The sequence below is a fragment of the Caenispirillum bisanense genome (assembly GCF_039523075.1).
GTDB classification, from domain to species: Bacteria; Pseudomonadota; Alphaproteobacteria; order Rhodospirillales; family Rhodospirillaceae; genus Caenispirillum; species Caenispirillum bisanense.
The window spans coordinates 1-55,875 of sequence record NZ_BAAAEP010000019.1 but is presented as its reverse complement, the minus strand read 5'-3'; the positions used below and the strand labels follow the sequence as shown (position 1 = coordinate 55,875).

Annotated in this window: 52 protein-coding genes (1 of these 52 only partly in view); 27 read left to right on the top strand and 25 right to left on the bottom strand. The window is 70.7% G+C overall.

All coding sequences use genetic code 11. The features are described from left to right. The 5 genes from treZ to ABD056_RS10530 form a co-directional block, all read right to left on the bottom strand. A protein-coding gene (gene treZ, locus ABD056_RS10550) for a malto-oligosyltrehalose trehalohydrolase (protein WP_343866528.1) crosses the window boundary here: on the bottom strand, positions 1-1,183 show its 5' portion. 650 nt of this gene lie to the left of the window's left edge; the window shows 1,183 of its 1,833 coding nt (coding positions 1-1,183); its start codon is at positions 1,181-1,183; its stop codon lies off the left edge, out of view. A gap of 53 nt (positions 1,184-1,236) precedes the next feature. Further along, a complete protein-coding gene (gene glgB / locus ABD056_RS10545; RefSeq protein ID WP_343866527.1) occupies positions 1,237-3,471 on the bottom strand; it encodes a 1,4-alpha-glucan branching protein GlgB in 2,235 nt (744 codons plus the stop codon). 11 nt (positions 3,472-3,482) lie between these two features. Further along, positions 3,483-6,767 (bottom strand): maltose alpha-D-glucosyltransferase, encoded by a 3,285-nt coding sequence (treS, locus tag ABD056_RS10540; RefSeq protein ID WP_343866526.1) that lies wholly within the window; start codon positions 6,765-6,767, stop codon positions 3,483-3,485. Between the two features lie 88 nt (positions 6,768-6,855). After that, entirely contained in the window at positions 6,856-8,907 is a 2,052-nt protein-coding gene (locus ABD056_RS10535) for an alpha-1,4-glucan--maltose-1-phosphate maltosyltransferase (protein WP_343866525.1), read from the bottom strand. A 45-nt stretch (positions 8,908-8,952) separates the two neighbouring features. Then, positions 8,953-10,284 carry an alpha-amylase family glycosyl hydrolase gene (locus tag ABD056_RS10530; RefSeq protein WP_343866524.1) on the bottom strand — a complete coding sequence of 444 codons (1,332 nt, stop codon included), beginning with the start codon at positions 10,282-10,284 and terminating at the stop codon, positions 8,953-8,955. A gap of 254 nt (positions 10,285-10,538) precedes the next feature. On the opposite strand from ABD056_RS10530, the gene ABD056_RS10525 reads away from it, so the two are divergent. The 5 genes from ABD056_RS10525 (at position 10,539) to ABD056_RS10505 (ending at position 13,139) form a co-directional block, all read left to right on the top strand. Continuing rightward, positions 10,539-11,234 (top strand): hypothetical protein, encoded by a 696-nt coding sequence (locus tag ABD056_RS10525; RefSeq protein WP_343866523.1) that lies wholly within the window; start codon positions 10,539-10,541, stop codon positions 11,232-11,234. 135 nt (positions 11,235-11,369) lie between these two features. Further along, entirely contained in the window at positions 11,370-11,567 is a 198-nt protein-coding gene (locus ABD056_RS10520; RefSeq protein WP_343866522.1) for a PLDc N-terminal domain-containing protein, read from the top strand. Between the two features lie 23 nt (positions 11,568-11,590). Further along, positions 11,591-12,109 carry a TspO/MBR family protein gene (locus tag ABD056_RS10515; RefSeq protein ID WP_343866521.1) on the top strand — a complete coding sequence of 173 codons (519 nt, stop codon included), beginning with the start codon at positions 11,591-11,593 and terminating at the stop codon, positions 12,107-12,109. A 118-nt stretch (positions 12,110-12,227) separates the two neighbouring features. Then, positions 12,228-12,506, top strand: a complete 279-nt coding sequence (locus tag ABD056_RS10510) for a hypothetical protein (protein ID WP_343866520.1) — start codon at positions 12,228-12,230, stop codon at positions 12,504-12,506. 24 nt (positions 12,507-12,530) lie between these two features. Continuing rightward, positions 12,531-13,139: a phage holin family protein gene (locus tag ABD056_RS10505; RefSeq protein WP_343866519.1), complete on the top strand. Its 609-nt coding sequence runs from the start codon at positions 12,531-12,533 to the stop codon at positions 13,137-13,139. Between the two features lie 115 nt (positions 13,140-13,254). Here the strand turns inward: ABD056_RS10505 and ABD056_RS10500 are convergent, their stop codons facing one another. The 3 genes from ABD056_RS10500 to ABD056_RS10490 are packed head-to-tail and all read right to left on the bottom strand — an operon-like array spanning position 13,255 to position 16,390. After that, positions 13,255-13,779, bottom strand: coding sequence for a ferritin-like domain-containing protein (locus tag ABD056_RS10500; RefSeq protein WP_343866518.1), 525 nt, complete (start codon positions 13,777-13,779; stop codon positions 13,255-13,257). Then, a complete protein-coding gene (locus tag ABD056_RS10495; protein ID WP_343866517.1) occupies positions 13,776-14,630 on the bottom strand; it encodes a 2-oxoacid:ferredoxin oxidoreductase subunit beta in 855 nt (284 codons plus the stop codon). The genes ABD056_RS10500 and ABD056_RS10495 overlap by 4 nt, the downstream gene beginning before the upstream one ends. Before the next feature lie 17 nt (positions 14,631-14,647). Continuing rightward, positions 14,648-16,390 (bottom strand): 2-oxoacid:acceptor oxidoreductase subunit alpha, encoded by a 1,743-nt coding sequence (locus ABD056_RS10490; RefSeq protein WP_343866516.1) that lies wholly within the window; start codon positions 16,388-16,390, stop codon positions 14,648-14,650. A 401-nt stretch (positions 16,391-16,791) separates the two neighbouring features. Here ABD056_RS10490 and ABD056_RS10485 point away from each other — a divergent pair, with 401 nt between their 5' ends. Further along, a complete protein-coding gene (locus ABD056_RS10485) occupies positions 16,792-17,040 on the top strand; it encodes a YfhL family 4Fe-4S dicluster ferredoxin (RefSeq protein ID WP_343866515.1) in 249 nt (82 codons plus the stop codon). Positions 17,041-17,090: 50 nt separating this feature from the next. Next, positions 17,091-17,336, top strand: coding sequence for a YfhL family 4Fe-4S dicluster ferredoxin (locus tag ABD056_RS10480; RefSeq protein WP_343866514.1), 246 nt, complete (start codon positions 17,091-17,093; stop codon positions 17,334-17,336). Between the two features lie 101 nt (positions 17,337-17,437). Here ABD056_RS10480 and ABD056_RS10475 read toward each other — a convergent pair whose 3' ends face one another. Continuing rightward, positions 17,438-18,064, bottom strand: a complete 627-nt coding sequence (locus ABD056_RS10475; protein WP_343866513.1) for an FMN-dependent NADH-azoreductase — start codon at positions 18,062-18,064, stop codon at positions 17,438-17,440. A 158-nt stretch (positions 18,065-18,222) separates the two neighbouring features. Next, on the bottom strand, positions 18,223-19,866 hold the full coding sequence (ipdC, locus tag ABD056_RS10470) for an indolepyruvate/phenylpyruvate decarboxylase (RefSeq protein ID WP_343866512.1): 1,644 nt from the start codon (positions 19,864-19,866) through the stop codon (positions 18,223-18,225). Positions 19,867-20,068: 202 nt separating this feature from the next. Between ipdC and ABD056_RS10465 the strand changes: the two genes are divergently transcribed. Then, the gene (locus tag ABD056_RS10465) at positions 20,069-20,611 is read left to right on the top strand and encodes an RBBP9/YdeN family alpha/beta hydrolase (protein WP_343866511.1); all 543 of its coding nucleotides are present in this window, start codon (positions 20,069-20,071) and stop codon (positions 20,609-20,611) included. A gap of 137 nt (positions 20,612-20,748) precedes the next feature. Here ABD056_RS10465 and ykgO read toward each other — a convergent pair whose 3' ends face one another. The 4 genes from ykgO to ABD056_RS10445 form a co-directional block, all read right to left on the bottom strand. After that, positions 20,749-20,874 carry a type B 50S ribosomal protein L36 gene (gene ykgO / locus ABD056_RS10460; protein ID WP_343866510.1) on the bottom strand — a complete coding sequence of 42 codons (126 nt, stop codon included), beginning with the start codon at positions 20,872-20,874 and terminating at the stop codon, positions 20,749-20,751. Between the two features lie 126 nt (positions 20,875-21,000). Continuing rightward, complete coding sequence (locus ABD056_RS10455) at positions 21,001-21,930, bottom strand: class I SAM-dependent methyltransferase (protein WP_343866509.1); 930 nt, start codon at positions 21,928-21,930, stop codon at positions 21,001-21,003. Positions 21,931-22,089: 159 nt separating this feature from the next. Then, on the bottom strand, positions 22,090-22,791 hold the full coding sequence (locus tag ABD056_RS10450) for an alpha/beta fold hydrolase (protein WP_343866508.1): 702 nt from the start codon (positions 22,789-22,791) through the stop codon (positions 22,090-22,092). Between the two features lie 22 nt (positions 22,792-22,813). Then, complete coding sequence (locus ABD056_RS10445; RefSeq protein ID WP_343866507.1) at positions 22,814-23,359, bottom strand: hydrolase; 546 nt, start codon at positions 23,357-23,359, stop codon at positions 22,814-22,816. A 242-nt stretch (positions 23,360-23,601) separates the two neighbouring features. On the opposite strand from ABD056_RS10445, the gene ABD056_RS10440 reads away from it, so the two are divergent. The 6 genes from ABD056_RS10440 to ABD056_RS10415 all read left to right on the top strand — a co-directional run bounded on the left by ABD056_RS10440 (position 23,602) and on the right by ABD056_RS10415 (position 30,965). Continuing rightward, positions 23,602-25,977: a DEAD/DEAH box helicase gene (locus ABD056_RS10440; protein ID WP_343866506.1), complete on the top strand. Its 2,376-nt coding sequence runs from the start codon at positions 23,602-23,604 to the stop codon at positions 25,975-25,977. 196 nt (positions 25,978-26,173) lie between these two features. Continuing rightward, positions 26,174-27,661, top strand: coding sequence for an FAD-linked oxidase C-terminal domain-containing protein (locus tag ABD056_RS10435; protein WP_343866505.1), 1,488 nt, complete (start codon positions 26,174-26,176; stop codon positions 27,659-27,661). Positions 27,662-27,686: 25 nt separating this feature from the next. Then, positions 27,687-28,907 (top strand): glycolate oxidase subunit GlcE, encoded by a 1,221-nt coding sequence (gene glcE / locus ABD056_RS10430; protein ID WP_343866504.1) that lies wholly within the window; start codon positions 27,687-27,689, stop codon positions 28,905-28,907. A gap of 1 nt (position 28,908) precedes the next feature. Continuing rightward, positions 28,909-30,201, top strand: coding sequence for a glycolate oxidase subunit GlcF (gene glcF, locus ABD056_RS10425; protein ID WP_343866503.1), 1,293 nt, complete (start codon positions 28,909-28,911; stop codon positions 30,199-30,201). Between the two features lie 68 nt (positions 30,202-30,269). After that, positions 30,270-30,509, top strand: a complete 240-nt coding sequence (locus ABD056_RS10420; RefSeq protein WP_343866502.1) for a type II toxin-antitoxin system Phd/YefM family antitoxin — start codon at positions 30,270-30,272, stop codon at positions 30,507-30,509. A gap of 108 nt (positions 30,510-30,617) precedes the next feature. Next, positions 30,618-30,965 carry a zinc ribbon domain-containing protein YjdM gene (locus ABD056_RS10415; protein WP_343866501.1) on the top strand — a complete coding sequence of 116 codons (348 nt, stop codon included), beginning with the start codon at positions 30,618-30,620 and terminating at the stop codon, positions 30,963-30,965. A 49-nt stretch (positions 30,966-31,014) separates the two neighbouring features. On the opposite strand, the gene ABD056_RS10410 is transcribed toward ABD056_RS10415, so the two are convergent. After that, positions 31,015-32,172, bottom strand: coding sequence for a carboxylate-amine ligase (locus ABD056_RS10410; protein ID WP_343866500.1), 1,158 nt, complete (start codon positions 32,170-32,172; stop codon positions 31,015-31,017). Between the two features lie 2 nt (positions 32,173-32,174). Then, positions 32,175-33,005 (bottom strand): N-formylglutamate amidohydrolase, encoded by an 831-nt coding sequence (locus tag ABD056_RS10405; protein ID WP_343866499.1) that lies wholly within the window; start codon positions 33,003-33,005, stop codon positions 32,175-32,177. Between the two features lie 109 nt (positions 33,006-33,114). Here ABD056_RS10405 and ABD056_RS10400 point away from each other — a divergent pair, with 109 nt between their 5' ends. The 6 genes from ABD056_RS10400 (at position 33,115) to ABD056_RS10375 (ending at position 38,891) form a co-directional block, all read left to right on the top strand. Continuing rightward, the gene (locus tag ABD056_RS10400; protein ID WP_343866498.1) at positions 33,115-34,065 is read left to right on the top strand and encodes a DMT family transporter; all 951 of its coding nucleotides are present in this window, start codon (positions 33,115-33,117) and stop codon (positions 34,063-34,065) included. A 51-nt stretch (positions 34,066-34,116) separates the two neighbouring features. Beyond that, positions 34,117-35,442, top strand: a complete 1,326-nt coding sequence (locus tag ABD056_RS10395; RefSeq protein ID WP_343866497.1) for an MFS transporter — start codon at positions 34,117-34,119, stop codon at positions 35,440-35,442. 28 nt (positions 35,443-35,470) lie between these two features. Next, positions 35,471-36,751: a glycerate kinase type-2 family protein gene (locus ABD056_RS10390; RefSeq protein WP_343866496.1), complete on the top strand. Its 1,281-nt coding sequence runs from the start codon at positions 35,471-35,473 to the stop codon at positions 36,749-36,751. 79 nt (positions 36,752-36,830) lie between these two features. Further along, positions 36,831-38,255 carry a pyruvate kinase gene (pyk, locus tag ABD056_RS10385; RefSeq protein WP_343866495.1) on the top strand — a complete coding sequence of 475 codons (1,425 nt, stop codon included), beginning with the start codon at positions 36,831-36,833 and terminating at the stop codon, positions 38,253-38,255. 10 nt (positions 38,256-38,265) lie between these two features. Further along, entirely contained in the window at positions 38,266-38,553 is a 288-nt protein-coding gene (locus ABD056_RS10380; RefSeq protein ID WP_343866494.1) for a hypothetical protein, read from the top strand. Between the two features lie 65 nt (positions 38,554-38,618). Continuing rightward, the gene (locus ABD056_RS10375) at positions 38,619-38,891 is read left to right on the top strand and encodes a hypothetical protein (protein WP_343866493.1); all 273 of its coding nucleotides are present in this window, start codon (positions 38,619-38,621) and stop codon (positions 38,889-38,891) included. Positions 38,892-38,985: 94 nt separating this feature from the next. Here the strand turns inward: ABD056_RS10375 and ABD056_RS10370 are convergent, their stop codons facing one another. After that, complete coding sequence (locus ABD056_RS10370) at positions 38,986-39,429, bottom strand: ArsC/Spx/MgsR family protein (RefSeq protein ID WP_343866492.1); 444 nt, start codon at positions 39,427-39,429, stop codon at positions 38,986-38,988. 222 nt (positions 39,430-39,651) lie between these two features. Here ABD056_RS10370 and ABD056_RS10365 point away from each other — a divergent pair, with 222 nt between their 5' ends. After that, complete coding sequence (locus tag ABD056_RS10365; protein ID WP_343866491.1) at positions 39,652-40,032, top strand: 2Fe-2S iron-sulfur cluster-binding protein; 381 nt, start codon at positions 39,652-39,654, stop codon at positions 40,030-40,032. Between the two features lie 104 nt (positions 40,033-40,136). Continuing rightward, entirely contained in the window at positions 40,137-40,334 is a 198-nt protein-coding gene (locus ABD056_RS10360) for a YqaE/Pmp3 family membrane protein (protein WP_425545029.1), read from the top strand. A gap of 4 nt (positions 40,335-40,338) precedes the next feature. Here ABD056_RS10360 and ABD056_RS10355 read toward each other — a convergent pair whose 3' ends face one another. Further along, positions 40,339-41,562 (bottom strand): response regulator, encoded by a 1,224-nt coding sequence (locus ABD056_RS10355; protein WP_343866490.1) that lies wholly within the window; start codon positions 41,560-41,562, stop codon positions 40,339-40,341. A 157-nt stretch (positions 41,563-41,719) separates the two neighbouring features. Between ABD056_RS10355 and ABD056_RS10350 the strand changes: the two genes are divergently transcribed. The 3 genes from ABD056_RS10350 (at position 41,720) to ABD056_RS10340 (ending at position 45,287) form a co-directional block, all read left to right on the top strand. Beyond that, positions 41,720-41,989, top strand: coding sequence for a DUF2312 domain-containing protein (locus ABD056_RS10350; protein WP_343866489.1), 270 nt, complete (start codon positions 41,720-41,722; stop codon positions 41,987-41,989). 197 nt (positions 41,990-42,186) lie between these two features. Next, positions 42,187-44,652, top strand: a complete 2,466-nt coding sequence (locus ABD056_RS10345; RefSeq protein ID WP_343866488.1) for a sensor domain-containing protein — start codon at positions 42,187-42,189, stop codon at positions 44,650-44,652. A gap of 83 nt (positions 44,653-44,735) precedes the next feature. Next, complete coding sequence (locus tag ABD056_RS10340; protein WP_343866487.1) at positions 44,736-45,287, top strand: hypothetical protein; 552 nt, start codon at positions 44,736-44,738, stop codon at positions 45,285-45,287. 71 nt (positions 45,288-45,358) lie between these two features. Here ABD056_RS10340 and ABD056_RS10335 read toward each other — a convergent pair whose 3' ends face one another. The 3 genes from ABD056_RS10335 to ABD056_RS10325 form a co-directional block, all read right to left on the bottom strand. Beyond that, positions 45,359-45,733 carry a response regulator gene (locus ABD056_RS10335; protein ID WP_343866486.1) on the bottom strand — a complete coding sequence of 125 codons (375 nt, stop codon included), beginning with the start codon at positions 45,731-45,733 and terminating at the stop codon, positions 45,359-45,361. A 125-nt stretch (positions 45,734-45,858) separates the two neighbouring features. Then, a complete protein-coding gene (arsN2, locus tag ABD056_RS10330; RefSeq protein ID WP_343866485.1) occupies positions 45,859-46,317 on the bottom strand; it encodes an arsenic resistance N-acetyltransferase ArsN2 in 459 nt (152 codons plus the stop codon). Between the two features lie 65 nt (positions 46,318-46,382). Next, entirely contained in the window at positions 46,383-47,213 is an 831-nt protein-coding gene (locus ABD056_RS10325) for a metalloregulator ArsR/SmtB family transcription factor (protein WP_343866484.1), read from the bottom strand. 114 nt (positions 47,214-47,327) lie between these two features. Here ABD056_RS10325 and ABD056_RS10320 point away from each other — a divergent pair, with 114 nt between their 5' ends. Beyond that, positions 47,328-48,455, top strand: coding sequence for a bifunctional transcriptional activator/DNA repair enzyme AdaA (locus tag ABD056_RS10320; protein ID WP_343866483.1), 1,128 nt, complete (start codon positions 47,328-47,330; stop codon positions 48,453-48,455). Position 48,456: 1 nt separating this feature from the next. Here ABD056_RS10320 and ABD056_RS10315 read toward each other — a convergent pair whose 3' ends face one another. Then, positions 48,457-48,954: a PaaI family thioesterase gene (locus tag ABD056_RS10315; RefSeq protein WP_343866482.1), complete on the bottom strand. Its 498-nt coding sequence runs from the start codon at positions 48,952-48,954 to the stop codon at positions 48,457-48,459. Positions 48,955-49,015: 61 nt separating this feature from the next. Here ABD056_RS10315 and ABD056_RS10310 point away from each other — a divergent pair, with 61 nt between their 5' ends. Then, positions 49,016-49,831: an alkaline phosphatase family protein gene (locus ABD056_RS10310; RefSeq protein WP_343866481.1), complete on the top strand. Its 816-nt coding sequence runs from the start codon at positions 49,016-49,018 to the stop codon at positions 49,829-49,831. A 26-nt stretch (positions 49,832-49,857) separates the two neighbouring features. On the opposite strand, the gene ABD056_RS10305 is transcribed toward ABD056_RS10310, so the two are convergent. The 3 genes from ABD056_RS10305 to ABD056_RS10295 form a co-directional block, all read right to left on the bottom strand. Beyond that, entirely contained in the window at positions 49,858-50,787 is a 930-nt protein-coding gene (locus tag ABD056_RS10305) for a class I fructose-bisphosphate aldolase (protein WP_343866480.1), read from the bottom strand. Positions 50,788-50,844: 57 nt separating this feature from the next. Beyond that, positions 50,845-52,278 carry a protein adenylyltransferase SelO family protein gene (locus ABD056_RS10300; RefSeq protein WP_343866479.1) on the bottom strand — a complete coding sequence of 478 codons (1,434 nt, stop codon included), beginning with the start codon at positions 52,276-52,278 and terminating at the stop codon, positions 50,845-50,847. Positions 52,279-52,351: 73 nt separating this feature from the next. Then, on the bottom strand, positions 52,352-55,875 hold a 3,524-nt coding region (locus ABD056_RS10295; RefSeq protein WP_343866478.1), incomplete at its 5' end, for a PAS domain-containing protein.

The following is a 55,875-nucleotide window of genomic DNA, read 5'->3' as shown; positions in this document are numbered from 1 at the left end:
TGACGAAGGCGGTGGGCGGCAGGTGGCCGGACGGCTCGCCGCGCGCCTCGCCGCCCCGGTGCGGGCTCGGCTCGCCCTGGTAGGCGAAGCCCTCCGCCAGGATGCGCATGAGGTAGGCGGCCGGGTCGGCGGCATAGTCGCGGTAATAGCCGCCGCCCTCTCCCGTCACCAGGCAGTGCAGGGCGTGGTGGGCGTCGTCGTTCCACTGGGCGACGTAGTGGGTGGGCAGGCGGCCGTCGCGCTTCAGCCGGCGGGCGGAGTTGAGGTCGTTCTCCAGCACCAGATGGATGCGCCGCATGTCGTGCCCTTCGCGCGAATGCACCGCCTCGGCGATGCGGTCGAGCACGTCGAGGTCGCGGCTGTCCTCGATGGCGTGCACGGCATCCAGGCGCAGGCCGTCGAAGTGGTATTCGTCCACCCAGTGAAGCGCGTTGTGGACGAAGAAGTCGGTGACCCACTTGCCGTGCGGCGCATCGAAGGCGATGCCGGCGCCCCAGGGCGTGTGCTTGGTGCTGTCGAAGAAGTGGCGGCCGGCGAGGGGGTATATGTAGTTCCCCTCCGGCCCGAAGTGGTTGTAGACCACGTCAAGGAACACCTGCAGCCCGCGGGCGTGGCAGGCATCCACCAGGGCCTTCAGGTCGTCGGGGCGGCCATAGCGGGCATCGGGCGCGAACAGGTGGACGCCGTCGTAGCCCCAGTTCCAGCGGCCGGGGAAGTCGGCCACCGGCATCAGCTCCACCGCCGTCACGCCCAGCTCCACCAGATGGTCCAGGCGGTCGATGGCGGCGCGGAAGGTGCCCTCGGGGGTGAAGGTGCCGATGTGCAGCTCGTAGAGGACGGTTTCCTCCCACGGCCGCCCTTCCCAGTCGCCGTCGGTCCAGCGGAAGGCGAGCGGGTCGATGACCTCCGACGCGCCATGGACGTCGTCGGGCTGGAAGCGGCTGGCGGGATCGGGGACCATCAGCCCGTCCGGCAGGCGCCAGCGGTAGCGGGTGCCCGCCACCACGCCGTCGGCCACCACGTCGACCCACCCCTGGTCGTCGGGGGTCAGGGGGAATTCCCGCCCCGGGCCTGGTCCTTCAATGCACAGCGTAACGGTTGGAACATCCGGTGCCCACAGGCGGAACCGGCACCCGTCGGGGGTGAGTTCCGCACCGAAGGGCATGGGGTGGTGATCGCGCATCCGCCGGGGCCTCCTTGTCTGCTCGCGGGCGAGGAGGCCACCGGCGGCCTCCGTCAACCGGATGAACGCTCAGGAGTGAAATAGAGTGTCGCGAGCGGCGGCAGGTTCAGACAGAGGGAGTAGGGGCGGCCGTGATGCTCCACCGCCTCGGCCATCACGCCGTCGCCGTTGCCGCAGCCGGAGCCGCCGTAAATCTCGGCGTCGGTGTTGATGTGGGCCCGCCAGAAGCCGCCCGACGGCACGCCGATGCGATAGCCCCGGTGGGGCAGCGGCGTGAAGTTGGAGACCACGAGAACCGGCTGCGGATCGGCCTCGTCCCCGGTCTTGCGCAGGAACGAGAAGATGGAGTTGTCGACGTCGGAGGCATCCACCCACTCGAAGCCGTTCCACTCGAAGTCCTGCTTCCACAGGCCGGGCAGCGCCTTCAGCGTCAGGTTGAGGTCGCGCATCAGGCGCTGGACGCCGGCATGGGCGGGGTTATCCAGCAGGTGCCAGTCGAGGCCCTTGTCGTGGTTCCATTCCGCCCACTGGCCGAACTCGCCGCCCATGAACAGCAGCTTCTTGCCCGGGTGCCCCCACATGAAGGCGTAGTAGGCGCGCAGGTTGGCGAACTTCTGCCAGTCGTCGCCCGGCATCTTGCCGATCATCGAGCCCTTGCCGTGCACCACCTCGTCGTGGCTGAGGGGCAGCACGAAGTTCTCGTTGAAAGCATAGAGCAGGCCGAAGGTCATCTGGTTGTGGTGGTAGCGGCGGTGGATGGGGTCCTTGCTCATGTACTGCAAGGTGTCGTGCATCCAGCCCATGTTCCACTTGAACCCGAAGCCGAGGCCGCCCAGGTACACCGGCCGGCTGACCATGGGCCAGGCGGTGGATTCCTCGGCGATGGTCACGGCGCCGCGGCCCTGGGTGTAGACCAGTTCATTCAGCCGGCGCAGGAAGGCGATGGCGGCCAGGTTCTCGTTGCCGCCGTATTCGTTCGGGATCCACTGCCCCTGCTCGCGCGAATAGTCGAGGTAGAGCATGGACGCCACGGCATCCACCCGCAGCCCGTCGATGTGGAAATACTCGATCCAGAACAAGGCGTTGGCGAGCAGGAAGTTCTGCACCTCGCGGCGGCCGTAGTTGTAGATCAGGGTATTCCAGTCCATGTGCATGCCCTGGCGCGGGTCGGCATGTTCATAGAGGTGGGTGCCGTCGAAATAGCCGAGGCCGTGGGCGTCGGTCGGGAAGTGGCCGGGCACCCAGTCGATGATGACGCCGATGCCGTGGCGGTGGCAGACGTCGACGAAATGAGCGAAGTCGCGCGGGCTGCCGAAGCGGCTGGTGGGGGCGAACAGGCCGATGGGCTGGTAGCCCCAGCTGCCGTCGAAGGGAAACTCGTGGACCGGCAGCACCTCGATGTGGGTGAAGCCCATGTCCTTGACGTAGGGCACCAGGGTTTCCGCCATCTCGCGGTAGGTGAAGTAGCGGTTGCCGTCGTCGTGGCGCTTCCAGCTGCCCAGGTGGACTTCGTAGACGGTCATGGCGGAATGCAGGCAGTCGCCGTTCTGCAGGGCGCGCTCGCGCTCGGCGATCCACTCGCCGTCGCTCCATTCCAGTTCCGGCGTGCCGTGGACGACGGCGGCGGTGGCCGGCGGGTGCTCGCAGTGGAAGGCGTAGGGGTCAAGCTTCAGCGGCAGCAGGTTGCCGTGGGGGTCGAGCAGTTCGAACTTGTAAAGCTCCCCCACCGTCATGTGCGGCATGAAGATTTCCCACACGCCGCATTCCTGGCGCTTGCGCATGGGGTTGACGCGGCCGTCCCAGCCGTTGAAGGGGCCGACCAGCGACACCCGCTTGGCATTGGGCGCCCAGACGGCGAAGGACACGCCGGCGACGCCGCCCAGTTCCAGCGGGTGGGCGCCCAGCTTCTCCCACGCCCGCAGGTGGTTGCCTTCCGCCAGCAGGTGGACGTCCAGCTCGCCCAGCACATAGGCGAAGGAATAGACGTCGTGGAACTCGGTCGGCGCCCCGTCGCGCGGGGCCGCCCGCAGGCGGTAGCGGAAACGGCTGGTGCGGCCGGGCAGGGCGGCGGCGAAGAAGCCGCCGTCATGGATGCGGTCCAGCGCCGCCACCTCGCTGCCGTCGGCGGCGTCGATCACCGACACGCTCGCCGCCCAGGGCAGGAAGACACGGACTTCCACGGGCCGGCCGTTGCCCCCGTGCATGCCGAGGACGGCAAAGGGGTCGCCGTGGTCGCCGCGGACGATGGACTCGACGGCGGCGCGTTCGACGGTCAGGGCCTGGGTCATGCGTTCTTCCCTCATTGCTCGGGGCGCTCCGATGCGACAAGCCTTAGCACGCCTTGCACCGGAATGCGCAGCCAGTCGGGCCGGTTGGCCACTTCGTAGCATACTTCGTAAAGGGCCTTTTCAAGCGTAAAGGCTTCAAGAAGGGCGGCTGCGGCGGCGCCGTCGCCCGGCCACACCGGGCATCCGGCGATGCCGTCGCGGTAGCCGAGCAGGAAGGCCGCGGCGGTGGAGGCCTGCCAGTCCGACGCGAATCCGCGCAGCCGGTCACTCGCGTTGGGGTTCATCTCCGCCCGACGGAACAGGGCGGCGGAGGCGGCATAGTCGAACGACCGCAGCATCCCCGCCACGTCCTTCAGGGCCGAGTTCTTGCTGCGGCGGTCCTCCAGCCGGCGGGCCGGCTCGCCCTCGAAGTCGAGGAACACCCAGTCGTTGTGGGCCAGCAGCACCTGCCCGAGGTGGAAGTCGCCGTGGAAGCGGGTCTTCACCAGCTCTGCCACCGGCAGGGATCGCAGCGTCTCCACCCGCTCGTCGATGGCATCCCACGCCGCCAGCAGGCGGTCGCAGTCGGCGGCGGTGTCGCCTTCCAGCGACGGACGGGCGGCCTCCAGCAGGCGCCGGGCCTCGGCGGCCTGGGCGGCAAGGGCGTCGGCCCAGGCGGCAATGTCCGCCTCCGTCGCCGGCTCCGGCGCGAAGGCCGGGTCGTCGGTCGGCAGGGCGAAGGCCTTGTGCATCTCGCCGACGCGGGTGCCGAGGATGGTCATCAGGGTCAGGAAGAACTCGTGCGGGCCGGTATCGTCCTCCGTCTGGGCCGGCGAGGTCAGCTCCGCTTCCTCCATCACCCGGTCGAGGTATTCCAGGGTGTAGCTCCAGCCATCGCCCTGGTTGCGGACGAAGCCCTGCAGCACCGCCAGCGCCGTTTCGCGGCCGGCCGAATCCTCCAGCACCACCGAACCGTAAAGCGGCGGGATGTTCTCGAACCTGGCGACGTCGGTCAGGTAGCGGCCGACCTCGATCTCGGGGTGGATGCCCTGTTCCAGCCGGCGCAGCACCTTCATCACCATCTGGGTGCCGACCAGGACGGAGGTGTTGGACTGTTCCTTGGACAGGCGCTGGATCTCGCCGTCGCGGTCAAGGGTGATGCCGCGCCCGGTTTCCGTCGGCACGAAGCGCAGGCGGCCGCCGGCGCCGGTGGCGATCTCGCGCCCCTCCAGCATGGCGGTGACCATGGCGGTGGTGAAGCGCGGGTCGGCGGTGGCGTCGTGCAGGGTGCCGACCGTCGGGCCGCGCCGCAGCTTGGCGACGGTGAAGGGGGCGAGGCGGCCGAACGGGTCGTCGTCGCGCGTCTCCCACGCCACCGTCAGCGGCAGGAAGTAGTCGCCCGGCTTGCCGCCGGCGGTGTTGACCGTGTAGATCGGCAGCAGGAACTGGCCGCCTTCGCCCTCCAGCAGGGCATGGTCGGAGCCGGTGACCTCGACGATCTGATCGTCCTTGGCGCCGAACCACCGCTGCTTGGGCAGATAGCCCTTGAGGATCTGGCTTTCCACCATGTCCTTGTTGCGGCCCTGGGTGACGCTGTCCAGCCCGTTGCCGACCACCAGGGTGAGCAGTTCCGGCATGGCCTGCACCGCCTCCACATGCCAGCCCGGCGCCTCCGCCTGGTCGGCCAGCAGGAACCAGTAGAAGCCGTAGGCGGGCAGGGTGAGCAGGTAGGGCAGTTCTCCCACCGGCGGGAAGGCGGAGCGGCCGAGCAGCTCCACCGGCACGCGGGTGGCATAGTCGCGCAGGTCCAGCTCCACCGCCTGCGGCGCCCGGCTGAGGTTGCAGACGCAGAGGATGGACTCGCCCTCGTGCTCCCGCAGGTAGGCCAGGACCTTGCGGTTGCCGGGGTAGAGGAACTTCAGTTCGCCGCGGCCGAAGCTCTGGTGCATCTTGCGCACGGTGATCAGCCGCCGCATCCAGTTGAGCAGGCTCCACGGGCTGCGGGCCTGGGCCTCGACGTTGACGGTGGTGAAGCCGTAGACCGGGTCCATGACGCAGGGCAGGTAGAGCCGCGCCGGGTCGGAGCGCGAGAAGCCGCCGTTGCGGTCCATGGTCCACTGCATGGGGGTGCGCACGCCGTCGCGGTCGCCGAGGTAGATGTTGTCGCCCATGCCGATCTCGTCACCGTAATAGACGATGGGCGTGCCGGGCATGGACATGAGCATGCTGTTCAGCAGCTCGATCTTGCGGCGGTCGTTGTCCACCAGCGGCGCCAGACGGCGGCGGATGCCCAGGTTGATGCGGGCGCGCGGGTCCATGGCGTAGAAGTTCCACAGATAGTCGCGCTCGCGGTCGGTGACCATCTCCAGCGTCAGTTCATCGTGGTTGCGCAGGAAGATGGCCCATTGAGCCTTGTCGGGGATGTCGGGCGTCTGGCGCATGATGTCGGTGACGGGCAGGCGGTCCTCCTGCGCCAGCGCCATGTACATGCGCGGCATCAGGGGGAAGTGGAAGGCCATGTTGCACTCGTCGCCCTCGCCCTCGCCGAAGTAGGGCAGCACGTCTTCCGGCCACTGGTTGGCCTCGCCCAGGAACATGCGGCCGGGGAAGTGCTCGTCCATCCAGGCGCGCAGGCGCTTGATGACGTCGTGGGTCTCCGGCAGGTTCTCGTTGTTGGTGCCGTCGCGCTCGATCAGGTAGGGGATGGCGTCCAGCCGCATGCCGTCGACGCCGGCATCGAACCAGAACTTCATCACCTTGGTCACTTCCTCGAACACCGCCGGGTTGTCCCAGTTGAGGTCCGGCTGGTGGCTGAAGAAGCGGTGCCAGTAGTACTGCTGCGCCACCGGATCCCACGACCAGTTGGACGGCTCGGTATCCAGGAAGATGATGCGGGTGCCGGAGTATTTCTGGTCGGTGTCGGACCAGACGTAGAAGTTGCGCCACTTGGAGCCCTTGGGCGAGGTGCGCGCCTTCTGGAACCACGGATGCTGGTCGGAGGTGTGGTTGATGACCAGTTCGGTGATCACCTTCAGGCCGCGCCGGTGGGCTTCCTTCACGAAGGTGCGGAAGTCCTTCATGGTGCCGTAGCGCGGGTTCACCGCCTTGTAGTCGGCGATGTCGTAGCCGTCGTCGCGCAACGGGCTGGGGTAGAACGGCAGGATCCACACGGCGGTGACGCCCAGGTCGACCATGTAGTCGAGCTTCGCGGTCAGTCCGTTGAAGTCGCCGATGCCGTCGTCGTTGGCATCGAAGAAGGCCTTCACGTGGGCCTGGTAGATGATGGCGTCCTTGTACCAGAGCGGATCGTCGGTCATCGGTCTCCCCAGGGGGCGGTGGGCGTCGGGTCGTGCGGGCGGGTCGGCGGCGGCAGCAGCGCGGGGCGGCAGCAGCGGCGGCGGCCGGTCAGTAGCAGGGGCTGTGGTAATCCACCGTCTTCCAGCGGGTGACGCGGAAGATCATCGCCGGGTTGGCCTCGGGGTCGAGGGTGACGTCGTGCTCCGCCCCGTGCCACAGGCGGCGGGTGCCGGAGAACAGTTCCTCCACCGCGAAGGCGTCGTCGGGGCCGATGCCCAGTTCCTCCAGCGGGAAGGTGAGGGTGGAGGAATGGGGCTCGAACGGGTCCAGGTTCACCACCACGAAGATGATGTTGCCATCATCGAAGCTGCGCTTGCCGTAGAAGATGACGTTCTGGTCCGAACTGCCGTGGAAGCGCAGGTTGGTCAGCTCGTGCAGAGCCGGGTTTTCGGCGCGGATGCGGTTCAGTTCCGTCACGAAGTCGATGATGTTGCCCGGCGCGGTCCAGTCGCGGGCCTTGTACTGGTATTTCTCCGAGTTGAGGAATTCCTCCTTGCCCGGCACCGGCTCGTTCTCGATCAGCTCGTAGCCGTTGTACATGCCGTAGACTGACGACAGCGTCGCCGCCAGCGCCAGGCGGATCATGTGCGCCGGACGGCCGCCGCGCTGCAGGTATTCCGGCAGGATGTCGGGGGTGGTGGGGAAGAAGTTGGGGCGCAGGTATTCGCGCGTCTCGCCCTCGATCACCAGGTCGGTCAGGTATTGCTCCAGCTCATGCCGGAAGTTGCGCCAGGTGAAGTAGGTGTAGGACTGGCTGAAGCCGATCTTGGCCAGCATGTTCAGCATGGTCGGGCGGGTGAAGGCTTCCGACAGGAACACCACCTCCGGGTGGTCGTCCTTGATCTCGCGGATCACCCATTCCCAGAACGGCACCGGCTTGGTGTGGGGGTTGTCGACGCGGAAGATGGTGACGCCGCAGTCCACCCAGTGGCGGAACACCCGGCGCAGTTCCTCCCACAGTTCCCGCTGGTGGTCGCCGTAGAAGTTGACGTTGACGATGTCCTGGTACTTCTTCGGCGGGTTTTCGGCATAGCGGATGGTGCCGTCGGGGCGGAACTCGAACCACTCGGGATGGTCCTTGATCCACGGATGATCGGGGGCGCACTGCACAGCGATGTCGAGCGCCACCTCCATGCCCAGCTTCTTCGCCTCGGCGACGAAGCGGCGGAAGTCCGCCTCCGTCCCCAGCTCCGGGTGGACGGCATCGTGACCGCCCTCGTCGGAGCCGATGGCATAGGGGCTGCCGGGCTCGCCCGGCTGGGCGGTGACGGCGTTGTTGCGGCCCTTGCGGTTCAGCTTGCCGATGGGGTGGATGGGCAGCAGGTAGACCACGTCGAAGCCCATAGCGCGGATGGCCGGCAGGCGGGCGATGCAGTCATCGAAGGTGGAGGACTTGTCGGGGTCGCTGCCCTGGCTGCGCGGCGCCATCTCGTACCAGGCGGCGAAGCGGGCGCGCACCGGATCGACCATCACCTCCAGCAGGCGGTCGTAGCAGACGGCGCGCGAGCGGTCGGGCCAGCGGCGCATGAGGTCGTCGGCCTGCCGCCCGAGCATGACGGCGGCCTTTTCCTCGGCATCGGCGGCGGCTTCAAGGCGCTGGATCAGCAGGTCGAAGGCCTGGGCATCGGCGGCATCGGCGCGGCCGCGGGCCTTGTCGACCAGCGCCCGGCCTTCCGTCAGTTCCAGGCCGACGTCCTGCCCGGCCTCGATCTTCTTGCCGATGTCGTGCTGCCAGGTGGCCCAGGGGTCGTCCCAGGCCTCGATGGTGTAGACGTAGCGGGTGTTCTCCGGCAGCACCACGCTCGCCCGCCAGGTGTCGAGGCCGGGGTTGATCAGCTCCATCGGCAGTTCCTGCCAGGCGTCCGACCCGTCGGAGAACCGGCGCACCTTCAGGATGGCGCTGATGCGGCCGTGGCCTTCCTTGAACACCTCGGCCGTCACTTCCAGGGCGTCGCCGACCTCGCGCTTGACGGCATAGCGGCCGCCGTCGATCTCCGGCCGGACGTTCTGGATGACGATGGAGCGGCTGCGGACATGGCCCGCGAACTCCTGCGGGGTGACGATGCGCTGCTGCTGTCCCTGCGGTGCGTCGTAGGCCATGCGCGATGCTCTCCCTTTCCAAGTTGCCGCCTGGCGCGGGGTCTCCTAGTCGGTGGGGCCGTCGCCGGTGAAGACGCGGATCTCCCCGGCCTTGCTGGTCAGTCCGTCCTCGCCGGTGCCGGCGGCGCAGCGCCCGCCCGGCGTCACTTCGTGGCCCCGCATGGCGATGCGGGCGATGGGGTCGGAGCCGTCGCCGGCCAGCGTCCACGATCCGCGCGGCTCCGGGTTGACGACGACCAGGCTCCAGTCCTGGCCCTCGGCATCCTTGCGCAGCAGGCCGGTGACGCCGGTGGGCGACCACACCTGAAACTGCGGCCCCTCGCGATTGAGCGTCGGAATCAGGGCCCGCATCTGATTGACGCGCCAGATGTAGTCGGAGATGTCAAAAAGTGGCTGCTCCCAGTGTTCGGGCCGCGTTTCCACCACGTGCAGCGGGCTCTTGAAGCCGTATTCGAAGCCCATGGGCATCATCACGCCGGTGGCGAAGGTGGCGGTGAACAGGTAGAGCGAGCGGTAGTGCTGTTCGATCTGCCTGGCGCTGGTGATGCCGCGCTCCTCCAGCTCCTGCCGCAGGCGCGGGGTGTCGTGGCTTTCCGGGAAGGCGACCGAGGGGGCGATGCCGCGAAAGCGGTTGTACTGCTCCAGCAGCCAGGGGCTCTTGAAGTCCCACCACTTGGCGGAATTGAACAGGTAGTCGAAGCGGGCGGGGCGCAGGGCCTCCACCTCCTCGATGCGGCAGCCGAGGGTTTCGGCGAAGAACAGCACGTCCGGGTTGATGCCGTGGGCGGCGTGGCTGACCGCCATCCAGATGTCGGCCGGCACCTTGTAGGCGGCATCGCAGCGGAAGCCGCGCACACCCAGCTTCACGTAATGCCGCACCACGTCCTGGAAGTAGCGGATGAAGCCGTCCAGTTCCGGCCGCGGGGTGAAGTCGATCTCCGCCAGGTCGCCCCAGACGGTGACGTTTTCCGCATTGGCCGGGTCGATGGCGGACGGGCTTTTCAGGCTGCCGTCGACCTCGCGGGCGAAGAACTCGGGGTGCTGGGCGGCCAGCTCGCTGTCCTTGGAGGTGTGGTTGATGACGAGGTCCATCATCACCTTCAGGCCCAGCTTGGCAGCTGAGTCGCAGAAACTGCGCAGCAGCGCGTCGTCGGCCTCGTAGGCGTTGCCGCGCAGCATGGGGTTCAGGCGGTAATAGTCCTTCACCGCATAGAGCGACCCCGAAAAGCCGGGGAAGTGGAAGGGGTTCACGTAGATCCAGTTGAACCCCATCTGCGCAATCCGCGGCAGATGGCGATGCCAGTCGGAGACCGGGCCGGCGAGCAGGGGGAACAGGTTGTAGATGCGGGGGCCGCGAGGCCCGACGGCTGACGTCATGGAGTACCTCCGGGACGCGAAGAAATTCGGGCGACCACACTCGGCAGTTCTGCGATGATAGCCCCATCGGCCGTCGCCGGTCCACGCGGCCCACGGTTAAGACTGTGCGGCAGGTGAACGCCGCCCCGCGCCGCCCGGTTGCGGCGGGACACGATGCGGCGGGGCCGGCCGGGGGATGAGGGGAAGTTGTGTTGCGAAGCCTGTGCTCTGGTAATAGTATCGGCGGTGGAGAGATTGCCCCAGGGGACGCCGCCGTGGCCGCCGCCGCCATCGTTCACGACATCACGCCGACGCCGGGTCTGGAAGCCGGGGACGATCCCCTGGTGCCGGCGCTGCAGCGGGCCTTCGGCGGCCGCCCCGGCGTGCGCCTGCTGCCGCGCCTCGGCCTGCCGGTGGCGGGCGGGGCGGAGCACATGGGCGCCGTGGTGGTGCATCGCGGCGGCTTCATCCTGCTCCGCCGCCAGGGGCAGGACGCCATCCCCTGCCTGCGCGACGGCGGCACGACGCCGGAGGCCGAGCCCTGCCGGCCGGTGATCGACGCCCGCCGCCAGGGAGCGCTGCTGCGCCATCACCTCGCGGAGCGGGCGGTCGCCCTGCTGTCGCGCCGCCTGCGCTCCGCCTCCTTCGCCGCCGCCCTGCCGGTGGACGTGCTGGTGGTGGCCGAAGCCGCCGACGCTGACGCTGATACCGTCGGCGCCGGGGCGACCGCCTGCCTGTCGGTGGTGCGGTCGGCGGAGGCGGTGGTGGAGCGGCTGGAGCGGTTGCTGGCCCGCCCGCCGCGCCGCGACCGCCTGGGCCGCCGCCTGCTGCTGCGGGTGGCGGAGGTGGAGGCCATCGCCGCCCATCTGGAGCGGGTGCATGTGGCGCCGCCGCGGCGCCCGCCGCCGTCGGTCTTTCCCGATCCCACCCTCACCTGGCCGCGGCTGGCTGCCATCGGCGGCGTGCGCTGACGACGCAGCCGCCGCGAACGACCGGCCGCGACTTGGCGTTGCAGGGACGAGCTGCGCCTCTCATCTGAGGGGTGGCGCCCCGCCGCCGCATGGTCCGCCCGACCATGGCGCGGCCTGCTGGAGGGTATGATGAGAATGGCGGAATTCGGTGGCATTTTCGGCCTGCTGGTGCTGATTGCGGACATCTGGGCCATCGTCAACGTGTTCGGCTCCAACCGCAGCACCGGGGCCAAGGTGTTGTGGATCCTGTTCATCCTGCTGTTCCCGCTGCTCGGCTTCCTGGTCTGGCTGTTCGTCGGACCGCGCAGCGAGCGCAAGACCACGCGCGTCTGACGCGCCAGGGACGGGAGGCCGCCATGGCCGGCATCGGCTCGCGGCGCAGCCTGATCGGGCTCGCCGCCTTCCTGGGCGTCACCTTCGTCGGCATGCTGATCGGCGGCCTGGCGACTTCGCTCGGCATCGGCGAGTGGTACCAGACGCTGCCCAAGCCGTTCTGGACGCCGCCCGACTGGGTGTTCAGCCCGGTGTGGACGGTGCTCTATGTCATGATGGCGGTGGCGGCGTGGCTGGTGTGGCGTAATGCCGGCGGCCGCGTCGGCAACGCCCGCCTGGCGCTGACCCTGTTCTTCGTGCAGCTGGCGGTGAACGTGCTGTGGTCGGTGCTGTTCTTCGGCCTGCGGCAGGTGGGATGGGCGGCGGTGGATACCCTGCTGTTGCTGCTGCTGGTGCTGGCGACGGCCCGCGCCTTCCTGCCCCATTCCCGCACCGCCGCGCTGCTGATGCTGCCCTATGCCGTGTGGGTCGGCTACGCCGCCTCGCTCACCGTCGCCATCTGGCTGATGCTGCCGCCCGAGGCCCCGGTTCCGGCCGGCTGAGGCCCCTCGCCGGGAGCATCTTCGGGTGGCACAGCGCAACGGGTTATGCGCGTGCGGCGTTCACCGGCAGAACGTTCCTCTCGCCAATCGCATAACCCGAGCCGACGGAGACGCACGAATGTCCGACCGCGTGGAAATCGACCGCCTGCGCAGCCAGATCGACGATCTGCGCGACCAGCTGGCCGACTTCGGGGCCGAAGCCGGTGACCGCGCCGACATCTGGCGCCGCAAGTCCGCCCGCCAGATGCGCCGCATGTACGGCCAGGCCCGCCACTACGCCCACGATGCGCAGGAGGTGGTCGGCACCCAGGTCGGCCGCAACCCCATCGCCAGCCTGCTGATCGCCTTTGGTGTCGGCATCGCCCTCGGCAAGCTGCTCGACCTCGGGCGTTCGTAAGCAGCGGCCGGAGGATTCATCCGCATGATCGCCAAAGTGGTGGCTCTGCTGGCCCTGCGCGAGCGCGCCAAGGTCGCCGTTCATAATGCCCAGGAAGCGGCCGTCGAAGCCGCCGTCCGCATCGCCATCAAGGCGGTGGCCGGGGTGTTTCTGCTGATCGCCCTCATTTACGGCACTCTGGCGCTGTACCTGTGGCTCGCCACCTTCATGCAGGCCTGGGCCGCCCTTGGCATCGTGGCCGCCGGGCTGCTGGTGATCGGCGTCGTCGTGCTGCTGCTGGGCGGCGGCAGCGGCAAGTCGCGCGATGCCGGTGGCCGCGCGTCCGCTCCGCCCCCACCGCGCGGAGCCATGGCCGGCGGTGCCACGGCCGGCGCCGGGGCCGGACTGGCGGCCGGCGGGGCGCATGATCCCCACGGCTTCGGCGGCGACCCGGTCGGACAGCTGATCGCCAAGGGGCAGGATGCCGGCCTTGCCGCCTACGATCACCTGCGCCGCCACCCGGAAACCGCCATCGCCGCCGCCGTCGCCACCGGCTTCATCATCGGCCGCAGCGCCGGGCTGCGGAAGGTGCTGCTGGCCGGCATCTCCGCCGCCCTCGGCGCCCAGGCGTCCAACCGGCGGGAACGCTGGTAGGCCGCACCTCCGGCACTGACATCGGAAAACGTCGAACGGCACGGGGTCGCCCCCGTGCCGTTCGCTCGTTCGGCCTGCCACCCTGCGAGAGTCGGGCAGCCGGCAACTGGCGATGTCAGTCCACCGACACCGGCGGGTCCATGTCCTCCGCCCAGGCGGCATCGGGCGTCGGATACCGGCCGAGCCATTCCTTCAGGGTGGCGACGTGGTCGGCCTCCTCGTCGGCGAACTCCTGTGCCATGCGGCGGACGTCGGCATCGGCGGCCTTGTCGGCCAGCGACTGATAGAAGTCGAACCCGCGGGTTTCACTGGCGAGCGCCAGCGACAGCGCGTGGTGCGGCGTCATCAGGTAGTGGGCGTCCTCGATGGCGCCGGACTCGGGGCTTTCCTCGCCCGGCCACTTGAACTCCCACGGCGCCAGCTTGGGCACCGCGATGCCTTCGGCCATGTCCTTGGCTTCCGCCAGGTGCAGGCGGGAGAAGTGGGCCATCTTGCGGAACAGCTCCACCACCCCCTTGTGGTTGTTGTGGACCTCCAGCATGTCGGCCAGTTCGTCGAAGCGGACGGCGGCTTCCTGCTCCAGGGTGATGGCGTGCGCCAGGAATTCGGGCACGCCGGTCATGTCCTTGAACCCGGTCATAGGGCGAACTTCCTTTCCATGTCGGCGAGCGTGGCAGGGGTGGCGGTCGCCGCCTTAAAGGCCGGCGTGTTGCCCTTGAACAGCACGCCGCAGCTGTAGCCGTCGTCTTCCATCAGGCGGCGGAAGGCCTCGCGGCGATCCGGGGTGCCGTCGTCGAAGCCGAAGCCACCGAAGCCGTCGTGGACCATGCTCTTGTACTCGCGCTGCTCCGGGCGGAAGGTGATGCACGGGCTGAGCACGTGGATGAGCGAGAAGCCGGGGTGGTTGATGCCCTCGCAGATCAGCTTCACCAGCTCGTTCGGCTTGCCGGAGAAGCCGCGGGCGATGAAGTTGGCACCGGCCGACAGGGCGATTTCCAGCGGCTGGAACTCGGCGACGCCGGGCCCTTCCGGGGTCAGCTTCGATCCGGTCCAGTCGCTTTCGGTGGTCGGCGAGGCCTGGCCCTTGGTCATGCCGTAGACCGAGTTGTCCATGACGATGTAGGTCAGGTCGACGTTGCGGCGGCAGGCGTGCAGGAAGTGGTTGCCGCCGATGGAGAAGCCGTCGCCGTCACCGCCGGCCACCAGCACGGTCAGGTCGGGGCGGGCGGTCTTCAGCCCGGTCGCCACCGGCAGGGCGCGGCCGTGGATGGTGTGGAAGCCATAGACCGAGGTATAGGCCGGAATGCGCGACGAGCAGCCGATGCCGGAGATCAGCGCCGTGTTCTCGCGCGGCAGCTGGAGCGTCGCCAGCGCCTTGGTGATGGCCGACAGCACCGAATAGTCGCCGCAACCCGGACACCACACCGGCTTCAGGTCGGACTTGTAATCGGCAAACGTCAGTTCCGTCTTGATCGGAGCCTGGATGTTCATGGGTCTGTCCTCCGGTCTCAGGCGGACGCCGCGGCCAGCGCATCAAGCGCGGCGACGACCTCATACGGGCGGATGGCGAGCGGGCCGGGACGGTTGAGCGTCTGCACCACCGGCGGCAGGCCGTAGCTGGCCTTCAGGTACTTGGTGAACTGCTTGCCGTGGCACTGTTCGACCACCAGCACCTTGGAGACACCGGCGAGCGCCGCGGCCATCTTCTCCGGCAGGGCCGGGGCGATGAGGCGCAGCGAGATCAGCTTCACCTTCGGGCCGCCGGCTTCGGCGACGCGGGCGATGCCCTCGCGCACCTGCTCGGTCACCGAACCCCAGGTGACGACCGCGATCTCACCCTCGCCCTCGATCTCGGCCCAGTGGTTGCCGTAGTCGAAGCCGGTGATCTTGCGCTCGCGCTTGTCCAGCTGTTCCTGGTGGTGCTGCGCCTGGGTGGAGGGCGTGCCGCGCGGGCTGTGCTCCAGGCCGTCGGCGGTGTATTCGCCGCCCTTCATGCCGGGGATGGCCATGGGCGAGACGCCGTCGGCGGTGACCTTGTAGCGCAGGTAGCCTTCGTCGATGGCACCATTGGTCATCGCCGGGGTCAGGCGCTGGCCGATGAAGGCGACGTCGGCCGGCCGGTCGATGATGGCGCGGGCCTGGCCCATGGCCTGATCGCTGAGCAGGATGGCCGGCGCCTGCATGGCTTCCGCCAGGTAGACGGTCCACTGCGCCGTGAACAGGCAGTCGGCGATGGAGGTCGGCGCCGTCACGATGTGCGGCGCGTCGCCGTGCAGGCCGTAGACGGCGATGTTGAGGTCCGACTGTTCCGACTTGGTCGGGATGCCGGTGGACGGGCCGCCGCGCTGCACGTTCACCACCACCAGCGGCGTTTCCGAGGCGACGGCGAGGCCGATGGCTTCCGTCATCAGGGCGAGACCGGGGCCGGAGGTGGAGGTCATGGCCGGCACGCCGCCGAAGCTGCCGCCGATCACCATGTTGATGGAGGCCAGCTCGTCCTCCGCCTGCACCAGGCAACCGCCCAGCTTGGGCAGCTGCGGCGCCATGTATTCCAGCACTTCCGTCGCCGGGGTGATGGGGTAGGCGGCGACATAGCGCACGCCGCCGCGCAGCACGCCGAGGCCGGTCGCCTCGTTGCCGGTGATGGACCAGCGCTCCTTGTCGGTCTTCACCGCCGCGTCCAGCTTCGGCACGCCCTGCACCTTGTCGGCATGGGCGGCGCCGGCGCGCATGGCGGCGATGGAGGTTTCCAGCGCTTCCGGGCCCTTCTTCTTCAGGGCGGCGGCCAGCACCTCGATGCAGAATTCTTCCGGCACGCCGGCCAGCGCCGCGACGATGCCCAGCGCCACCATGTTGACGCGGCCCTGGGGCACGCTGGCGGCGATCTCCTTCAGCGGGATCGGCACGATGATCGGGTTCTTCGCCAGCATGATGGCCGGCACGTCACCCTGTTCCGGATCGGTGATGATGATCGACTTGGAGGTCAGCGGGATTTCGGACGCGAAGCGTTCGATGTTCCCCCAGTCCACCGCCAGCATCAGGTCGTAGCAGTCATCCATGGACTGCACGGGCGAGGGCGACAACCGCAGCAGGGCGGCGGATTCACCGCCACGGATCTGCGGGCCGAGCGAGCGCGCCATCAGGCCGTACCAGCCAGCCTTCGCGGCGGCATCGACGAGCACCTGGCCGGACGTCATGACACCGGCGCCGCCGCTGCCGGTCAGGGCGATAGAGACGGAATTCAAGGCCATCGAGGTGATCCCCATCAGTCTGCGTTCTCAAGGGCGTCCGGGCGTGAAGTGTCACCCACTCCCGCCGCCGGCAACACAGTGCGGGCGGCGCGGGCGGGGCCTTCGTGGTGCATCGGTCTGGGGGCTACCGGCACAGCCATTCCTGGCGCCTGACCCCCATATAACCGTAATTGCCGTCGGGATGAAAGAGCGATTTTGCACTGCACTCTCATCCGCAGCGCCTTCTGTCGACAGCCGACAGAAAAATACTGGTCCGGGGATGCGTCCGGACCCCCGTTTTATACCGAAAGCACTAACGCCAGCGGGACCGCCCGGAGTATATAGTCTGCCTGTGGGAGCGCCTGAAAAACCCTTGTTTTTCTGCGAATTGTCAATGCCGGGCGTGTGCGGAGGTGGCAAACATGGCGATGATGATCGGCGAGGATTGCATCGGCTGCAGCGGATGCGTCGACGACTGCCCCAACATGGCGATCGACTTCGACGGGACGGCCTACAAGATCGACCCGGCGAAGTGCACCGAGTGTGTTGGCGCCTTCGACGAACCGCAGTGCGCCGCGCTGTGCCCGACCGAATGCGTGGTGCCGCACCCCGAGTTCCAGGAGGACCGGGCGCGGCTGATGGAAAAGCGGCGCCTGCTGCTCGCCTCGTAACGACCTCGGGGCGCGCGGACGGCGCCCCAGGAACGAGGCAAAGAGCTGTCATGGCCATGCTGATTACCGACGACTGCACGGCGTGCGCCGCCTGCGAGACCGTCTGCCCCAACGCAGCGATCTCCATGGGCGACATCTATTTCCACATTGATCCGGGCCGCTGCACGGAATGCGTCGGCGCCCACGACTCGCCGGAATGCGTGGCCGTGTGCCCTGCCGACTGCATCCACGAAGACCCGGCGCACCTGGAGACCCAGGGCGAGCTGCGGGCCAAGTACGAGGCCCTGCACGCCTGACGCCCCCAAAGGCCGAGGCCGGCGGCGGTGCCTGGGGGAGCCCGCCGCCGGCCTCGGCCGGACGGGCAGGACGGAAGGCAGGAGAGCGAGAGAGAGACGCCTTACGCCGCCGCGGCGTCGTGGCTGAGCACGGCGCTGATGCCGGCCAGGGCGGCGTCCATGGCCTGGCTGCGCGGCTCGGCGCCCATGCTCAGGCGTTCGGCGCGCACGAAGCGGACGTCGGTGATGCCGAGGAAGCCGAACACCGTCTTCAGGTAGGCCTCCTGGTGGTCCATGGCGGCAGCCGGCCCTTCGCTGTAGAGGCCGCCGCGGGTGGAAGCGACGATCACCGTCTTGCCGCCGGCGAGGCCGACCGGGCCGTTCTCGGTGTACTTGAAGGTGCGGCCGGCGGCGGCGATGCGGTCGATCCACGCCTTCAGCTGGCTGGGGATGGAGAAGTTGTACATGGGGGCGCCGACCACCACGATGTCGGCCGCCAGGAATTCCCGCAGCAGTTCCTCGGTCAGCGCCAGTTCGGCCTGCTGGGCCGGCGTCAGCTGGTCGGCCGGCAGCATGCGCGGCGCCAGGGCATCGGCGCCCAGGTGAGCCGGCGGGGTCGCCGCCAGATCGCGGTGAACCACGGTCAGGCCCGGCCGCGCCGCCTGCGCCGCCGCCACGATGGCGGCAGTCAGCTGGCGGGAGGCGGAGGCGTCGGCGAGCGGGCTCGAATCGATGTGAAGCAGGGTCATGGCGGTGGTCTCCGAAGCGGATGCGTTTGCGTGAGACCAACATAATCGGTGCCGCCAGCGCGATAAACGCCGTCGCAGGAACAGAGTTGTTTCCGCCGAGGATACAAAAAGGACGCGGCGCCGTTCTCCGGCCGGTGCCGCGCCCCTGCCTGATGCCGTCAGCTTTCGCGCGGCGGCTGGTTGGTGCCCTTGATGGTGGCGACGAAGCGGGCGAGCGTGTCGGAGATGGCGCCGCGTTCCAGCATCACCTCGATCAGGTGGAAGCGGCCGTCGTCGGCGACGGCGGCATCCAGGGCCTGCTTCAGCGCCGCCCGCGACGTCACCCGATGGCCGGCGCCGCCCAGGGCCTCGGCGATGGCGGCGAACTTCCATTCCGCGAGGTTGTTGTAGCTGCCCTCCGGCTGGAAGGTGCGCAGCATTTCCCAACTGGCGTTGTTGAACACCATCACGATGGGCGCCCAGCCGTTGGCGGCGCAGTTGCCCAGTTCCCAGCCGGTCATCTGGAAGGCGCCGTCGCCGACCAGGATCAGCGGCCGCCGCCCGGTCGCCGCCGCCAGGCCGATGCCGGCCGGCACGCCGAAGCCCATGGTGGCGTAGTAGCCGGGGGCCACCAGGGCGGTGTTGACGATGTCCATGGCGGTGAACAGGCAGTCGCCCATGTCCGACGCGATGGGCATGGGGCCGTGGCTGGCGAACAGGTCGTTGACCGCCCGCGCGATGTCCATGGGGCCGACGGCGGCCTCGTCGGCGGTGAGGCCGGTCGGGCACAGCTGCGGCTCCGGCTTCCGTCCGCCGGCGGCGGCGGGCGGCGCCTCGGCCTGGACCAGCAGTTCCTCCACCACATCGGCCAGCGGCAGGTTGGGATACTTGTGGTAGCCGAGGCTGACCTCGCCGTCGGCCGCCAGCATGGCGCTGCGCAGGTCGATGCGACGGCCGGAGACGCCGAAGTTGGTGTCCGACAGGATGGCGCCGAGCATGAGCAGCCCGTCCGACTCCTCGATGATCTCGCGCACGTCGGGCTTGCCGGCCAGCCCCATGTAGACGCCCACCAGCGGCGCGTCGGAGTCGGCCAGCAGGCCCCGGCCCATGAAGGTGGTGGCGACGGGGATGTTCAGGCGCCGGGCCAGTTCCGCCACCTGGGCCTCGATGTCATAGCGCCGCACCTCGACGCCGATCAGCAGGGCCGGCGCCTTGGCCGCGTTCAGGCGGGCGAGCACCTCGGCGGCGCAGGCCTTCACGGCATCGGGGTCGCCCCGGCGCGGCGGCAGCGGCTGCACCGGCTCGCAGGGCTCGGCCACCATGTCGCGCGGGATTTCGATATAGACCGGGCGGCTTTCGTCCAGGCAGGCGCGCAGCACGCGGGCGATCTCGCGCGGGGCGGTGCGGGTGTCGTCCAGCACCGCCTGGGCGCAGGTGATTTCCTGGTAGACGCGGAACTGGCTTTCGATGGTCTTGGCCTGGTGGTGCAGCAACAGGCCGCGGCCCTTCTCGCCTTTGCCGGGGGCACCGGAAATGACCACCAGCGGCGACTTTTCGGAATAGGCGCCGGCCACCGGGTTCACCATGTTGAGCGCGCCGGCGCCATAGGTGACGCAGGCGACGCCCAGGCCCTTGTGGATGCGGGCGGCGGCATCGGCGGCGAATCCGACGCCGGGCTCGTGGCTCAGGCAGTGCAGCGGCAGGATGCCGGTGCTCTCGATATAGCGGAAGAAGGGCAGGGCGAAATCGCCGGGAATGCCGAAGATCTCGCGCGCGCCGTGGTCCTTCAGCGCGGTCAGCAGCACTTCGCTCAAGGTGGGCATGGGACGGGTCGTCTCCCTGTTCGGTCGTCCGGCTCGCGGGCCGGTCTTGCCGCCGAGGCTAACGCGGATGGCGGCGTGTCGCCCAGTCCCTATTTCCTGATGGTCAAACGATTTTCCTGAAAGTGGTAGAGCGCCGCCGTCCTTGCCTCGGCGCCGCCATTCTGCAACCGTCGGCGGCAGGATCGCCCACAGGGAGCAGGCCATGACCACCGTCCTCATCGTGCCGGGACTCGGCAATTCCGGCCCCGACCACTGGCAGACCCACCTGCAGGCCCGTCTGCCGCAGGCCCGGCGGGTGGAGATGACCGACTGGGACCGGCCCGACCTCGCCGACTGGATGCAGGCGCTGGAAAAGGCGGTGCAGGAGGCGGCGGCGGAGCGGGCAGGGCAGGTGGTGCTGGTCGGCCATAGCCTCGGCTGCGCCACCATCGCCCACTGGAGCCGCGAGGGCAGCGTCGCGGCGGTGCGCGGCGCGCTGCTGGTGGCACCGCCCGATGTGGACGATCAGGCCGTGGTGCCGGCGGAGATCTGGGGATTCGCGCCGCTGCCCCGGCAGCCGCTGCCGTTTCCCGCCACCGTCGTCGCCAGCCGCAACGACCCCTACATGACCTTCGCGCGGGCGGAGGCGGTGGCGGCAGCCTGGGGCGCGCCGCTGCTGGATGCCGGCGAGGCCGGGCACATCAACACCGCCAGCGGCCACGGCCGCTGGGATCTGGCAGAACGGCTGGTGGCGGGGATGCTGTAGCCGGCGCGCGCCCTGTGGCGCCGCCGCCGCTGCGGCGCGGGCAAACGAAAAAGCCGCGCATGTCATGCGCGGCTTTTTCGTGTGGTCTTCGCGAAGAACGCGCCCCGACTGCCCAGGGCGCTACCCGTCTCGCGTCCTCAGCCCTGGCGGGCCTTGAAGCGCGGGTTCTTCTTGTTGATCACGTAAACGCGGCCCTTGCGACGCACGATGCGGCAGTTCTTGTCGCGGGTCTTGGCCGACTTCAGAGAGTTGCGGACCTTCATGACCTGTCCCTCGAAAAACCCTGTTCGGTGAAGAGGCCGCAACATACGGGGCGGGTGGGGGGCTGTCAACGCCGGAATCAGGCTTTTTCACAGCCTTTTCCACCGCCCGGGGCGCTTTTGCTGCCGTTACTCCACCACCGGCAGCGCCTTGCGCCGCTTGGTGGCCGGCGCGATGGCGTGGAAGCGCACGACGCGCAGCACGCCGGCGTCGATCAGCGCCAGCCGGCGCATCCACATTTCCGCTTCCTTCAGCAGCGCCCGGCCCATCTCGCGGTCACTCTCGATCTCCTTGCGGGTGAGGGTGGCGAGGAACCTGGCGAAGCCCAGCATCACCAGCTTGCGGTATTCGGCGCTGACGTCCTGCACCACCCGCAGGTCGAGGTCGTGGCTGCGGATCAGTTCCGCCATGCGCGGGCCGGAAATGAGGTAGGGGGTCTGCGGTTCCGCCGCCGCCCAGGCCTCCAGCACCGCCGGATCGGCCTTTTCGCCGGGCATGAACTCGATCAGCAGCATCTGGCCGGACGGCTTCAGGCCGATGGCCATCTGTTCGATGGTCAGTTCCTTGTCGGGCAGGGTGTGCAGGCCCAGACGGGAAAACACCACGTCGAATCCGTTGGGGCGCAGCTTCATGCGTTCCGGCACGAAGCTGACCACCGGCGCCTTCTTTTCCAGCCCGTGCTTGTAGCTTTCCTTCATGCCCGACTCGACGAGCACCTCGGACTGCTCGATGCAGGTCACCCAGACGCCGAAGGCCAGCGCCAGGGCGCGGCCGTCGCCGCCCATGCCGGCGCCGACCTGGAGCATGGACATGGAGTTGTTGGGGCTGAACACGCGGAACAGGTCGACGACGTATTCGTCACCGCCGGGCAGGACGTGGCCGAGGCCCCACATGCGGTCCATCAGGCGCACGCGCGCCTTCGGCCACGCCGGGTCCTGCGGGCCTTCCGGCGGACGCGGCGCCTTGAAGACGCTTTCCTTCTTGGCCGCGGCGGCGGCAGCGGCCTTTTCAGCCGCGGTGTCGGCGCCGGCCTTCTTGCCGCGCCGCAGGAACCCCATCAAACCGCCGCCAGCCGTCGTGCTCCCCCCGCGGGCCAAGAGCGTTTCCTCATCCTGCGTGTGAACTTCCACGCAAATGTGTAGCGCATGGGCGAGGAAAAATCACCCCCGGCGTTGGTGCGGCTGCCGGGGGTGCGCAAAGGGCTGCAGCCGGGGCGTTCAAAGCCGCCCGAGCCACTGCCGGAAGGCGGTGTTGACCGCTTCCGGCGCCTCCAGGGTGGACAGGTGGCCGCAGCCGTCGATGACCACGTACTCGCAGTCCGGCAGCTGGTCGACCATCTCCTGGTGGACCTTGGGCGGCGTCATGGCATCCTCGGCGCCGCACAGCACCAGGGCCGGCACCCGCACCGCCTTCAGGTCGCCGCGGCCGTCGGGGCGGTTGATGATGGCGTTCTGCTGGCGGGCGAAGCCGACCACGCCGACGCGCGCCGCCATGTCGGCGCAGGTCTTCTTGAGGTCGGCGTCCTCCAGGCGGCTCGGCGCCACCAGCAGGGGGTACATCTCGTCCACCACGTCCATGAAATCGCCCGACTCGGCGCGGCGCACGAACTCCCGGCGGGCTTCCTGCTGTTCCGGACGGTCGGCGCGGGCGTTGGTGTCGAGCAGGGCGAGGCCGCGCACGCGCTCCGGCGCCTGGCGCATCACTTCCTGCGCGATGTAGCCGCCCATGGACAGGCCGGCGATGGCGAACTGCTGCGGCACATCGGCCAGCAGGCGGGCGGCGAAGCCCTCCATGCTGTCGTCTTCCACCACGTTGGCGACGGTGATGTCGGCCACGTCGGACAGCGCCTCCAGCTGCGGGGCGAACAGGGCGCGGTCGGTCAGCAGGCCGGGCACCAGCACCAGCGAAATCCTGGACATGCGGAAAAACTCCCTTTCTTCTTTATTTGATCAGGGTCTTGCTGATCTCGCGGAAGGCTTCGTGGCGGGAATCGCCGACCCACTCGAACAGCGCCATCTCGGTGGTCACCACGCCGACGCCGGCCGCCGCCATGCGGGCGAAGGCGGCATCCCGGTCGGCAACGCGCCGGGACGAGCAGGCGTCGCGCACGACATAGACGTCGTAGCCGATTTCCTTCAGGCCGAGGGCGGTCTGCAGCACGCAGACATGCGCCTCGATGCCGCACACCACCACCTGCGGGCGGCCGAAGTCGCGCAGGCGGGCGACGATGGTCTCTTCGGCGGCGCTTGAGAAGGTCCGCTTCTGCAGCACGTTTTCCGGGCCGGTCAGCTCGCGCAGGTCGAACATGGTGGGGCCGATGCCCTCGGGGTACTGCTCGGTCACCGTCACCGGGATGCCCAGGCGGGCGGCGCCGCGCATCAGGCGGGCGCCGTTGTGCAGCACGGCGCGGGGGTCGTCCATCACCGGGCAGAGTTTTTCCTGCACGTCGACGACAAGGAGCGAAGACCTTTCTCCGGTGATCAACATGGCATCCTCCCGCTGTTTGAAACGTTCTTCTGGCGGCGGAAAAGGCGCCGCGTCGACGCCCGACGGTAGACGAATTTCGCCCCTCGGCCAAGCTGCCGGGGGCCGGACCGTTCCGCGAACGTTGACAGCGGCTTTTCCCGCTCTATTATCCGCATCCGAACCGAATTCTTGGCCCCGGGCCTGCGCCGACCGTTTTCGAAGCGCCCGCCCCCGCCACTTCCCGTAGGCCGAACTCCACACGCATGACCTTTTCCGATCTCGGGCTGTCTCCGGAAACCCTTCGCGCCATCGACGACGTCGGCTATGACACGCCCACGCCGATCCAGGAGCAGGCTATTCCCGTCGTGCTGCAGGGCCGCGACGTTCTGGGCATTGCCCAGACGGGCACCGGCAAGACGGCCAGCTTCACCCTGCCGATGATTGACATCCTCGCCGCCGGCCGCGCCAAGGCGCGCATGCCGCGGTCGCTGATCGTCGCGCCGACCCGTGAACTGGCCGCCCAGGTGGCGGAAAACTTCACGCTCTACGGCAAGTATCACAAGCTCAACATGGCGCTGCTCATCGGCGGCGAGAGCTTCAAGGATCAGGTCTCGGCCCTCGACAAGGGCGTCGACGTGCTGATCGCCACGCCGGGGCGCCTGCTCGACCTGTTCGACCGCGGCCGCATCCTGCTGACCGACGTGAAGATCCTGGTCATCGACGAAGCCGACCGCATGCTCGACATGGGCTTCATCCCCGATGTCGAGCGCATCGTGTCGCTGCTGCCGAAGATGCGCCAGACGCTGTTCTTCTCGGCCACCATGGACGCCCAGATCGGCCGCCTGGCCGACGCCTTCCTGCAGAACCCCAAGGAAGTGCGCGTCAGCCCGAAGCAGTCCAGCGCCGCCACCGTCGTCCAGCAGATGGCCATCGTCGAGCACGAGGACAAGCGCCGCGCCCTGCGCGAGCTGCTGAACCGCGAGGACGTGCGCAACGCCTTCATCTTCTGCAACCGCAAGCGCGACGTGGCGATCCTCTACAAGTCGCTGTCCAAGCACGGCTACGACGTGGTTCAGCTGCACGGCGACATGCCGCAGAACGAGCGCACGGTGACGCTGGAGCGCTTCAAGAAGAACGAAGCGCGCCTGATGGTGTGCTCCGACGTGGCGGCGCGCGGCATCGACGTGTCGGACGTGTCGCACGTCTTCAACTTCGACGTGCCCAGCCATTCCGAGGACTACGTCCACCGCATCGGCCGCACCGGCCGCGCCGGCAAGGAAGGCCACGCCTATACCCTGGCGACGCCCGACGACACCAAGTACGTCGACGCCATCGAAAAGCTGATCGGCAAGGAGATCCCGCGGGTGCAGCTCGAAACGGTCGAGAATTGCGAGCTGGCGCCCGATGATGGCCGCAAGCGCCGTCGTCGCCCCGCCCACGGCAAGGACAAGGACCGTGGCCGCGACCGCGACCAGCGCCGGCGCGAGCCGTCGCGGGGTGGCGAGGCCCCGGCCGCTGCCGCCGCCGTGGCGCCGTCGGCCCCGGCTGAGGCCGCGCCGGTCGCTCCGGCCCCCGTGCCCGCCGCCGCCGTTGAGCCGAAGCGCGAGGAAAGCCGCGACGAGCCGCGCCGCGAGGCCCGCGACGACCGCCGCCGCGACCGTGGCGACCGCCCGGAACGGGGCGAGCGCAGCGACCGTGGCGACCGCAACGGCCGCGATCGTGATCGCGACCGTGACCGCCGTGGCGGCCGTGGTCGCCGCGACCATCCCGCCTGGGAGGTCGAGGAGATGGAGCACGGCCCCGACGCCCTGGCGTTCGGCGCCCACACCCCGGCCTTCATCCTGGTCGACCCGGTGGTCGAGGGCGAGCGCCTGCGCATCGAGCGCGAACGCCGCGAGGCCGAGGCCGAGAAGCGTCGCGCCGCCCGTGAAGCCGCCGCTGCCGACGAAGCGGCCAGCGTCGCCGCCGATGACACCGACGACGGGGATGCGGGCGCGGACGACGCGGCCGTGACCATCGCCGATGCCGCCGCTGACGGTGCCGCCGGCGAGCCGCGCAAGCGCCGCCGCACCCGTCGTCGCGGCAAGGGCGACCGGGCGGAGGGCGACACCGCCGCCATGGCCGTCACCGCCGCCCCGCAGGCGCCGGAGCAGCCCGAGCTGGCTGCCGACACGCCGGTGCCGGCCGAACCGGTGGTTGAGGTCGAGGCGACCGCCGCTGCCGCCGCCGAGCAGGTGGCCGAGGCCGCTGCCGCTCAGGATGCGGTGACCGATGCCGAGGGTGCGCCCGCCGCCACGCCGAAGCGCAAGCGCGCCCCCGCCGCCCGCAAGGCGCCGGCGGCGAAGAAGCCGGCCGCCAGGACCGCCGCGCCGCGCAGCCGCAAGAAGGCCGCCGAACCGGCCGCCGCCGCCGAGGGTGCTGCCCCCGAGGCCGCTGCCGCCGGCGAGGCCGAGGCGGCGCCGAAGCCGAAGCGGACCCGCGTGCGCAAGACCACCACGGCCGAAGGCACCACCGAAACGGTGGAGAAGGCGCCGGCCAAGCGCCGCGCCCCGCGCAAGAAGCCGGCCGCTGCCGCTGCCGCCGCCGGCGAGACCGCCGCGGCGGAGCCGGTGCCGCCGGTGCCCTCCAGCGGCGACTGACCGCCGGGCGGAGGCATCCGCTCCCTGCACTGACCCACAGGCCCGGACCCGCGTCCGGGCCTGTGGCGTTTGCGGCCGGGCTCAACCGCCGGTTCCGATGGGGCCGTTCCGGCATTGTCACGGCCGACCGCTGCTGCCTATGATGGCGGGAACGTGAGCATCCCGAAGGATGCCGTCGGACGGGAGGAACCGCCGCATGCGCATGCCGGCGCCGGACCAGGGCACCATCGCCCGGCGGTCCGACATCGTGGACGCCCTGCGCCGCATCGTGCCGGGCGAAGGGGTCATCGTTGACGAGGACGAGCTGCGCGCCTACGAGTGCGACGCGCTCACCGCCTATCGCCAGCTGCCGCTGGTGGTGGTGCTGCCGGAAACCACCGATCAGGTCAGCCGCATCCTGCGCTGGTGCTACGACAACGGCGTGAAGGTGGTGCCGCGCGGGGCAGGGACGTCGCTGTCCGGCGGCTCGCTGCCGCTGGCCGATGCGGTGACCATCGGCATGGGGCGCTTCAACCGCATCCTCGACATCGACTTCGACAACCGCTGCGTGGTCGCCCAGCCGGGCGTCACCAACCTGGCCATCACCACCGCGGTGGCCCATCGCGGCTTCTACTACGCCCCCGATCCCTCCAGCCAGATCGCCTGTTCCATCGGCGGCAACGTGGCGGAGAATGCGGGCGGCGTGCATTGCCTGAAATACGGCCTCACCACCAACAACCTGCTCGGCGTCGAGATGGTGCTGCCGGACGGCGAGATCGTCCGCCTGGGCGGCAAGCACCTGGATGCCGGCGGCTATGACCTGCTCGGCGTCGTCACCGGGTCGGAGGGCATGCTCGGCATCGTCACCGAGGTGACGGTGCGCATCCTGCGCCGGCCGGAGACGGCGCGGGCGGTGCTCATGGGCTTCCCCGGCAACGAGACGGCGGGGGATTGCGTCGCCGCCATCATCGCCGCCGGCATCATCCCGGCCGGGCTGGAGATGATGGACCGCCCCGCCATCCACGCCGCCGAAGCCTTCGTCCATGCCGGCTACCCGCTGGACGTGGAGGCGCTGCTGATCTGCGAACTGGACGGGCCGGCGGTGGAGGTGGAACACCTGATCGCGCGGGTGGAGGCCATCGGCCGCGACCACGGCGCCATGGCGCTGCGCGTCTCCGCCAGCGACGAGGAACGCATGACCTTCTGGGCCGGGCGCAAGGCGGCGTTCCCGGCGGTCGGCCGCATCAGCCCGGACTACCTGTGCATGGACGGCACCATCCCCCGCCGCGCCCTGCCGCAGGTGCTGCAGCGCATGCAGCAGATGGCCGAGACCCACGGCCTGCGGGTCGCCAACGTGTTCCATGCCGGCGACGGCAACCTGCATCCGCTCATCCTGTTCGATGCCAACCGGCCGACCGAGCTGGAACGGGCCGAGGCCTTCGGCGCCGACATCCTCAAACTGTGCGTGGAGGTGGGCGGCGTGCTCACCGGCGAACACGGCGTCGGGGTGGAAAAGCGCGACCTGATGCCGGTGATGTTCGGCGAGGACGACCTGAAGCAGCAGCAGCGCATCAAATGCGCCTTCGATCCGGCGCAGCTGCTCAACCCCGGCAAGGTCTACCCGACGCTGCACCGCTGCGCCGAACTGGGCAAGCTGCATGTCTCCGGCGGCCGGCTGCCGTTCCCCGATCTTCCCCGCTTCTGACCATCCCCTCAGGCCGCGAGAGCCCATGACCGACATCCTCTCCCCCGCCACGCCGGAGCAGGTGCGCGACGCCGTCGCCTGGGCCGTGGACAGCCGCACGCCGCTGCGCATCCAGGGCCACGGCAGCCGCGACGGCCTCGGCCGGCCGGTGACGGCGCCGGCGACGCTGGACCTGTCGCGCCTGTCCGGCATTCTCGACTACCAGCCGGCGGAACTGATGCTCACCGCCCACGCCGGCACGCCGCTGGCGGAAATCACCGCCGCCCTGGCCGAACGCGGCCAGCACCTCGCCTTCGAGCCGCCGGATCTGGCGCCGCTCTATGGCGGGGCGGCGGGGGCGGGCACAGTGGGCGGGCTGGTGGCCTGCAACGCCGCCGGGCCGCGCCGTATCGCCGCCGGGGCGGTGCGCGACCATTTCCTCGGCTGTCAGGCGGTGGGCGGCCGGGCGGAGCTGTTCAAGGCCGGCGGCAAGGTGGTGAAGAACGTCACCGGCTTCGACCTGTGCAAGCTGCTGGCCGGCTCCTTCGGCACCCTGGCGGTGCTGACCGAGGTGACGCTGAAGGTGCTGCCGGCGCCGGAACAGGCGGCGACGGTGGCGGTGCGCGGCCTCGACGATGCCGCCGCCGACCGCTGCCTCGCCGCCGCCCTGCAATCGAGCCACGAGGTGGTCGGTGCCGCCCATGTGCCGGCGGCGCTTTCCGCCGCCGTGGTGGCCGGGGCAGGGGAGGCGGTGACGCTGGTGCGGGTGGAAGGGCCGGGGCCGTCGGTGGAATGGCGCGCCGCCGCCCTCTGCCGCGAGCTGGGCACCTTCGGTCCCGCCGCCACTCTGGCGCCCGAGGTGGCAGCCGCCGCCTGGGCGGCGGTGCGCGACGGCGCCGCCTTCCGCGAGGAGGCGGCGGAGGCGCTGCTGTGGCGGATTTCGGTGGCGCCCCTGGCCGGGCCGCAGGTGGTGGCGGCGGTGCAGGCGCATGGGGCGGTGCGGGCGGTCTATGACTGGGGCGGCGGGCTGGTGTGGCTGACCCTCTCCGGTCCCGCCCCGGCGGAACAGGCGCAGGTGCTGCGGGCGGCGGTGGCGGCGGGGGGCGGCGGTCATGCGACGTTGCTGCGGGCGCCGGCCGAGGTGCGTGCCACGGTGCCGGTGTTCGAGCCGCAACCGGCGCCGCTGGCCGCGCTCACCCGCCGCATGAAGGAAACCTTCGATCCCGCCGGCGTGCTCAATCCCGGCCGCATGGCGGAGGGAGCCTGACATGCAGACCAGCTTCACGCCCGAGCAACTGCGCGACCCCGCCCTGCAGGAAGCCGAGGCGATCCTGCGCAAGTGCGTCCACTGCGGCTTCTGCACCGCCACCTGCCCGACCTTCGTGCTGCGCGGCGACGAACTGGACAGCCCGCGCGGCCGCATCTACCTCATCAAGGACATGCTGGAGAACGACCGCCCGGCGACGGACAAGGTGGTCAAGCACATCGACCGCTGCCTGTCCTGCCTGTCGTGCATGACCACCTGTCCGTCCGGCGTCGACTACATGCATCTGGTGGACCACGCCCGCGCCCGCATCGACCAGACCTACCGCCGCCCGCTGGCCGACCGCCTGCTGCGCGAGATGCTGGCCCGCGTGATGCCGTACCCCGGCCGCTTCCGCGCCGCCATGGCGGCGGCCCGGCTCGGCAAGCCCTTCGCCGGGCTGCTGCCGGAGCGCCTGCGCGGCATGCTGAAGTTCACCCCCGCCGCCATGCCGGCCCCCACCGCCGCCAACCGCCCCGGTACCTTCCCGGCGGTTGGCGCCCGGCGCAAGCGGGTGGCGCTGCTGCAGGGCTGCGTGCAGCCGGCGCTCGACCCCGCCATCAACGAGGCGACGGTGCGGCTGCTCACCCGCCTGGGGGTGGAGGTGGTGGCCCCGCCGCAGGCCGGCTGCTGCGGCGCCCTGGTCCATCACCTGGGCAAGGAGGAGGAGGGCCGCGCCTTCGCCCGCGCCAACGTGGCGGCGTGGATGCGCGAGATCGAGGGCGAGGGCCTGGACGCCATCGTCGTCAACGCCTCGGGCTGCGGCACCATGGTGAAGGACTACGGCCACTTCCTGCAGCACGACCCGGAGTGGGCGGAGCGCGCCGCCCGCGTCTCGGCGCTCACCCGCGACATCACCGAGTTCCTGTGCGAGCTGGACCTGCCGCCACCGGCCGATGCGTCGCGAGTTGCGGGGGTGACGGTGGCCTATCACTCCGCCTGCTCGCTGCAGCATGGCCAGCGCGTGCGCACCCAGCCGAAGGACCTGCTCGGCCGCGCCGGCTTCACGGTGAAGGAGGTGCCGGAGGCCCACCTGTGCTGCGGCTCCGCGGGCACCTACAACCTGATGCAGCCGGAGCTGGCCGGGCAACTGCTGGCCCGCAAGGTGGCGAACATCGAGTCGGTGCGGCCCGACGTCATCGCGGCGGGCAACATCGGCTGCATGACCCAGATCGCGCAAGGGACGCGGGTGCCGATCGTGCACACGGTGCAACTGCTGGACTGGGCCCTGGGCGGCGACCGGCCGGCGGGGGTGTGACGGGGCCGCCGTTGCCGCCTCTGCGCGTCGGAGCTATATGAAAGGGGCCATCGGCGGCGGGAGGTGTCATGACCAAGGTTACGCTGGCGCACGCCAAGGAACATCTGGAAGACCTGATCGCCCAGGCCGCGGCCGGGGAAGCCGTTTCCATCATGAGTGAGGGGCGGGAGGTCGCGCGCCTTACCCCGCCCGGCCGCCGCAGGCCCGTTGCCCTGTCCGACCTGAAAGCCCTGACCGACCCCATGCCGCTGCAACCGGAAGGCGCTGACGCTTTCGTGCGGCGGATGCGCGATGAGGGGCGCTATTGACGGCGGGCGCCCGTCGGCAAATCCCCGCCCGCCCTCTCCACCCTTCCCCTGCGCGCTCCGGTCGCTTAGCATGCGCCGCTCATGCAACGGGAATGATGGTGATCGCCGGTGAAATGTCCGCAGTGCAGCTCTGACAACGCCTACCACGACGGCAGCCTCTGGAACTGCCCTGACTGCGGGCACGAGTGGAACCCGGATACCGCCGATGCCGCCGCGTCCGAAGGCGCCGGCGGCGGCGGCATTCGTGATGCCAACGGCAATCCGCTCGCCGATGGCGACAGCGTGACGGTGATCAAGGATCTGAAGGTGAAGGGCTCGTCGCTGGTGGTGAAGGGCGGCACCAAGGTCAAGAACATCCGCCTCGTCCCCGATGCCACCGACGGCCACGACATCGCCTGCAAGATCGACGGCCTGGGCGCCATGAACCTGAAGTCGGAGTTCGTGAAGAAGGCTTGAGGCCTTCCTCACGCTCTCTCTCCCGGCGGCGGCCGAGCCCCGCCGGGCGTCAGGCCCCGCCGGGTGCCACCTCGACCCCCGCCACCGTCTCGCCGATCAGGAAGTCGACCACCTGGCGCAGCGCTTCTTCCGGCGTGGCGCCGGCGGCGATGGCGGTGCGGTAGGTGGCGAGCTGGCGGTGGGCGCTGGTGCCGCGGGTGAGGATGTGGCGGCAGTGGGCCAGTTCCGCCTCGCAGCCGAGTGCCGCCGCGTCCTCGGCGGTCAGCGCCAGCAGTTCGTCCAGCAACTCGGCGTAGGGCACGATGGCGCCCTTGCCGAAATCCACCAGCCCCTCGTCAAAGCCGTAGCGCTGGGCGCGCCAGCGGTTTTCCAGCACCAGCATGTGGGCGTAGAGCCGCCAGCGCTGGTTGCCGCGGCGCAGGCGCCACAGCATCCGCAATACGCATACGTACAGCGCCGCAATGGCCGCCGCGTCGTCGACGTTGGTGCAGACGTCGGTGATGCGCATTTCCAGCGTCGGGAAGCGGGCCGAGGGCCGCACGTCCCACCACAGCTTGCTGCCGTCCTCGATCAGCCCGGCGGCCACCAGCACGTTGACGTGGCGCTGGTACTCGCCCCAGCTCTGGAACTGTTCCGGCAGGCCGGTGCGCGGCAGCTCGTTGAACACGCTGATGCGGTAGGACTTGAGCCCGGTATCGACGCCGCGCCAGAACGGCGAACTGGTGGACAGCGCCAGCAGGTGCGGCAGGAAGTAGTTGACCTGGTTCATCAGGTCGATGCGCAGGTCCTGATCCTCGATCGCCACATGCACGTGGGTGCCGCAGATGAGCAGGCGCCGCGCCACCCCCTGCAGGTCGCGGGCGAGCACGGCGTAGCGTTCCTTCGGCGTGTGGCGCTGGTCCTGCCACTGGGCGAAGGGGTGGGTGGAGGCGGCGATGGGCGCCAGACCGTGGCGGTTGGCCGCCCGCGCCACCACGCCGCGCATTTCCGCCAGGCAGGCGCGGGCCTCGCCGGCGGTCTTGCAGATGCGGGTGCCGACCTCGATCTGGCTGCGCAGGAATTCCGGGCTGACGCTGCCGGCTTCGGATTCGCCGCAGGCCTCCATCAGGTCGTCGGGGCAGTCGAGGACGAGGTCGCGGGTCTCGCGCGAGACCAGGAGGTATTCCTCCTCGATCCCCAGGGTGAAGGCGGGCTCGGGTGCGGCCACGGTCAGAAGTGCTCCACGGTGTGGACGCGCGGGTCGGTCATGGCCTCGCGCAGGGCATCGGCGAGGAAGCCGCCCCAGCGGTCGGCCCCGATGTCGTCGGCAATGAGATCCTGCCGCACCTCCACCGCCGCATGGGCGAGGCCGGCGGCGGCGGCGTGGGTTTCGGTGGTGTAGGCGATCTCGCGGCCGTCGTAGGGCTCGTTGTCGCCGATGGCGAGGTCGGGGTGGGCATCGCGCAGGTGACGGATCATCGGCAGGGCGATGCGCGGGTCCTTGTTCCACAGGATGCCGGCATGCCACGGCCGCGGCTGGCCAGACTTCATGCACGGCGTGAAGCTGTGGATGGAGAAGATCACCGGCGCCCGCTGCGGATCACGCTGCCACAGGTGGGCGAGCGTGTTGGTGATGGCGCGGTGGTAGGGGTGGAAGATCTCGTCCAGGCGCCGGTCGAGGTGGGCCGCAGTGAGGTTCTGGTTGGCCGGCACCGGCCAGGTGTCCGACACCGCCGGCACGCTGCCGGGGTGGCCGGGCTGGCGGTTGCAGTCGATGACGAGGCGCGAATAGCCGCACAGGATGGCCGGTGCGTCCAGCAGCTCCGCCATGCGGCGGGTGACGGCGGCGGCGCCGATGTCCCAGGCGATGTGCTCCCGCCACGCCTCGGCCGGCACGCCCATGTCGCCCAGGCTTTTCGGCGTGTTGGTGGAGGCATGGTCGCACACCAGCAGCAGGGGCGTGCGTCCGTCGCCGTTGATGAGCTGCGCCGCCGGCGGGTCCTCGGGCCCGAGCAGCGGCGGCAGGTCGCGGTTCAGTCGGTGGATCTGCGGATCAGTCATGATACGCCGGACTATACCTGATCCGAGGGCTCGGCCAATAGGGCGTGCATGGCGCCGCGCACAATGGACCTTTGCCGAACGCGCAGGGCAGCCGTACTGTGGCGGCACCATGAGCACCTTGTCCGCCGCCTCCGCCCCCGTGGTTCGCCTTGCCCTGCCGGCCCTGCTGGCGGGGGCCTGCGCCATCGCCTTCGCGCCGATCTTCGTGCGGCTGTCGGAGGTGGGGCCGATCGCCACCGCCTTCTACCGCTGCCTGTTCGCCCTGCCACTGCTGTGGGCGTGGATGGCGATGGAGGGACGCCGCACCGGCGGCGCAGAGGCCGCACCCGCCGGCTCCGCCCGGCCGTCCAGCCTGCGCGACCACCTGCTGCTGGCCATCCCCGGCCTGTCGTTCATGGGCGATCTGGCGGTGTGGCACATCTCCATCACCATGACGACGGTCGCCAACGCCACCCTGCTTGCCAACTTCGCGCCGGTGTTCGTCACCTTGGGCGGCTGGCTGCTGTGGCGGGTGAAGCCGACGCCCACCTTCCTGGCCGGCATGGGCCTCGCCATGGGCGGCGCCATCGTGCTGATGGGCGAAAGCCTGACCATTTCGTCCGAGCAGATCATGGGCGACGTGCTGGGCGTGGTGACGGCGGTGTTCTATGCCGCCTATATCCTGTCCATCGGCCGGCTGCGGGCGCGGTTCTCGACCTCGGTGCTGATGTTCTGGAGCACGGTCTACACCGCCGCCGGCCTGCTGGTCTGCACCCTGGTCGCCGGCGAGGGGCTGGCCATCGTCAGCCTCTACGGCCTGGCCGTGCTGGTGGGGCTGGCGGTGGTGTCGCACTTCGGCGGCCAGAGCCTGATCGCCTATGCCCTGGCGCACCTGCCGGCCAACTTCAGTTCGGTGTCGCTGCTGCTGCAGCCGGCCGTCGCGGCGGTGCTGGCCTGGGCCATCCTGAACGAGCCGTTGAGCGCCTGGCAGGGCATCGGCGGCGTCATCGTGCTGTTCGGCATCTTCCTCGCCCGCCGCGGGTCGAAGACGCCGAAGCCGCCGGCCGCCGCCGCCGAGTAGGGCGGGGCGGCCCGATACACCCCAGAGCCCGGCAAACGGGCCGGAGGACCGATGGGAGGTAAGACGACGGCGACGGCGGCCGCGCCCGCCGCCGGACCGGTGCGCCGCGATGACATCGCGCCCTGGGTGCCCTGGGTGATGTGGGGCTTCGGGGCGCTGTTCTACTGCTACGGCTTCTTCCAGCGCGTCGCCCCCTCGGTGATGGTGGGGGAACTGATGCGCGATTTCGCCGTCGGTGCCGCCATCACCGGCACCCTGTCTTCCCTCTACTTCTACACCTACGCCGGGCTGCAGATCCCGGTCGGGCTGGTGCTCGACCGGTTCGGGCCGCGCCGGGTGCTGGCGGCGGCGGCGGTGGTGTCGTGCCTCGGCTCCGCCGGGTTCGCCTTTGCCGACAGCCTGACGCTGGCCTACGTCGGGCGGGCGCTGATCGGCGTCGGCGCGGCGGTGACCTGGGTCGCCGCCCTGACGCTCGCCGGCAACTGGTTTCCGCCGCGCCGCTTCGCGCTCATCTCCGGCCTGACCATGGCGCTCGGCATGGCCGGGGCGGTGGGCGGGCAGGCGCCGCTGGCGGCGGCGGTGACGGCGGTCGGCTGGCGCGGCACCATGATCGGCGCGGCGGTGTTCGCCGCCGTGCTGGGGGTGGCGGCGTGGCTGATCGTCCGCGACCGCCCCGGCGCCGATGCCCGCAGCCGCCCGCAGGCGGCGGAGCACGGCTTTTCCGCCGGCCTCAGCGCGGCGCTGCGGCGGCGGCAGATCTGGGTGATCGGCCTGTTCGGCGCCATGACCTCGGCCCCCATGCTGGCCTTCGCCGGCCTGTGGGGCGTGCCCTACATGATGCGGCTCTACGACATGTCGCGGCCCGAGGCGGCGGTGATGACCTCCATCATGCTGGTCGGCTGGGGCTTCGGCTCGCCGTTCTTCGGCTGGCTGACCGATGCCATCGGCCGCCGCCGGCTGCCCATGATGCTGTCGTCCGGCGGCTCGCTGGCCTGCACGCTGACGTGGCTCTATGGCGGCCTGCCGCTGGCGGCGCTGTATCCGCTGCTGTTCCTGACGGGCCTGTTCGCCGGCGGCATCGTTCTCACCTTCGCGACGGCGCGGGAGAACGCGCCCGGCTGGGCCAGCGGCGCCACGCTCGGGGTCGTCAACATGGCGGTGATGGCGTCGGGCGGCATCTTCCAGCCGCTCATCGGCTGGTTCCTCGACCTCGCCTGGACCGGCGAGACAGCGGGCGGCGCCCGCCTCTACAGTGTGGAGGCGTGGCGCAGTGCCATGGCGGTGCTGCCGGTGTGCAACGCGCTCGCCCTCACCGCCGCCCTGCTGGTGCGCGAGACCCACTGCCGCCCCCACGGCGAGGCCGCCGCCGCCGCCTGACCGACTCCAGCCGCCGAGGGCCCCCGCCATGAGTTTCGACCCCGACCGCCTGCTGCGCCGGCTGTTCGACGCCGCCGTTGCCGCCGCCGATCCCGCCCGCATCGTGCCGCCGCACCGGCCGCCGCCGCCGGCCGGGCGGACGGTGGTGGTCGGCGCCGGCAGGCCGGCGGCGGCCACGGCGGCGGCGGCGGATGCGGCATGGCCGGCGTCGGCGCCGCTGTCCGGGCTGGTGGTCACCCGCTACGGCCATGGCGGCGCGGCGGGGCGGATCGACGTGGTGGAGGCCGCTCACCCGGTTCCCGACGATCCCGGCCGGCAGGCGGCGGAGCGCATCCTGGCGCTGGCGCAGGGGCTTGGTCCCGACGACCTGCTGCTGTGCCTCATCTCCGGCGGCGGCTCGGCGCTGCTGTCGCTGCCGGCGGCCGGCATCAGCCACGCCGACAAGCAGGCGGTGACGCGGGCGCTGCTCAACAGCGGTGCCGCCATCGCCGAGATCAACTGCGTGCGCAAGCACATCAGCGCCATCAAGGGCGGCCGGCTGGCGCAGGCGGCGGGCGGGGCGCGGGTGCTGGCGCTGGCCATTTCCGACGTGCCGGGTGACGACCCGTCCGTCATCGCCAGCGGCCCGACGGTGCCCGACCCGACGACGCGGCAGCAGGCCGAGGCCATTCTGCGCCGCCACGGCATCACTCCGCAGGCGGCGGTGGCCGACTGGCTGGCGCGGCCGGAGGCGGAGACGCCCAAGCCCGGCGATGCTGCCTTCGCGCGGGTGGAAACGCGGGTGATCGCCCGCCCCGTCGCCTCCCTGCTGGCGGCGGCGGAGGAGGCGCGGGCGGCCGGGGTGACGCCGCTGGTGCTCGGCGATGCGCTGGAGGGCGAGGCGCGGGAGGCGGCGCGGGCGCTGGCCGGCATGGCGCTGGGCTGCCGCCGCCACGGCCTGCCGCTGGCGCCGCCCTGCGTGCTGCTGTCGGGCGGCGAGTTGACGGTGACCCACGACGGGCAGGGACGCGGCGGCCCCAATGCCGAATTCGCCCTTGCCCTGGCGGTGGCCCTGGACGGGGCGCCGGGCATCCACGCCATCGCCTGCGACACCGACGGCATCGACGGCAGCGAGGATAACGCCGGCGCCGCCATCGGCCCTGACACCCTGGCGCGGGCGCGGGCGGCGGGGGTGGAGGTGGCCGCGGCGCTCGACCGTCACGACTCCTATGGCGCCTTCGCCGCCCTCGGCGCGTTGGTGACGACCGGTCCGACCCGCACCAACGTCAACGATTTCCGTGCCATCCTCATCACCGCCGCCGCCGGCTGAGGCATCACGAAATCTTCAACCCCGGCCGGCGTCGTACCCCCTTCCGGCGGGGCGGCGGTGCGGCTATGGTGGAGCCACCATGAGACGCTATCGCAACGCCAAGATCATCGCGACGCTGGGGCCGGCCAGCTCCTCCGCCGCCACCATCGAAGCCCTGTGCCGTGCCGGCGCGGACGTCTTCCGCTTCAACTTCAGCCATGGCTCCCACGAGGACCATCGCGAGCGCTACGACATCGTACGCGCCATCGAGAAGAAGCTGGACCGTCCCATCGCCATCCTGATGGACCTGCAGGGGCCGAAGCTGCGCGTCGGCACCTTCGCCGGCGGCAAGGTGCAGCTGAAGGCCGGGCAGCGCCTGCGGCTGGACATGGACCCCGCCCCCGGCAACGAGGAACGGGCGCCGCTGCTGCACCCGGAAGTCTACTCCGCCCTGACGGCGGGGACCGAGCTGCTGCTCGACGACGGCAAGATCCGCCTGCGGGTGGAAAGCCACGGCCCCGACTTTGCCGAGACGGTGGTGCTGACCGGCGGCCCGCTGTCGGACAAGAAGGGCCTCAACGTGCCCGACGTGGTGCTGCCCATCTCCGCCCTGACGGAGAAGGACCGCCGCGACCTGCAGTTCGGCCTCGACCTGGGGGTGGACTGGGTGGCGCTGTCCTTCGTGCAGCGGCCGGAGGACGTGGCCGAGGCCCGCAAGCTGGTGGCCGGCCGCGCCGCCATCATCTCCAAGCTGGAAAAGCCCTCCGCCATCGACAAGCTGACCGAGATCATCGAGCTGTCGGACGCGGTGATGGTGGCGCGCGGCGACCTGGGCGTCGAAAGCCCGCCGGAGAACGTGCCGATCCTGCAGAAGCGCATCGTCCAGGCCTGCCGCCATGTCGGCAAGCCGGTGGTGGTGGCGACGCAGATGCTGGAAAGCATGGTGCAGAGCCCGGCCCCGACGCGCGCCGAAGCCTCCGACGTCGCCACCGCCATCTACGACGGCGCCGATGCGGTGATGCTGTCGGCGGAAAGCGCCGCCGGTGCCTATCCGGTCGAAGCGGTGTCCATGATGGACAAGATCATCCAGCGGGTGGAGAAGGACGACACCTACCGGATGATCATGGAAGCCGGCCGCGAGGCGCCGGAGAACACTGCCGCCGACGCCATTTCCGCCGCCGCCCGCCAGGTGGCGCTGACCCTGCGCGCCGCCGCCGTCGTCACCTTCACCTCGTCGGGCTCCACCACCCTGCGGGCGGCGCGCGAGCGGCCGCTGGTGCCGGTGGTGTGCCTGACCGCCGACCGCCGGGTGGCGCGGCGGCTGGTGCTGGCCTGGGGCACCCACTGCACCGTCACCACCGAACTGACCAGCTTCGGCGAGATGGTGGAAAAGGCCTGCCGCATCGCGCTCGACCAGGAGATCGCCAAGGTGGGCGAGCGGCTGGTGATCACCGCCGGCGTGCCCTTCGGTACCCCCGGCACCACCAACATCCTGCGCATCGCCTGGGTGGAAGAGTATTGCTGAGGATCACCGCGTGACCACGCCCCGCCGCCCCGACCAGCCGCCCCGGCCGCCCTCGCCGGCCCGTGATTTCGGGCCGCCGCTGCTGCTGAAGGCACTGGTCATCGGCCTCATCGGCGGGGCGCTGTCGCTGTCGGCGGAACTGCTGCTGGCCGATGCGGAGCCGCAGCCGTGGCGGTCGCTCGGCATCGCCTTCGGCCTGGGTGCCGGCTATTTCGCCTATGAAACGTGGCTGCGTCGGCGCCGGAAAATGCTCGCCGAGGGCCGGAATCCCGACGGTCCCACCCCTACGGGCAGTTGAAGGACGGGCGCAAAACACCGAGCGTTGAGTCTTGGGAGTGTCCAAGAAAAAACGTGAGGTGAACCATGCCTCAGTCCCTGCCGCCGATTCCCGAACCGGATCTCGGCCCCCCGCCGGCCTTGCGGGCCTTCGTGCTGTCGCTGGGTGCTGCTGCCGGCGAACTGACCCTTGAACTGATGATTCTCGGCGTCGCGCTGGCGAACCCGTGGGTGTCGCTGGCGCTGCTCGGGATCGTCTACCTGGTCCTCTATCCGCTGCTCAACGCCCGCGATGCCCGCCTGCGCCGGGAATGGCGGGCGCGCTGGGGCGTGGTCGGCTCCGCCGCCAGCGAGCGCTAGCCGCAGCGTCGAAGGGGCGCGCAGTGCCGTGCCGCCACCGCACCGGCCCGCCGCGAGGGCAGGGCCGGGCGAGGGCGGTCGTCCGGTCGCTCCCTCAGGCGGAGGCGGCCTGGGGGAAGTGCTGGTGGCCGTGGTCGCAGCGGCCGACGGCGTGCTTTTCGTCGCAGGTCATGCCGTCGGCGCGCGGCCGCAGGCCGATCCAGGCTTCGATCTGCACCGGGTCGAAGCCGAACTTCTTCTGTCCGCCCACCTGCAGCAGCGGCCGGCGGATCAGGTCCGGGTCCGCCATCATCAGCGTCAGCGCCTTGTCGGGCGTCTGGGCATCGGGGTCGATGGCGTTGGTGCGCACCTTGGGATGCAGCTTGTTGAGCCAGGTGCTGACCGGCCGTCCCTCGAAATAGGGCCGCAGGGTTTCCGCCGTCCACGACTCGACGGTCAGGTCACGGAACTCGATGGTATGTCCCGCCGCTTCCAGCTGGCGGCGCTGCTTGGCGTTCGCCGGGCACTCCGGCTTGCCGTAGAAGATCACGTGAGCCATCGGTCTTTCTCCTCATGTGGGGCGGTGCCTGCCGGGGCGGCCTGGGGGCCTGTGCCGTTCCGTCACAGCTCCGTCATGATGAATCCCTTGATAACCTGAACCGTGATGAAATAATAGTCCCTACCGTTCCTGCGCCTAATATATGTGCATATGGTGGGCGTTCCCCCCAGGTGCGGCCAGTCCAACCCAACCCACGCTTCCCGGAGCGCAGGAGGTTTACCCATGGCGAACGTCACCTTTTCGAGCCCCGCGATGCCGCGCGACTGCACCGTCTATGCGGTGGCCGGCGACACATCCACCGTGCTGGCCCTGGCCAAGCGGCACGAGGTGCCCATCCCCTGCCACTGCCAGGACGGCGAGTGCGGCGCCTGCCTGATCAAGGTCACGCCGCTCGGCAGCAAGGTCATGGCGGTCAGCCTGACCGACAAGGAAAAGCTCACCCTGTCGGTCAACGGCAAGCTGACCAAGGAGCAGCTGTACGAGGCGGAAACCAACGACGTGCCGCCGCCCTACCGGCTGGCCTGCCAGTACATCGTGCGCGACGAGGACATCCTGGTGGAGTTCTCCGGCGAGCCCGGAGTCGAGATCGACCTGCGGCGCTGATCACCCGCCGGCATCGGCTGTCGCGGCAGGGCGCCGCGGCAGCCGCCTGCCGTCGCCGCCCGTTATGGGGGAAACTGCCTCACCCCTGACGGAGGACCCGATACATGGCCAACGGCCACCGCGGCACCGGCGACAGCATGGCCGGCGACCTGTTCCGCATCGTGCTCGCCATCATCCTGCCGCCGCTCGGCGTGTTCTTCGAGGTCGGCTTCGGCAAGCACTTCTGGATCAACATCGTGCTGACCCTGCTCGGCTACATCCCCGGCATCATCCATGCGATCTGGGTGATCGCCCGCAAGTGACCCCTCAGCCCTTCCGCTTCGGACCGGCGGTGGCTGCCTTGGCGGCTGCGGCGGCGGGTTCCGCCCGCGCTGCCTTGGCGGCGGCCTTCCCCTTTGCGGCGGCGGGCGGGGCGGGTTCGGTCTTCACCAGGTCGGGCCGCCAGCGGGCGATGGCCGCCTGCAGGGTGGCGTAAAGCTCGCGCCCGGTGTCGCCGCCATCGCCGGCGATGCGGTCGCGGATGACCGCCCGCATGGCGTCGATGTGGGCCTTCACCACCTCCAGGGCGGCATCGTCCTGGCGGCAGCCGTGGCCGGTGGCCTCGTAGAGGCTCTTGGCGAACAGGGTGATGAGCGGATAGCCGAAAGTGCCGCCCTCGCCGCGCAGCTCGTGGGCGGTCAGGTTGATCGACTCGAAGTCGCGGTGGCGCATGGCCGGCACCGTGCGGGCCGAATCGACCCAGTCCGACAGCCGCTTCAGATAGGCGCCCGCCCAGTCGTGGAAGTCGGCGGCGTGGCGCTCCAGGCTCGACTCGGCTTCTTCCAGAAGGCCCTTGGGCAGCACGAAGTCGGGGTCGGCGTCGGTCAGGCCCATCTTCTGGCGCAGCAGGTTGGGCAGCTTGAACAGCCACACGTCGCCCGCCTTCTTCGGCCGCACGATGGTGTCGCCGCTGTAGACGATGGTGGCGTGTTCCTCGCCCTCGCGCCGCCGTTCCGCCATGTCGGCGGGGGCGTTGCCGCGGTGGCGGCGGCGGTCGGGGCCGAAGTAGTCGCGGGTGCAGACGAAGGGGCGCGGATGGTCGACCACCCACCGCAGCCGCTCGTAGACCGCCGAGACGGAGAATGGCTTGGCGAGGAACTCGTCGGCGCCCAGATCGCGGGAGGCCTCGACGAACTCGCGGTCGGCGGCGCCCGACAGCATGATGAAGGGCATGAAGCGGTTGGGGCTTTCCTTGCGCTGGCGCACCCACTTCAGCAGCATCAGCCCGTTCACCGGCCGCATCACCATGTCGGAGATGATGAGGTCCACCCCCATGACGCCGTTATGGGCCGCCAGCGCCCCGCGCCGCCGCAGCACCGCCACCGCTTCCTCGCCGTTGCGGGCAAGGGCGATCTTGTGCACGCCCAGGGCGCGCAGGGTCTGGGCCAGGATGTCGCGGATATAGAGGTTGTCCTCCACCAGCAGCACCGTCAGGCGCTCAAGCGGCGAGGAGGGCGGCGGCGTGCCGGGCGAAAGGGCGTCTGGCTGCATGGTCCCCCGGTTATACGCCAGCCGCGGGCGGCAGCCTAGGGGGCTGCTCCTTGCTTGAAGGCGGCAATGGCGTCGGCTATCTTCGCCCTCCAGTCGGGCGCCGCATCGCGACTCGGCGCCGCCCGAACCGTTTCAAGACAACGAGGAATTCCACGCCATGGCCGACGAGACCGGCGCCCAGGCCAGCAATGACGTTGGCGGCATCGCCGCCGACCAGCTCCGCTCCTTCATCGAGCGCATCGAGCGCCTGGAGGAGGAAAAGGCCAACATCGCCTCCGACATCAAGGACGTCTATGCCGAGGCCAAGTCGTCCGGCTTCGACACCAAGATCATGCGGCAGATCATCCGCATCCGGAAGATGGAGCCCCATGAACGGGCCGAGCAGGAAGAGCTGCTCGACCTCTATCTGTCCGCCGTCGGCTACTGACCGACCCGGCGCCAGCGTCGCGCCGCCGCAGCCCCCGCCAGCCGGCGGGGGCTTTTTTTGTGACTATCCAGGCAGGTAAGGTTCCTACCGCTTTTTGTCGCAAACCCGTAAAGCCTTTTGTTGCATGGCACAATCGGCCCGCTTATCCTGTGGGCAGCCCGCCGGTCCGCGGGTGCCGCTGACGAGAAACTGTGCAGATGCTGGATGCTTCCGCCGACCGGCACCCCTTGCCGGCCCGCATCACCCGCGCCTTGCTGGACCACCTGCCCGACGGCGTGGCGGTGCTGGCGCAGGGGCGTGTGGTCTACGCCAACAGCGCCTTCGCGGCGCTGGTGGAGCGGCCGGTCATCCGGTTGCTGGGCGGGTCGCTGGACGAGCTGCTGGGCGACGATCTCTGCCTCACCTGCATCGACCCGGCCGGCGATGACGGCCGCACCGTCACCTTCAGCCTTGGCGGGCGCACCACCACCCTGCACCTGCGTCGGTTGTCGGAAACCCACACCCTGGTGCTGCTGACCGACATCACCGAACAGCAGGTGGTGGAACGGGCGGTGCGCGAGGCCGAGCGGCGCTGGCGCAGCATCTTCGAAAACGCGGTGGAGGGCATCTATCAGTCCACCCTGCAGGGCGGCTACATCCAGGTCAATCCGGCGCTCGCCCGCATCTACGGCTACGACTCGCCGCGCGACCTGATGGAGGGGCTGACCGACATCGCCGGCCAGCTTTACGTCGACCCGGAGGCGCGCGACCGCTTCAAGGCGCTGATGGAACGCTCCGGCGTGGTGCGCGAGTTCGAGGCGCAGGTGCGCCGCCGCGACGGCGAGATCATCTGGATCACCGAGAACGCCCGCTGCGTCCGCGATGATGGCGGCCGGCTGCTGTATTACGAAGGCACGGTGGAGGACATCACCGCCCGCAAGCAGGCGGAAGAAGAAATCCGCATGCTCGCCAAGGTGTTCGAAAGCGTCGCCGAGGGCATCCTGCTGATCGACGAGGGGCGGGTGGTGCGCGCCGCCAACCCCGCCTTCACCGCCATCACCGGCCATGCCGCCGACACCCTGGTCGGGCGGCCGGTGGCGCTGCTGGCGGCCGGCTTCCACGAAAAGAACCTGGAGCGCGACATCTGGGCCGCCGCTGCCCGCGACGGCGTCTGGCGCGGCGAGGTCTGGGCGGAGCGCGCCGGCGACCGGCCCTTCCTCATGGACCTGTCGGTGACCACGGTGCGCGACGACAGCGGCGCCATCCTGCGCTATGTCGCCGCCTGCACCGACATCACCCGCCGCAAGGGCGACGAGGAGCGCATCCGCTTCCAGGCCAACTACGACCAGCTGACGCGCCTGCCCAACCGCCACCTGATCACCGACCGGCTGGACCAGGCCATCCTGCGGGCCCGCCGCAACGGCGGCCGGGTGGGGGTGCTGTTCCTCGACCTCGACCGCTTCAAGTACGTCAACGACAGCTACGGCCACGCCGCCGGCGACGAGCTGCTGAAGCTGACCGCCCGCCGCCTGCGCCACTGCGTACGCATGTCCGATGCGGTGGGGCGTCTGGGCGGCGACGAGTTCCTGATCGTGCTGCCGGAATGCGGCGCCGGCAACATCGGCGCCTACATCGCCGAGAAGGTGCTCTACAGCCTGTCGGAGCCGTTCACCGTGGTGGGGCGGGAGCTGTTCTGCGTGCCCTCCATCGGCATCGCCTACTGGCCCGATCATGGCGACGACGCGGCCGAGCTGATCCGCAACGCCGATGTGGCGATGTACCACGCCAAGCGCGGCGGCGAACGGCGCTATGCCGCCTTCGAAGCGTCCATGGCGCAGCGGTCGCTGGCGGTGCTGACCATGGAGAACGAGCTGCGCATGGCGGTCGGCCGCAATGCCTTCGAGCTGCACTTCCAGCCCAAGGTGGACGCGGTGACCCAGCGGGTGACGGGGGCGGAGGCGCTGATCCGCTGGCCGCATCCGCGCCTTGGCCTCGTCAGCCCCATGCAGTTCATCCCGCTGGCCGAGGACAGCGGCCTCATCATCCCCATGGGCCGCTGGATCCTGCGCGAGGCCTGCCGGCTGATGCAGGGCTGGCGGGCGGCGGGGATCGCGCCGGTCAGCATCTCGGTCAACGTCTCGCCGCGCCAGTTCACCGACCAGGGGCTGCTGTCCACCATCGCCCAGGCGCTGGAGGAAACCGGCCTGCCGCCGGCCTGCCTGGACCTGGAGATCACCGAAAGCGTCATGTCCGGCGACGTCGAGCGGGTGATTTCCACCCTGGAGGCGCTGAAGGGCATGGGCGTCACCCTGTCGGTGGACGATTTCGGCACCGGCTATTCGTCGCTCAACTACCTCAAGACCTTCCCCATCGACACGCTGAAGATCGACCAGACCTTCGTCCGCGACCTGATGGCGCCGTCGGGGAAGGAGGCGGCCATCTGCTCCACCATCATCACGCTGGCCCGCAACCTCGGCTTCTCGACGGTGGCGGAAGGGGTGGAGACGGCCGAACATGCCGGCCTGCTGTCGGAAATGGGATGCGACACCCTGCAGGGCTACTGGTTCTCCCGGCCGCTGCCGGCGGAGGCGTTCGAGCGCTACCTGCGCGAGCGTCAGGCGATGGCGCCAGTGGCCCGGGCGGTGCGGCCGTCGGCCCTGCCGCGCACCGGCACCGGCAGTTGATCCCGCCGCCGGCGCGGCAACCCCTGGCGTTCACAGGCGTCTCTCCATCGGCAGACTGAGTCATCCGACAGGAGGAGTTTCCCATGCGCCAGACCCCCATCCTTGCCGGCCTTGCCGTGGCGGCCCTGGCCGTCGCCGCCCCCGCCGTCGCCGCCGACCTGCAGGGCCAGGGTTACGGCCACGGTCACGCCGGCACCCAGGTGTCGCCGCAGGTGCAGCAGATGCACCAGCAGATGGGCACGCCCATCAGCCCGGACGACGCCCGCGCCGCCGCCCAGGTCGGCGGCCAGGACTTCGAGATGCGCGAGATGCCGGACGGCACCACGGTGATGGTGGTCACCCAGCGCCACGCCTATCCGCAGCTGTTCGCCGCCGAGGTGGCGGGACGGGCGAGCGTCGAGGAAGGGCAGGGTGCCGGCCTCGGCAGCGGCGGCCTCGGCGCCAGCGCCAGCGGCACCGGCGGCAGCCTGAGCGCCGGCGCGCAGGTCACCAACCCCGACGCCATGATCGGCAGCGACGGCTCCATCGGCGTCCGCTCGGGCGGTGCTCCGGCCACCGGCGGCACCCTCGGCACCATGAGCCAGCCGTCGTCCGGCAGCCTCGGCGGCGTCAGCCACTACGGCACCGCCAACTGACCGCAGGCGAGCCTAGCCGCCGGCCGGCCCGCATCGGCAGTCGCCGGTGCGGGCCGCTGGCGCGTGGGCGGTCAGGCCGACAGCTGGCCCACCGTCGACAGCAGCACCCGCACCGAGACGGGCTTGGCCAGGAAGGCGTCGAAGCCGGCGTCCAGGAAGCGGTTGCGGTCGTGGCCGGGGGCGAAGGCGGTCACCGCCACCACCGGCGTGGTGCGCAGGTCGTCCTGGCTCCGCACCTGCTTCAGAAGGTCGAAGCCCGAGATGTGTGGCAACTGGATGTCCATGAGGATGCAGGACGGCCGTGCCGTCCGCACCAGGTCCACCAGTCCGCTGCCGTCCAGGCTGGCGAGCGGGTTGAAGCCGCCCTGGCGCAGGATCTGCTCGAACAGCTTCATGTTGAGGGCGTTGTCCTCGACTACGAGGACGGTCTTGCGCGTGTCGTCCAATCGTTTTCCCCTGACTACCCCAATGTTCTTGAGGGTAAGGGTGCCGCCGGCGCCCGCTTCGACGCCAGGGTTAATTGGAATACTTCGCCTATCCCAAGGTTGATCGCTTGATCAGCATTAAATTTTCATGACAGCAATGGCTTGCAGTACAGGTGAGCGCTGGCCGGGCACAGGCTGCTGAACTGCCGCGTGGCGCGAAGGGCGGCGGGGGCGGCGGCGCGCTCGGCGGTGCGGTAGCCGTGGCGGACGAAGAAGGCGCCGTCGCCGGTGGTCAGCAGCCAGGCGGCGGTGGCGCCGGCGGCGGCGGCCTCTGCCTCCAGCCGGGCGAGCAGGCGGGCGCCGAGGCCGGTGCCGCGGGCCGCAGGCGCGGTCACCAGAGAGCGCACCAGGGCGACCTCGCCATGGTCCTCCAGGCCGCCGCAGCCGAGCACGCCGGCCGCGCCGGCATCTTCGGCCAGCCACAGGCGCACGCCGGCGGCGGCGATGTCGTCGGTGGGCAGGCCCTCGGCGGCCAGCAGGGCGGTGATCGCCGGCAGGTCGGCGGCGGTGGCGGCACGCAGGATGGGGCGGGCAGGGGCTGGCATGATGGCGGCGGCTCCGGGCGGCGGACGGACTCGGTCGAGGCGCCAGTCTACCGCGGCGGCGGCGATCAGGCGACGCCGACGGTCAGGGCGCGGCGGCTGACGGCGGCCAGGTGGCGGGCCAGGGCCTCGCGGTCGCCCGCCGCCGGCAGCGGCAGTTCCACCAGCGCCGCGATGCGGTCGTGCAGCAGGCGGAACAGGGCGTCATAACGGGCGGCGATGTCGGCCTCGGTGCCCACCACCGCCAGCGGATCGGGCAGCGGCCAGTTCACCACCACCGGGTTGCCGGGCAGCGGCGGCAGGGCAACGCGGTCGATGCGGTCGCACAGGATGACCGCCACCTGAACCGGCGGCAGACCGGCCGCCAGCAACTCCGTCAGCCCCTTCGGCCGCAAGCCCTGGGTGGGGCAGTGGCGGCGGTGCAGCAGGCCGAGCGCCACCGCACTGGCGCCGGCGCCGTCGGGGTCGATGCCGGCGCTGAGGGCATGGAAGCGGCCGTCGCCCTCGCGCGCCAGGATGGCCTCGGCCATCAGGCTGCGGGCGCTGTTGCGCAGGCCGAGGAACAGCACGCGGGTGATGCCGGCGGCGGGCGCGGCGGCGGCCCCGCCACCGCTGCCGGCCGGGCGGAAGGTCTCGCCGAGGAAGTGGATCAGGCGGTCGACCAGATCCTGGTTGGCGGTATAGATCAGCGACCGTCCCACCCGCCGGTTGGTGACCAGCCCGGCCGCCTTCAACTGGTTGAGGTGGAACGACAGGGTGGAGGCCGACATGCCGCACTGGTCCGCGATCACGCCGGCCGCCAGCCCGTCGCCGCCGGCCTGTACCAGCAGGCGGAAGATGTCGAGCCGGGCGCCGTAGGCCAGGGCGGCCATCGCCTGAACAGCATCGTCAGAGTTCATGCGTCCATCCTTGCCGGGCGGTTGATCCGGGCGGAGCGGCGCCGAAGGGTCCGAACGGCGGCGGCTTTGCCGCCACGATCCGGGTGGCCGCCGGCGGAACGCCGCCTTACCATCATGCTGCATGTGCACCACGACCGAGGAACAACTGCCATGTCCGTGTCTCCGTTCCCGTCGGACACCGCAGAGGGCACCGACCCCTCCTATTTTTGGTCCGCTGTGTTGCAGCGCAACAACAGATTCGACGGAATTTTCTGGTATGGCGTCACCAGCACCGGGATTTACTGCCGTCCGGGCTGCCCCAGCCGTCGTCCGCGGGCGGATCGGGTGCGCTTCTTCGCCTCTTGCGCTGCAGCAGAGGGGGCCGGCTTCCGGCCCTGCCTGCGCTGCCGGCCGCAGGCGGCGGAAGCCCCGGCGGCGGCCGATGTGGTGGCGGCCTGCCGGCTGCTGGCGGCCGCCGTCGCCGAAGGGGCGGAGGCGGCGGAGGTGACGGTGGAGGCGGTGGCGGCTTCCCTCGGCGTGTCCGCCAGCACGTTGCACCGCCGCTTCCGCGCCGTGCTGGGCTGCACCCCGGCGCAGGTGGTGGAAGCCTTCCGCATGGAGGTGCTGCGCCGGCTGCTGCGCCAGGGCGACGGCGTGGCGAGCGCCACCTACGGCGCCGGGTTCGGCTCCGCCAGCCGGGTCTATGAACGCTCCGCCGCCCACCTCGGCATGACCCCGGCGGCCTACGCCCGCGGCGGCGCCGGCGAGACCCTGGGCGCGGTGGTGGTGCCGACGCCGCTCGGCGCGCTGCTGGTGGCGGGCACCTGTCGCGGCCTCAGCGCCGTGCGGCTGGGCGACGACGGCGATGCCCTGTGGCGGGAGCTGGCGGCCGAGTTCCCCGCCGCCACCATCGCCGAGGCGGACCCGGCGGTGCAGGCCTGGGCGGCCGGCCTGTCGGCCTGGGTGGCGGGGGCGCGGGCCTGGCCGCAGCTGCCGGTGGACGTGCGCGGCACCGCCTTCCAGCGCCGGGTGTGGGAGGCGCTGCAGGAGATCCCCGCCGGCGCCACCATCACCTACCGCGACCTCGCCGCCCGCATCGCGCGCCCGACGGCGGTGCGGGCGGTGGCGCGGGCGGTCGCCTGCAATCCGGTGGCGCTGGCGGTGCCGTGCCACCGGGTGGTGCCGGCGGCCGGCGGCACCGGCGGCTACCGCTGGGGGCCGGAGCGCAAGGCGCGGCTGCTGGCGCGCGAGCGGGAGGAGTGACTCACCCCGCTGCCGGCGGATCGACGCGGATGAGCGTCTGCAGCAGGGTGGCGCACAGCTTGCGGGCGGCCTCGCTCGGCGCGGCGGCGACGAAGACGTCGACGCGGGTAACGGTGAGGGTGCGGCCGGGCTTCAGCACCTCGCCGCGGGCGATGAGCCAGTCGCCGCGGGCCGGGCTGACCAGGTTCATCTTGTACTCCGTCGTCAGCACGTTGCTGCCGGCCGGCATCAGCGAATAGCCGGCGAAGCCGCCGGCCGAATCCCCCACCGTGCCCACCACGCCGCCGTGGAAGAAGCCGTTCTGCTGGCTGACATGCTCGGCGAAGGGCAGGGCGATCTCGCACAGGCCGGGCTCCACCAGCACCAGCCGGGCGTCGATGGCGCGCATGGCGCCCTGGGCGGCGAAGATGGCGTGGATGCGCTCCCGCCACGCCGGGTCGGGCGGCACGGTGGCGGAGGCGGTGGCCGGGGCGGGACCGGCGGCAACGGTGCTGGACATCCTGGCAGACTCCCTGTTTCGTTCGGGTTCACCCCGTTCCCGCGAGCGTAGGAGACCTGACGTGGCGGAAGGCAAGATCGTTCTGGTGCTGGTCGACGGTCTGCGCGACGACACCGCCCGCCGCCACTGCGGGTTCATGGAGGGGCTGGTGGCTGCCGGACAGGCGGGGCGCCGCACCATGCGCGCCTGCCTGCCGAGCGTGTCGCGGGCGCTTTACCACACCGTCCACACCGGCCTCGCCCCGGCGGAGCACGGCATCACCAGCAACCTGCTGGTGCAGGCCGGGCGCCATCCCGACGTCTTCAGCCTCGCCGCCGCCGCCGGCCGGGTGACGGCGGCGGCGGCCTTCTCGTGGTTCGCCGAGCTGTACAACGGCGCCATCCCCTACGATCCGGCGGACCACCGCGAGGTGGACGACGAGCGCCTGGCCATCCGCCACGGCCGCTTCTACCTCGACTGCGACCAGCCGGATACCGAGGTCTTCCATCAGGCGGAGATGCTGGTGCGGCGGCGGGCGCCCGACTATCTGCTGGTCCACCCCATGAGCGTCGACCACATCGGCCACCGCCACGGCGGCGACAGCAGCGAGTATCGCGGCCGCGTCGGCTGGTGCGACGACCTGCTGAGCCAGCATGTGCCGGGCTGGCTGGCGCGCGGCTATCGCGTCATCGTCACCGCCGACCACGGCATGGACGCCGAGGGCCGCCACGGCGGCGATTATCCCGAGGTGACGCAGGTGCCCTTCTACCTCGTCGGCGGCCCGCCGCTGGCGCTGGAGGCGGGCGCCGAGGCCGACCAGCGGGCGGTGGCGCCGACGGTGCTGCGGCTGCTGGGCCTGCCGGTGGCCGACACCATGCGGGTGCCGCCGCTGGTCTGACCACCGGTACCGGCGCCGGCGCCGCCTTAGGCCTTGTCCTTGTAGACGTCGATGATGGCGCCGAGCAGGGTCAGCGCATCCTCCCGCGAGCGCTGGAAGCTGTTGCGCCCGATGATGGAGCCGTTGCCGCCGCCGTCGCGGATGGCGCGGGCGTCGTCCAGGATGCCGTCGTCGCCCTTCTTGCCGCCGCCCGAGAACACCACCAGCCGGCGGCCGTTGAAGCAGGCCTGGACGATGTGGGCCACCCGCTCCGCCAGGGTGCCGGTGGGGATCTTCTCGCTGTCGTAGACCTTCTTGGCTTCCGCCTGTTCCAGGTGGGCGGTGGGCAGCTTGACCTTGACGATGTGGGCGCCGGCCAGGCAGGCCATGTGGGCGGCATAGGCGTCGACGTCCATCGCCGTCTCGCCCTCGGTGGTCAGGAAGCCGCCGCGCGGGTAGGACCACACCACCGTCGGCAGGCCGCAGGCCTTGGCCTCGGCGATCAGGTCGCGCAGGGATTCCAGCATGTCGTAGAACTGGGCGCTGCCGGGATAGATCGTATAGCCGATGGCGGCGCAGCCAAGCCGCAGGGCATCGTCCACCGAGGCGGTGATGGCCTGGGTGGGGTTGTCCTTCTCCGGGTGCAGGCTGTTGGCGCTGTTCATCTTGAGGATGGTCGGGATGGCGCCGGCGAAGGCATCCGCCCCCGCCTCCAGCGCCCCCAGCGGCGCGGCATAGGCGCTCAGGCCGGCATCCACCGCCAGCTGGTAATGGTAGTGCGGGTCATAGCCGGCCGGGTTGGGGCCGAAGCTGCGGGCCGGCCCGTGCTCGAACCCCTGGTCCACGGGAAGGATCAGCAGCCGGCCGCTGCCGCCGAGGCGGCCTTCCATCAGGATGCGGGCGATGTTGGCCTTGGTGCCGGGATTGTCGCTTTCATAGTTGGCGAGGATCTTCCTCACCTTCTGGGTGATGCGCATGGGCTCCGTTCCGTTGCTGAAGGCGTCCGTCCGTCGGACGGCAACGGGTCGCCGCCATCATCCGTTGCCCAGCGCCTCGCCCATGCGGCGGATGGCGGCCAGCCTGGCGTGCAGGCGGCGCCAGTCGTCGGCGGCGGCGATGGGCTCCCACAGCGATTCCACCTCGTCGATGAGCATGGTGCAGGGGGCGGGGTCGCTGAAGTAGGGATGGTCGAGGTCCACCCCCGGCCGCGCCGCCCGCCCGCGCAGCAGGTCGCGGAAGCGGGCGAAGGGCTCGCCGCGGTAGTCCCTGGCATGGGGGCTGCGCTCCAGCGCCCGCGCCTCCGAGGCCGCGCCGCCGTACCAGTCGAAGAACGGCCGTTCGAAGGGCACCTGGGTCTGTCCCATGGCCTCGAACAGGGCCACCACCAGCGCCTCGTCCTCCTGCTGGCCGGCCGGCAGGACGCCGAGGCGGCGGGTGACCGCCTCGTTCAGCGCGGCGGCGAAGGCGGCGGGGAAGCTCTGCAGCGCCTCCATCAGGCGGTCGCGGTTGCTCAGCGGCAGCAGCGTTTCCGCCAGCCGGGTGAGGTTCCACATCAGCGTGTCGGGCTGGCGGCCGTAGGCATAAAGGCCGGTCTGGTCGAAGTAGGCGGCGGTGAAGGCGGGATCGTGGACCGGCAGGAACCGCCACGGGCCGTAGTCAAAGCTGTCGCCGGTGACGACGATGTTGTCGGTGTTGAGCACGCCGTGGACGAAGCCCGCCGCCATCCACCCCGCCGCCAGCCGGGCGCAGTTCTCCCCCACCCGCCGCACGAAGGCGGCGGTGCGGTCGAGGCGGTCGTCGATGGCCGCCAGGTCGGGCATGTGCAGGGCGATGACGTGCTCCATCAGCACCGCCAGGGCGTCGGCATCGCGCAGGTAGCTCTGGCGCTGGAAGCTGCCGATGCGGATGTGGCTGTGCTGCAGCCGCACCAGCACGCAGGAGCGGGTGGGCGAGGGCTCGTCGCCGCGCCACAGCTTTTCGCCGGTCTCGATGACGCTGAAGGTGCGCGAGGTGCCGACGCCCAGCGCCTCCAGCATCTCGGTCGCCAGCAGTTCGCGCACGCCGCCCTTGAGCGTCAGCCGGCCGTCGCCGCCGCGCGACCACGGGGTGGTGCCGCTGCCCTTGGTGCCGAGGTCGAGCAGGCGGCCGTCGGCGGCGCCGTGCTCCCGCATCTGGGCGAACAGGAAGCCGCGGCCGTCGCCCAGGTCGGGGTTGTAGGTGCGGAACTGGTGGCCGTGGTAGCGCAGCGCCAGCGGCCCCGGCAGGTTGTCCGGCAGCGGCCGGAAGCGGCCGAAGTGGTCGACCCATTCGTCGTCGGTCAGCGCCTCCAGCCCCACTGTGGCGGCGGCGCGGTCGTTGCGGAAGCGCAGGACGTGCTGCGGAAACGCCGCCGCCTCCACCGGGTCGTGGAACCGGGTGTCGAGGTCGGCGTGGCGCGGGTCGGGGCGGTAGCGGTCGGTGACAGGCATGGGCCGGACATGGGCCCGCCGCCGGCCGGCCGCAAGGCTCGGCGCCATCGCCGCCGGCGAGTGCGGACGGTGCCTAGGGGCGCAAGAGGTCGCGCAGCACCTGCCGCAGCTGCGCCAGCCCCACCGGCTTGCCCAGCACCGCCGCCACATGCGCCCGCCACGGCTCCTGACCCACCGGGCGGCCGGTCATGACGACGACGGGCTGGCCGGGGGCAATGGCGGCGATCTGCGCGATCAGGTCTTCGCCGCTGCCGTCGGGCATGGTCAGGTCGGTGACCACCGCCGCCGGCCGGCGCTTCTGGAACAGGGCGAAGGCGTCGCGGCCGTTGCGGGCGGTCAGCACCTGGGCGCCGTGGGCGCGCAGGCCCCGCGCCACCACCTGCAGGGCCTGTGCCTCGTCGTCGACCACCAGCACCGACAGCCCGCTGAGCGGACGGTCGCCGGCGCGGCGGCCCGGCCCGGTGGTGGCGGCGCCCGGACCGGCCGAGGCGGCGGCGCCGCCCGGAGTGCCGGCGGCTGTGGCGCCGGGGAAGGGCGGGGCCAGCGGCAGGGCTGGCTTGGGCGGCGTTTCCGGCACCGGCAGCCGCACCTCGATCAGCGCGCCGGCGGCCGGGCTGAGCACGTCGATGCGGCCGTTCATCTCGGCGGCGATGGTCAGGCAGATGGCGAGGCCGAGGCCGGTACCCTTGTCCGCCGGCTTGGTGGTGAAGAAGGGTTCGAAGATGCGCTCGCGCACCCGGTCGGGGATGCCGCCGCCGTTGTCGCCGACGCTCAGCACCACCGTGCGCGTCTCGTCCTCCCGCCGCACCGCCAGGGTGATGCGGCCGCCGCCGTCGGGGTGATGGCCGCGCACCGCATCCAGGGCATTGGACAGCAGGTTGATGATCATCTGCTCGAACCGCACGGTATGGCCGAGGATCAGCGGCCCGGTGCGCGGCATGTGGACATCCAGCGCCACCCGCGCCTTGCGCACCTCGTGGCGGTAGAGCTTGACCACCGTGCGGGTGACCGCCACCGGGTCGAAGGGGCGCGGCTTGTCGCCGTCGCGGCGGCCGAACTGGCGGACGTGGCGGATGATCTCGGCAATGCGCAGGGTCTGGCCGTGGATGGTCTCGAAGGCCTTGCGCAGGCGCAGCGTGTGGCGCTCCGCCTCCAGGTCCTCCAGCGCCGCTTCCGCCACCAGGCGGGCGGTGTTGAGCGGCTGGTTGATCTCGTGCGCCAGACTGGCCGCCATCTCGCCAAGGGCGGTGAGCTTGGACAGGTGGGCCAGCTGGTCCTCCAGCGCCCGCACCTCGGAACTGTCCTCCACCATCAGGATGGAGGCGGCGTCCTCCGCCATGCCGTCGGAGAAGGGGTGATGACCGATGCGCAGCCACGGCGGCGGCGCATCGCCGACCTTGCGGCCGCCGACCACCTCGCGCCACGACCGCCAGCTGCCCGGCGCCGGCACCGGCACCAGGTCTTCCGCCCGGCGGCCGATCAGGGCCGGCTTGGCGTCGCCCAGGATGCGGCAGAGGGCATCGTTGGCGGTGACCACCCGGCCGCCGTCATCGAGCAGGGCGAGGCCGATGGTCGCCTTCTCGAACATGGCGCGGAAGCGGGCCTCGGCGCGGCGGCGCTCGGTCAGGTCCTGGACGTGCAGGATGAACTGCTGCGGCGCGCCGTCGATGTCGCGCACCACCGCGCCGGCGATCTGCACCCACACCGCCTGACCGTCGCGGTGGCACAGGCGCACCTCCAGCGGCCCGGCGGCCCGGCCGCCGGCCGCCAGGGTGTCCAGGTGGCCGGCAAGGGCGGCGGCATCGTCGGCGTGGGCGAGGTCGCCGAGGGTCATGGTCAGCAGGTTGTGCTGGTCATGGCCGGTGATCTCCGCCAGCACCGGGTTGACGCGCCGCAGCCGCCCCTGCGGATCGGCCAGGGCCATGCCGTGGGAAGCGTTGACGAAGGCCGAGCGGAAGGTGTCCTCCGACCGTTCCAGCAGGCGCTCGGCCCGTCGCCGCTCGGTGATGTCGACGGCCAGGATGAGCGCCGGCCGGCGGCGGCGGGAACTGGGGGGCAGGCCGGCGGGGGCGTCCTCGTCGTCGTCGGCCATGGGCAAAAGGTGCATCTGCAGCGCCGTCTCGCCCAGGTCGAGGTCGAGGCGCACGTCCTCGCCGCTGCGGGCGCGCTCCAGCGCCGCCACCACCGCCGGATGCGCGCCCCACACGTCGGCCGCCTGCCGCCCCACCGCCTGACCGGGACGCCGCCCGACCAGGGTGAGGGCGCGGCCTTCGGAAAACACCACCTGACCGTCGCGGTCGACGGCGGAGATGATCACCGGCAGGGTGGCGATGATGCTGCGCAGCAGGCGGTCGCGGTCGCGCAGTGCGCGTTCGGCCCGCCGCCGCTCGGTCACGTCCAGGCCGACGCCGAGGTAGCCGCGCCCGCCCGGCCGGTCGGGGCCGAAGACCATGTCGAGCGCCCAGCCGCGGCGGTCGTCGGCGACCTCGAAGCGCACGGTGCGGCGTTGCGTCAGCGCCTCCCGCAGGGGGCCGGCGGCGCCCGGCAGCAGGTGGAAGATGTCCTTGCCCACCACGTCGCGCTCGGCATTGACGCCGAGGCCCAGGCGTTCGGTGATGATGCCGGTGTCGTCGGTCTGGAAGATGACCACCGGCAGCTGCAGCAGCGCCTGCATGATGCGGGACAGGCGGTCGCGCTCCGCCTCCATGCGGCGGGCGGCGGTGACGTCGCGGGCGACCGACAGCACGCCGGTCACCACTCCGCCGCGGTCGCGCAGGGCGACGGTGGACACCACCAGATGCATGGCGCGGCCGTCGGGACGGTGGACGATGCGGTGAACGTCGAGCAGCGGCGTGCCGGTGGTCATGACGGCGGTGTCGCCGCGACGGAAGGTTTCCGCCTCCGCCCCCAGCGGCAGCACGTCGCGGTCGCTGCCGCCGATGACGCCGCTGCGCGAGCCGGCGGCGAAGATGTCGGCGAAGTTCTGGCTGCAGCCCTGGTAGACGAGGTCGCGGTCCTTCCAGAACACGAAATAGGGAATGTGGCTGAGCAGCGCCTCCAGCAGCCGCGCCTGCTCCAGCCCCTGGCGGATCTGGGTGTCCTGGACGGTGATGTCGCGGGCCTGGGTGACGACGCCGATCAGCAGGCCGTCGACGGTGCGCAGCGGCGCGAGGTGGATTTCATAATCGCGCCAGTGGCCGAGGGCGACGTTGCAGGCGCGGGTGAAGCGCACCGGCTGGCCGGTTTCGCGCACGGTGGTTTCCGCCTCGCCCAGCGCCGCCGCCAGCTGGCGCGGCGCCATGTCGACGGCGCGCTGCCCGACCAGGGAGCGGGTGGGGCGGCTGAAGAAGTCGCGCGCCGGCTCGTTGGCGATGAGAACCAGGCCGGCGCGGTCGGTGACATAGACCGGGTCGGGCAGGCCTTCGTCGATGCCGCCGAGGGTGAGGGGACGGTGGCCCTCGGCCTCCGCCGGTGCTTCCTCGGCGGCCGGGACGCCGGGCGGGGCGGCCTCCGTCCCGGCGGCCGAGGCGGCGGCGGCCGCGGCGGCGGCGGTGGAGGTGGGGGGGGGGGGGGGGGGGGGGGGGGGGGGGGGGGGGG

Bases quoted from the DNA above. Each gene is read 5' to 3' on its own strand.
- glgB (WP_343866527.1), bottom strand. From the start codon at position 3,471: ATGACCCAGGCCCTGACCGTCGAACGCGCCGCCGTCGAGTCCATCGTC.
- treS (WP_343866526.1), bottom strand. From the start codon at position 6,767: ATGACCGACGATCCGCTCTGGTACAAGGACGCCATCATCTACCAGGCC.
- ABD056_RS10535 (WP_343866525.1), bottom strand. From the start codon at position 8,907: ATGGCCTACGACGCACCGCAGGGACAGCAGCAGCGCATCGTCACCCCG.
- ABD056_RS10530 (WP_343866524.1), bottom strand. From the start codon at position 10,284: ATGACGTCAGCCGTCGGGCCTCGCGGCCCCCGCATCTACAACCTGTTC.
- ABD056_RS10520 (WP_343866522.1), top strand. From the start codon at position 11,370: ATGGCGGAATTCGGTGGCATTTTCGGCCTGCTGGTGCTGATTGCGGAC.
- ABD056_RS10515 (WP_343866521.1), top strand. From the start codon at position 11,591: ATGGCCGGCATCGGCTCGCGGCGCAGCCTGATCGGGCTCGCCGCCTTC.
- ABD056_RS10510 (WP_343866520.1), top strand. From the start codon at position 12,228: ATGTCCGACCGCGTGGAAATCGACCGCCTGCGCAGCCAGATCGACGAT.
- ABD056_RS10505 (WP_343866519.1), top strand. From the start codon at position 12,531: ATGATCGCCAAAGTGGTGGCTCTGCTGGCCCTGCGCGAGCGCGCCAAG.
- ABD056_RS10500 (WP_343866518.1), bottom strand. From the start codon at position 13,779: ATGACCGGGTTCAAGGACATGACCGGCGTGCCCGAATTCCTGGCGCAC.
- ABD056_RS10495 (WP_343866517.1), bottom strand. From the start codon at position 14,630: ATGAACATCCAGGCTCCGATCAAGACGGAACTGACGTTTGCCGATTAC.
- ABD056_RS10490 (WP_343866516.1), bottom strand. From the start codon at position 16,390: ATGGCCTTGAATTCCGTCTCTATCGCCCTGACCGGCAGCGGCGGCGCC.
- ABD056_RS10485 (WP_343866515.1), top strand. From the start codon at position 16,792: ATGGCGATGATGATCGGCGAGGATTGCATCGGCTGCAGCGGATGCGTC.
- ABD056_RS10480 (WP_343866514.1), top strand. From the start codon at position 17,091: ATGGCCATGCTGATTACCGACGACTGCACGGCGTGCGCCGCCTGCGAG.
- ABD056_RS10475 (WP_343866513.1), bottom strand. From the start codon at position 18,064: ATGACCCTGCTTCACATCGATTCGAGCCCGCTCGCCGACGCCTCCGCC.
- ipdC (WP_343866512.1), bottom strand. From the start codon at position 19,866: ATGCCCACCTTGAGCGAAGTGCTGCTGACCGCGCTGAAGGACCACGGC.
- ABD056_RS10465 (WP_343866511.1), top strand. From the start codon at position 20,069: ATGACCACCGTCCTCATCGTGCCGGGACTCGGCAATTCCGGCCCCGAC.
- ykgO (WP_343866510.1), bottom strand. From the start codon at position 20,874: ATGAAGGTCCGCAACTCTCTGAAGTCGGCCAAGACCCGCGACAAGAAC.
- ABD056_RS10455 (WP_343866509.1), bottom strand. From the start codon at position 21,930: ATGGGGTTCCTGCGGCGCGGCAAGAAGGCCGGCGCCGACACCGCGGCT.
- ABD056_RS10450 (WP_343866508.1), bottom strand. From the start codon at position 22,791: ATGTCCAGGATTTCGCTGGTGCTGGTGCCCGGCCTGCTGACCGACCGC.
- ABD056_RS10445 (WP_343866507.1), bottom strand. From the start codon at position 23,359: ATGTTGATCACCGGAGAAAGGTCTTCGCTCCTTGTCGTCGACGTGCAG.
- ABD056_RS10440 (WP_343866506.1), top strand. From the start codon at position 23,602: ATGACCTTTTCCGATCTCGGGCTGTCTCCGGAAACCCTTCGCGCCATC.
- ABD056_RS10435 (WP_343866505.1), top strand. From the start codon at position 26,174: ATGCGCATGCCGGCGCCGGACCAGGGCACCATCGCCCGGCGGTCCGAC.
- glcE (WP_343866504.1), top strand. From the start codon at position 27,687: ATGACCGACATCCTCTCCCCCGCCACGCCGGAGCAGGTGCGCGACGCC.
- glcF (WP_343866503.1), top strand. From the start codon at position 28,909: ATGCAGACCAGCTTCACGCCCGAGCAACTGCGCGACCCCGCCCTGCAG.
- ABD056_RS10420 (WP_343866502.1), top strand. From the start codon at position 30,270: ATGACCAAGGTTACGCTGGCGCACGCCAAGGAACATCTGGAAGACCTG.
- ABD056_RS10405 (WP_343866499.1), bottom strand. From the start codon at position 33,005: ATGACTGATCCGCAGATCCACCGACTGAACCGCGACCTGCCGCCGCTG.
- ABD056_RS10400 (WP_343866498.1), top strand. From the start codon at position 33,115: ATGAGCACCTTGTCCGCCGCCTCCGCCCCCGTGGTTCGCCTTGCCCTG.
- ABD056_RS10395 (WP_343866497.1), top strand. From the start codon at position 34,117: ATGGGAGGTAAGACGACGGCGACGGCGGCCGCGCCCGCCGCCGGACCG.
- ABD056_RS10390 (WP_343866496.1), top strand. From the start codon at position 35,471: ATGAGTTTCGACCCCGACCGCCTGCTGCGCCGGCTGTTCGACGCCGCC.
- pyk (WP_343866495.1), top strand. From the start codon at position 36,831: ATGAGACGCTATCGCAACGCCAAGATCATCGCGACGCTGGGGCCGGCC.
- ABD056_RS10375 (WP_343866493.1), top strand. From the start codon at position 38,619: ATGCCTCAGTCCCTGCCGCCGATTCCCGAACCGGATCTCGGCCCCCCG.
- ABD056_RS10370 (WP_343866492.1), bottom strand. From the start codon at position 39,429: ATGGCTCACGTGATCTTCTACGGCAAGCCGGAGTGCCCGGCGAACGCC.
- ABD056_RS10365 (WP_343866491.1), top strand. From the start codon at position 39,652: ATGGCGAACGTCACCTTTTCGAGCCCCGCGATGCCGCGCGACTGCACC.
- ABD056_RS10360 (WP_425545029.1), top strand. From the start codon at position 40,137: ATGGCCAACGGCCACCGCGGCACCGGCGACAGCATGGCCGGCGACCTG.
- ABD056_RS10355 (WP_343866490.1), bottom strand. From the start codon at position 41,562: ATGCAGCCAGACGCCCTTTCGCCCGGCACGCCGCCGCCCTCCTCGCCG.
- ABD056_RS10350 (WP_343866489.1), top strand. From the start codon at position 41,720: ATGGCCGACGAGACCGGCGCCCAGGCCAGCAATGACGTTGGCGGCATC.
- ABD056_RS10345 (WP_343866488.1), top strand. From the start codon at position 42,187: ATGCTGGATGCTTCCGCCGACCGGCACCCCTTGCCGGCCCGCATCACC.
- ABD056_RS10340 (WP_343866487.1), top strand. From the start codon at position 44,736: ATGCGCCAGACCCCCATCCTTGCCGGCCTTGCCGTGGCGGCCCTGGCC.
- arsN2 (WP_343866485.1), bottom strand. From the start codon at position 46,317: ATGCCAGCCCCTGCCCGCCCCATCCTGCGTGCCGCCACCGCCGCCGAC.
- ABD056_RS10325 (WP_343866484.1), bottom strand. From the start codon at position 47,213: ATGAACTCTGACGATGCTGTTCAGGCGATGGCCGCCCTGGCCTACGGC.
- ABD056_RS10320 (WP_343866483.1), top strand. From the start codon at position 47,328: ATGCTGCATGTGCACCACGACCGAGGAACAACTGCCATGTCCGTGTCT.
- ABD056_RS10315 (WP_343866482.1), bottom strand. From the start codon at position 48,954: ATGTCCAGCACCGTTGCCGCCGGTCCCGCCCCGGCCACCGCCTCCGCC.
- ABD056_RS10305 (WP_343866480.1), bottom strand. From the start codon at position 50,787: ATGCGCATCACCCAGAAGGTGAGGAAGATCCTCGCCAACTATGAAAGC.
- ABD056_RS10300 (WP_343866479.1), bottom strand. From the start codon at position 52,278: ATGCCTGTCACCGACCGCTACCGCCCCGACCCGCGCCACGCCGACCTC.